Raw genomic sequence first — 57,671 nt, 5'->3', positions numbered from 1 at the left:
GCTCGAAAATCAAGTTGCGGAAGTTATGACAACACCAATTCGCATTCTTTTGCAGACTACCATTCCTACAACTGAAGATGACTGGAGCATTTTCCGGTTTTCGCTGTTACAGGATTATCTCGCATCTATGCAAGACGCAATGGGAAAACCATTGTTTGAAGTTATAGCACGCGATCGCACCAGTGATGCAGAAGGTAATGACCCGGTTTTGAGTAGTTTGGGTGAGTCAGATTTTAACCAACTGTGGTTATTTGCTTTAGATACTGGCGAAGGGTTAACAGATCAAGATATTGCTGGGATTAACGCATTTCATCAGCGTGGAAGAGGAATTCTCACGACACGCGATCATCAGGATATGGGCTGTTCGATGTGTGGTTTAGTTGACATTGGTGATTTACATTATTTCAATACCCAAAATCCCGATCCTGATAATTCTCGTTGGAGTCGAGATGATCCACATACAACTTATATTTCTTGGCCTAACTACTATTCTGGCGCTAACGGTGACTATCAACAAATCACTCCAGTTACACCGATTCACGAACTGTTAAACAATCCCCTTTCTCCTTCTGGGTTCATTGAGTTTTTCCCATCACATCCCCACGAGGGTGGTATAGGAGTGTCTCCAGATAATCCCCATGCACGAGTAATTGCACTGAGTAAAAGTTTGGCTACAGGTCGGGATTTTAATCTGGTGGTAGCCCTTGATCACTATTCCGACGCACAGGGAAATCGTATAGGGCGTGTAGTAGCTAATTCGAGTTTCCATCACTTCGTGGATTACAATTGGGACATTACCAAAGGCTGTCCGACATTTGTGGATGAACCACCGGGAGATGGTATGAAATCAGAACCACGTGCTTTAGAAGACATTAAGATGTATGTGCTGAATGTGGCTTTGTGGCTAGCACAATAACCGATAGGACTCATACAGTTTCACAGTGAAATACTACCCTTCATCACAGTTTCTCCAGTTGGTTGGGAAATTTTTTTCAACGGTTCGATAGTGATCAAAGCCTGAGAAGAAACTGTCATATCATCATCTAAAGGCATTTGCATAAATACTTTTCCTTCAGAGTCAGGGTTAAATTCTCCACAATATACTTTTTTATGATCAACTACAGCCCATAAGCGATAAATTTGACCTTGGGGTAAGGTTGCTAAATTCTGAAGACTAAGTACAGCGACATCAGATTTTGGTACTATGACTAAACTTCCAGAGGCTGAATAAGTGACATCAGTTCCTTGAAATGACATCAAGCGATTACTAGGCTGACGCAACAAAGCGATCGCTTGTTTGTAGCCCGATAATTCCGTTTGGGCAGTAACTAATTCTCGATGTAAATTATAAGTATATAAACCAAACCCAAGGACAACAGAAGCTGTTACACTCCCCACAGCAGCCAGCCAAGCTTTTGGCAAAATGCGAACTCGGTTTGAGATTGCAGTAGGAGAATCGTTATTAGTCCTTGATGCAGCCTGCAATATTTGATCACCTAGCGTCGGAGAGGGTGTTGTTTCCGGTAAAGCTAAGGGAAGTAATGCTAAGGTTTTTTGTAAGCGGCTAACTTCATCATTTAATTCTGGATAAGTTGCCAATAATTCGTTAACAGTAGCCACCTCTTCTGGAGTCAAATCTCCAAAAACATAGCTTGCTAAAAGTTCTTTTAATTCATCAGATTCTCGAAAGTCTGCCATTGCTATTCCACCAAATCCTGCAACATTTGTCTGAGATATAACAAACCTTTACGTTTGTGTGTTTTCACCGTCCCTAAAGGCATATTTAAGTTATCGGAAATTTCTGATTGGCTCAACCCGTCATAATAAGACATCTCCAAAATCTGCTTTTGATTAGGAGGTAGTTCAGCCAACGCCTCACGTACACGTTGAGACATTTCTTCTAAAGAAACCTTATCCATTAAATTACTCGAATTATCAGGAGGAACGTTGCGGCTCCATCGTTGCAGACGTTGCCATTGTGCCTTGATTTGCCGATGACGATCAATAGCTTTTGATCTGGTTAAAGTTGTCAGAAAAACCAGCATAGAACCACGCTTTGAGTCATATTTCCCACTTCGCCACAGAGTAAGAAAGACTTCTTGTGTTAAATCTTCGGCTTCTTGGGCATTGCCTAACATTCGCAATGCCACTCGGTAAACTACCTCTCCATAGCGATCATAGAAGATACCTAAAGCCAGCAGGTTTCCCGAACGCAAAACCTGAAATACTTCGGTATCTGTTTCATTAGATAACACCATTATTTAAAGCCCAAATCTTGACATACTATCAAAAATATGATATTTTTTTTCTAAAAATACATTCTTGCCAATCTTGAACTTAATATTGATACGAACCTAACGCCAAAAAGGATTTACCTAACTCAAAATTTTGTTACCCAAACAATTAAACCGGGTAGCACTATGAGAGCAAAGGAGCTTTTAAGCGTGGTAAAAGCAGATACATAGCAATTATTGAGTTTTGAAAAGATATGGTAAGTCAAGATTGGTTAGTGACAGAAGAAGGCAAGTGTGAAGCTTGGGAAGAATTGGCAGATGACCTAGAATTATCGACAGGACAATATCGGCTCTATCGGTTTTTAACGGATCTAGAAGATATTCTGCATAAATTTCAGAGCGATAGCGATCGCCTCCAAGCAATTTGTCCCCTAGTACGGCGATTATTGACCAGTTCTGAATGGTTGCAAGGTGAATATCTTGAACCAGATCCACAAACAGGTTGGTCGGTACTTACTCTATATGATGAGCCAGATTTTCCCTTGACGGTGCAGACAGTCGCATGGTTGCCAGGAAGAGTATCACCAATTCATAATCATGCTACCTGGGGAGTTGTCGCACTGATTAGTGGAGAAGAAAAAAATACACTGTGGAGACGAACTGATAATCAAGGCGGTATTGAAAAAGTTGGCGAAATTATTTTAACTCCAGGAGATATTATTAGTTTGATGCCAGATGCAATCCATCATGTTGAAGCACTTGGTGAAGAACCGACAATTAGCTTCAATTTGTATGGCGAAACAAACTATGAACAGCGATTTGAATTTGATCCAGTTTCTGGTGCTGCAAAGAACTTTTGATGTACTTTCAGGAGTATCAACGTTTTCTAGAATGACTTATATAGTGAGAGAAATCCTATGAGTAGCGATCGCCGAATCTCTGTTGCATTGCTCTTGCTACGTTTGAGTGTATTTCTTGTTATGCTGATGTGGACTTTAGATAAATTTGTCAAGCCTGATCATGCAGCAGCAATCTTCAAGAAATTTTATTTGATTGGTGGACTAAGCAATGTCCCAATTTACATCATTGGAGCGATTCAGCTTGTAATAATCTTGGGATTTGTCGCAGGTTTCCAAAAGCGGTGGACTTACTTACTGGTGCTATTTTTCCATTCTGTTTCTACCTTCTCGTCCTTCCGTCAATACTTTGCTCCCTTTGAAAATCTGCTATTTTTTGCCGCATGGCCTATGTTAGCTGCTTGCTTTACCCTGTACTATCTCAGAGATTTAGATACCCTCTACACTGTTGACAAGTAGTATTTTTTGCTTCTATCTTTGACGAAAACAGGGAAGACTTCTCCTTCAACCGCTTCTCTTCGGAACAATACTTCAAAATTAGGCGTTGCATAAATGCGGGATGAAATCATAAAATTTGACTTTTACATCTCCTACCTTTTGCGCCTTTGCGACTTTGCGTGAGACAAAATCATCCCATTAATCAGCAACGCCCAAAATTAGTTTTGGAAAATTCTGATGTCTGCGGTGGGCTACTCTAACGCAGTCAGCCGCAGAAACATCTACAGACTTTCCGCAAAATTCACGCGTTGAAGACTTAGCGAATCCATTTTAGTTTTAGCTTCGTATCAACATTATGAATTGACAAAATTGTGTACTTAGTTAAAATTTATTCCACTAAGTACTAAGCGATCGCTCTGCGCCATATCCACAACTTCTAGCATTTGGGAGAAGGAAAGAACTATGATATAGACTTGAAAAATTTTTCATATCAATAGCCATTCAAACCATACCAAGGGTGAATGATGAACTCTAAAAATGTATCGTCCCCAGACTTTTGCGCCCGTCAACTCAAAGTTTTAGCAGATACAACACGTCTATCTGTTCTGAAAATTCTCATGGAAAGTCCTAAGCACGTAGGGGAACTGAATTCTGTTTTAAAGCTAGAGCAGAGTTTATTGTCCCACCATTTAAAAATCTTACGGGAGGCAGGTTTTGTAGAAGCAACACGAGATGGTAAGGCGGTACTTTACCATTTTGTACCTACCATTCGACAAGTAAACGCTGGTAAGGCAATTGATTTAGGCTGTTGTCTCCTCTGTTTTGAATAAAAATTTAGACGCAATTTTTCGATGAAACGACTCAAAACCATAGCATTTATTACTGTCGCTTTCACAATTGGCTTAGGGTTACAAGCTTGTACCCAACCATCCCCAACAGCTACTCAACCAACCAATAAATTACAAGGAAAGTTAGTTTTAACAGGCTCTAGTACAGTTGCACCATTAGCAGCAGAAATTGGTAAGCGATTTGAATCAGCGCATTCTGATGTGCGAGTAGATGTACAAACAGGCGGTTCATCTCGCGGTATGGCCGATGTGCAAACAGGCGTTGCCGATATTGGTATGGTGTCTCGCAGCCTCAAAGATGAAGAAAAAGACTTACAAGGTTTTGCGATCGCCCGTGATGGAATTGGCATAATTTTACACAAAGATAATCCAGTCAAATCCCTCTCAAATCAACAAGCTATTGATATTTATACGGGTAAGATTAACAACTGGCAACGAGTTAAAGGTAGCAATGCACCGATTACAGTTGTGAATAAAGCTGAGGGACGTTCTACCCTGGAATTATTTCTTGGCTACTTCCAACTAAAAAATAGCGATATTAAAGCATCGGTGGTGATCGGGGACAATCAGCAAGGAATTAAGACAGTAGCAGGTAATCCTAACGCCATTGGTTATGTATCAATTGGTACGGCTGAATTTAGCATCAATAACGGCGTGACCATTAAGTTATTGCCCCTGAATGGAATTACCGCCACTACAGAGAATGTCCAGAATGGGACGTTTCCCCTGTCCCGTCCTCTAAATTTGGTTACTAAAACCCAGCCTCAAGGCTTAGATCAAGCATTTATCGAGTTTGCACAATCACCACAAGTTCATGACATTGTTAAAAAACAAGATTTTGTCCCCATATCAAAGTGATATGGTTCTCCTGTGGATATTACGGGGACTAGCTCTAATTACAGGTATTATTGTTATCTTAATCACCACATTCTTATTACTCGAAGCGTTGCCCATACTGCGACAAGAAGGATGGTGGCGTTTTGTCAGCGATCGCTCTTGGCATCCGGTGCAAGGACTCTATAATTTGCTGCCCATGCTGTGGGGTAGTCTGTTGGTGACATTCGGTTCTGTAGTTTTGGCTGCACCTTTGGGCATTGGTTCGGCAATCTTTTGTCAGTATTATGCACCTCCTGTAGTTGGGGGATTGTATCGGCAGTTAATTAATTTACTGGCTGGTATTCCTTCTGTAGTTTACGGGTTCTGGGGTTTAGTCGTTCTTGTACCACTGATTGGCAAACTACAACCACCAGGAACAAGTTTGTTAGCGGGAATCGCCATTTTGACATTAATGATTTTGCCCACCATTGCTTTAACAGCAGAAGCCAGTTTTTCTGAAGTTCCCAACGAGTATTTACAAGGTGCCGCCGCCTTAGGAATTTCTCGCTGGGCAACAATTAGAAGCGTTGTTTTACCTGCTGCTAAGTCTGGTTTATTTACTGGTTTGATTTTAGGAACGGGGCGGGCGATTGGGGAAACAATGGCAGTGTTGATGGTTTGTGGCAATGTAGTCCAAACACCCACCAGCATATTTGACCCCGTTCGCACACTGACTGCGAATATCGCTTTAGAAATGGCTTACGCTACAGGAAATCACCGTTCAGCATTGTTTGTAAGTGGTTTGTTATTAATGGGAGCGATCGCCATTTTAGTAGTTGTTACTGAAAGCATGAGTAGGAGAAATATCTATGGCTAAAAAATTACCTACCCTTGTCTTTTGGGCGATCGCTTTATTTGTCACTGCTGTTTTCTGCTGGATTTTAAGCGATATCGTCTGGCACGGTGTCGGGCAGCTTGATTGGGAATTTCTCACAACTGCACCGCTTAATGCTGGGCGTGAGGGGGGAATTGCCCCGATTCTGATTTCTACTTGTCTAATTTTGGGGGTTTGTATGGCAGTTTCTCTCCCCCTTGGCGTTGGTACTGCCATACTGTTAGCCGAGTTTACCACCACGGAAAGTATGTTTGGGCGTTTAGTCCGGCGCAGCTTAGATGTATTGGCAGGAGTACCATCGATTGTCTTTGGCTTATTTGGCAACGCCTTTTTCGCAATTAAGTTGGGATTAGGCTTTTCAATTTTGTCTGGTGGGTTGACTTTAGCTTGTATGGTGTTGCCGATTCTCATACGTTCTACAGAAGCAGGACTACAAGCTGTTCCCAGCGAGTATCGCTTAGGGGCAGCAGCTTTAGGATTATCACGCACCACTACATTAGGGAAACTGCTCTTACCAGCAGCGACACCGGGGTTAGTTGTCGGTTTAGTGCTGGGAATTGGGAGAGCGATCGCCGAAACAGCAGCATTAATTTTTACCAGTGGTTATGTAGATCGGATGCCAGAGTCATTACTAGATTCGGGGCGATCGCTATCGGTGCATATTTTCGATTTATCAATGAATGTGGCTGGCGGAGATGCTAACGCCTACGCCTCTGCCTTAGTGCTGTTGATTTTATTGTTGCTGGTGAATGGTATGGCAACATGGACAGCTAAGTTTTGGTTAGCAGGAAGAATTACACCATGAAGCAATCTCAACTTAGACAAAATTCTCGGTTATCTCTGCCCTCAATGCAAACCGAACGACTGAGTTTATATTACGGGAAAAAAGCTGCTTTTACAGATGTCACCATGCCCATTCACGCCGGGAATATTACGGCATTGGTGGGGCCTTCTGGTTGTGGTAAAACCAGTTTTTTGAGTTGTCTCAATCGCTTGACTGATTTAATCCCTCATACCAAAGTAACGGGAAGCATTCGCTTAGATACTTTAGAAATTCTCAAGGAACGAATAGATGTAATTACCCTCCGTCGGCGTGTGGGGACAATTTTCCAAAAACCCAATCCGTTCCCCTTCTCAATTTGGAAGAATCTGGCATTTCCCCTACAAGAACACGGAATCAAAAACCGCGCCAAACTGAATTGGTTGATTGAAACCACACTGCAAGATGTCGGACTGTGGAACGAAGTTAAAGATAGACTGAATACTCCTGCTTTATCTTTATCTGGTGGACAAAAGCAGCGATTATGTATTGCCCGTGCTTTGGTTTTGCAACCAGAAGTTTTATTATTTGATGAACCCTGTAGCGCCCTCGATCCAATTTCTAGCGGAGTCGTTGAGGATTTAATTGCCAGTCTGCGGGGACGTTACACAATGGTAATTGTCACCCACAACCTCGCCCAAGCTAGACGCATTGGTGATTACGCTGCCTTGTTTTGGGTACAAGCAGAAGTAGGAAGATTAATAGAGTATGGTACAGTCGAGCAGATTTTTACCGCACCACAGCATGATTTGACCGATGCTTATGTAAATGGTATTCGGGGATAGTAAATCTTTTTTGGTTTCAGCTTCGTATCAACTTAAGAAGTTTTAGTAAATGCTCAAACTCACAAAAAATGTAATATTGATAACTTACATTCAAGTATTTCAATTTTTGTTTGAGATTTAAAAGCCCCAAAACCTTAATTTTACGAGTCATACAAGTAAAGGATTCTCATGACTTATCTAGAAACAACCGCTAAATTTTATACTGAAGTTGCCGAAACACCACAAGTTGGTTTGTGTTGTGTCCAAAGCAGTCCTCTACAGCTACCTGGACTCAAAATTCCCACCCAAATGCAGGAAATGAACTATGGTTGCGGTACGACTGTTCATCCCACTGAACTAGCTAACGACCCAACTGTACTTTATGTAGGTGTAGGCGGCGGCTTAGAAGCACTGCAATTCGCTTACTTCTCCCGCCGTCCAGGATCAGTGATTGCGATTGAACCAGTGGCGGCTATGCGGACAGCAGCCATGCGTAACCTAGAACTTGCTGCTCAAGAAAATGCTTGGTTTGAGCCGAATTTTGTTGAAGTTCGAGAAGGAGATGCTTTTGCTTTACCCGTTCCCGATGGTTCTGTAGATTTAGTAGCACAAAATTGTCTCTTTAATATTTTTAAACCAGCAGATTTACACCGAGCGTTACAGGAAGCATTTCGAGTGTTAAAGCCAAATGGACGCTTATTGATGAGTGATCCCATTGCTACACGTCCGATTCCCGAACATCTGCAAAACGATGAACGACTGCGGGCGATGTGTTTATCGGGAGCAATGACTTATGAGCAATATATTGAACATCTTGTAAAGGCTGGCTTTGGCCAAGTAGAAATTCGGGCGCGTCGTCCTTACCGCATCCTCAATCGCCAAAATTATAATTTAGAAGCACATTTACTTTTAGAAAGTCTTGATTCTGTAGCCTTTAAAGTGCCAATTCCTGAAGATGGTGCTTGCATTTTTACAGGTAAAACAGCGATTTACACTGGAATAGAACCCTTATTTGATGACCAAGCAGGACATATTCTGCAACAAGGAGTACCTGCGGCGGTATGTGATAAAACTGCTGCCAAATTAGCTGCATTCAATCCAGAAGAAATACTGATTACAGATTCAACTTGGCATTACAACGGTGGTGGCTGTTGTTAGTTATTCTTCTTTAAGTAAGAAAGCATAAATAATTAAAGGTTTGTAGTAAGGACTTTAGTCCTGTCTTTTCTAAGAGACGCGACGCATAACTTACTTATTTGTAATAGAAAAAAGAGGGCTAGAGCCACTTACTACTAACTTAATTGCCATATTATTACGTAAACAAATATAGTTTTATTTATGCCCACCAAATGCCTTAATTCAGTTTTTACATAAGAAATTGCAGGTGAAAAATGGTACAACAAAAAGTAATTCCTTTATCCTTAGATACAATCATCACACCTTTTAGCAAAAAGCTGGAGTCACCCCTAACTAAACAGCAAATTACTGTTTTACAAATCAATTTGGGTAAACGCTGTAATCTAGCTTGTAGCCACTGTCACGTAGAAGCCAGCCCAAAACGCACCGAAGAACTTTCACCAGAAATTTGCAACCAATTAATTGAATTAATCGAGAAATTTCCTGAAATTAAAGTTGTAGACCTGACAGGTGGCGCACCCGAAATGCTCTATGGTTTTAAACCAATTATCGAAGCGGCGCGAGCTAATGGTAAACAGGTAATTGTTCGCTCTAATTTGACTATTTATTTTGAAGCAGGTTTTGCAGATATCCCCAAATATTGCGCTCAAAATCAAGTCAGAATTGTGGCTTCTTTACCTTGCTATCTCTCCGATAACGTCGATAAAATGCGGGGAAATGGTGTTTATGATGCCTCAATTTGCGCTCTGCAATGGCTGAATAGTCTGGGTTATGGTGAAGACCCCAATTTAATGCTTGATTTAGTTTATAACCCTCAACTTCCCGTTATAGATAACTTTTCTCTTACCCCCAATCAAGATAGTCTGGAACAAGATTACAAAGAATTTTTACAAGACAACTTTGGCATTGTTTTTAACAATTTGTTCGCCATTACAAACTTACCAGTTGGACGGACTAAGTTGTATTTAGAACGAAAGAAACTGTACAGACCTTATCTCCATTTTTTAGCAGCAAATTTTAATTCTACTACAGTTGAACATTTAATGTGTAGAGATGAACTCTCTATTGACTATCTAGGTAATGTCTATGACTGCGACTTTAACCAGATGGAAAATCTACCATCAAAAACTCATGATGGGGAAATACTAACTGTTTCTAAGTTATTGGCATCTGGCACATTAAACTTAATTGAAGAAATCAGAACTGCACACTATTGTTACGGTTGTACTGCTGGATGTGGTTCTAGTTGTGGTGGCATTTTGGTTGAAAGTTAAGAAAGTTAAAGTTGTGGTTTTAGCAGCTAAAATTTCCTGATACTAAGTTGCGTTCAAACATAATATTCCTACTCCCTATTCCCTACTCCCGTAACCTTCGAGAAGCTACGCTCACCGCTGACGCTCACGGCGAAGCCTACCCCCAGCCCAAGTTACTATCTTTGACTGCAACTCGGTATGACTAAATGCTTGAGGTAATTTTTTGATGAAATTCAAAATTAAAGTTTTACTGAGCAGTATTTCTATCGTCGTCTTACTGTTAACTACATTAGTAGTGCAAGCTGGCGGAATAGATACTTTTAAACTGCGTTATTTTTCGCTGACTCAATACCTACATAATCAAGAACAGGCGCTAAATGACCTGCAAAAGCAAAATGTTGATCCGGCTAAAAATACGCCCATTGATTTAAACGAAATTCTCGCTGGAGGTTTAAATCTGCGAACTTTGCATGACTACAGTTCCAGTAGGACGAGAGACATTGGGGTTTGTCTCCAGTGTGACAATTAACCCGGAAAATTGAGGGTGAGAAAATTCTTGGTACATTTGAGTAGTGAATGGTAATTCAAAGGAAGCAGTTCCCCAAGAATAAGGCTTGACTTCACCACAGGGTAACTTTTCATTCTTCACAATTGTCCATAAAAAGTAGACATAACCAGGAGGTGGGGCGGGAAGATTTTGGAACACCATGACCGCCTTTTGTTGTTCGGGATTGATTACTATACTTCCGGAACTGTTACTGGTAGAGGCGACGGATTCAAAGGTAAACAATCGTGTTTGAGAATTTTGGAGTAGGCTTTTAACTGCTTGGGCTTGGACAAAATCCTGGCGTAAACGCTGGTTTTCTGCTGTGACAATCTGCAAATTTTGACGTAACCGATAGTAATCAACTCCCAAAACCACCACAAATAGTGCAGCAACACTACCAGCAATTATTCTCCATCGTAGTGGCGATCGCCTAGCAACTTTTGGGGAGTTTTGCCTAACTACCGTAGCCTGTATAGTTGAGTTTTCCGCTTGTTCCAGAATTTTTGGCAGCAAATGGGCTGGTGCTTCCACCTCAGTAAAGCCATCTAGCACTTGTCGCAGAACTTCCTGCAAATCATCAATTTCGGCAATCAGTTCTGGATGTTCATCAAGTAACAACTGAAACTCTTGAGCTTCTTCAGGGGTGAGATCATCGACGACAAACCCCGCAGCCAAGTTTTTGATGTGTTCGGGATCAAAAGATTTATTCATAGATTGACAAATCAGAATCTAGTAAGATGCGCTTGAGTTTTAGTAATCCTTGACGGGTGCAGGTTTTGACAGTGCCTAAAGGGATATTGATTTTTTGAGCAATTTCTGACTGACTTAATCCTTGGTTATAAGCTAGTTCGATTACTTGACGTTGCTTTTCGGGTAGTTGTGCTAAAGCGTTGTGAATGCGCCCCGATCGCTCGGCAACACTCGCCTGTTCAACAGGTGTTGGCTCTGGTGTAGCTTCATTTGTCATTGTTTGTCCCCACTTTTCCACAAGTTTGAGTTGTCTAGTCCGTGCGCGTAGCTTATCAATTGCCCGCGATCGCGTGACTGTCACCAAATAACGCACAAAAAAGCGACAATCGGGATTACTAGATGCTTTGCGCCACAGTGTTAAAAAAATTTCTTGAGTCAAGTCTTCAGCTTCTTGGGAATCAGCCAGAATTTTCAAAGCCAATCCATAAACTAAGCGACCATGACGATTAAACAAAACACTTAATGCGGCAGAATCGCCATTTTTGAGAGCCACAAATAAAGCTTCATCCGTCACATCGGTAAGCCCTGTAAAATTCGACTGGGATTGTTTAGGCTCCATGCGATTTTTAACCCATATCTAAACTAATACAGTCGCCAGTTTTGCATATTTTTTCTGTCATCAGCTCGCTCCACAACGCACACAGAGATATGTTTGCTTAAAAAAGCCGTCTATATAATATGACGACTGAGGGAGGCGATCGGATTTAGTGTTAGATGGGGATATTTGGATGGGGAGGGGGATGTAGGTTATAGTTCGTCAGGCGGTGTCGTCACCATTTGCAGATTTTGGCATCGACTTAATTAATGCCCTGAGTACCTTATTAACAGATTCTGGCGTTGTAAAAACTTGAGCAACATCTTCATCTAAAACCACAACTTTTAATAGTTGCCTTCCACCACGAGTTGCAAAACGATTTGGCTTTGCTTTTTTATAATCAAAGTAGTACTCACCTAGAAGCTCATCATTTGCATTTTGTGACTCTTCAAAAGGCGTTTTGCTCATAATCTTCACGCTCTCTTGCTTTTGACTCATCCCACTCAAATTCCATGTCCTAATCATAAGCGATCGCCTTTTATCAGACACACTTTTATTTTATCAAGGTTGTATCCGGTGGTAGCGATCGCTTTCATTAATTCTCCTCAAATATAGCTTTACAGGAACGTTATGCAACGCTTGATATCGTCGATATCAGTATTATCCCTTATGAATTTTATAGGTCACTGTGTAATCCCAACTCGAATACCATCCTCCTCTTTTCCGGAGAGTCCAAAACTGCGTGTGACTACCATTGGGAAGTGCTGAAATTGCCAAATCGTGCTTGAGTTGTCCCAATTCATCATCTTTATCCAGTTTCATCGCTAGTCCTACACCCGCAATTGCAAGCGGAATAACCAATCCGGCAATTTGGGCGGGTGGAATCGAAGTCGCTTTCAAGCCAGTAGAGATGGCGGCTCCCACTTTCGTCACCATATCACCATGTTTTGACCAGTCCTTATGAGCGTCTTCATCATATCCAGTCAAGGCAATGTACAAAGTGTGGTTTTCTGGCACGTCATCATCAAATATAATTCCGCCCCCGATACCAAAGCGCTTACGCTGCTTGTCGTTAATGCTAATCGGAACCGTCAATACAGGTCGAATTTTCAGATCATCGCTTGCTGATCCTAATCTTGAGTAAGAACCTACGCCACCCAAAATGAAAAATTCATCAGCACCGGTGACATCCTCGGTGTCACGGCAATATACATCAACTAACTCAATTCGAATTCTGGCCATTTTCCTTGACTCCATTTAGGGTTTGAGTTTACGAGAGTCCTTGACTCTGCCTTTCATAAACTACTCAGTGTATCCAATAAAAACACTGGTGTCATTATCCACATGGGTAATAATATTTTCAGGTTTCTGCATAACTATAGGAATCCGGTTTGATTCCTAAAATTATTTGCGTAGGCTGGGAGTGGGGAGTTGGGAGTAGGAAAGAAGATTTTTTGAGTATACAGAGTTTTTTCAAAAATTAAATAGGAGTCCTATATCTAAGTAGGTATTGAAAATTAATTACACATAAACATTGTGAACAAAGTGTAGTATTTACAATGCTTTGGTATTTTCAGAATGTAATATTCAGGTTTTCATGGCAGTGCCTAACTCATGGTTATCTTGCAGTTGAGAAATCTTGGTTAAGAGTAGAACGAACTAAAGGATATTATTTAGTTTAAGTATTAATACTATTTGATATGTAGTTAATATATTTTTATACTGAAAAAATGTTACCATCTCACGAAATCCCGTGTTCCTTTGCCAAACTACCTGAAGTAACTGGCGCATATGATAAGTTTTCCCAATCCCTCGAAACTAGAGTGTTAAGAGAAATCAGCAAAAACCTTAATTAACCATGAATCCACCCACAAAACCCACTCAATCGTACAAGTTAAAAAAAAACATTCCTAAATCGACTTATATTAAGAGATAAATCGATATTACCAAAACGCTTTAAATTACTGCCCAGTTTCTCGATTGTTAGCCTTTTTTCATTTGCCTTGGCTATTGGCGGGCTGACTAGTTTTTATGGTCAGCAAGCTGTACAGAGCTTAGTCAGTATTCAAGAGGAGAATAATGTCATCCTCACCAAACTACTTGCGAATACCCTCTGGCCAGAGTACGGGTCATTTCTTACCTCTACTCAAACCCTGAGTGATGAAGAGCTAGTGGCAGACGTTAGAATTAGCCAGATCCAGAGCGCGGTGCTATCCCACGTTGAAGGTTCCGCAGTGGCCAAAGTCAAGATTTTTGACTTGCAAGGGCGGACGGTGTTCTCAACGGAGTTGGCTCAAATTGGAGATGTAGCCATATCATCTGCTTTTCACGATGCTAAATTAGGCCAAGTTGCCAGTCAACTTGGGCATCGAGATACCTTCACAGCCTTAACCAGCCAGATTGAAAATCGTCATTTACTCGCCAGCTATATTCCTATTTATGATCATCAGGCTCATGGAGAGATTGTTGGTGTGTTTGAGGTTTACACTGATGTTACCCCCTGGTTGCAGCAGATTGGATCAACCCAAGGCACGATTCGGCTCAGAGTCTCTCTAATTTTGATGGTTCTTTACGGTGTACTCTTTCTCTTTGTCTCCAGGTCTGATGCTTTACTCAAAAAGCAACAAGAAAAACTGCTAGATTCTGAAGCCTCCTATCGGCGGCAATCCAGTTACTTAGAAGATACATTGACTGAACAGATCAATACCCAGACTCAACTCAAAGCCCTTCTTAATCGCACCCAACTGCTGAATCACCTCAGCACAGAAATTCGCAACTCTCTCGCCTTAGATAGTATCCTAGAAAGTTCTGTCCATGCCATCTTTGAGCAACTCAATCTGGATATTTGTACATTTGGTTGGTATCATGCCGATGCTAAAACGTCCCAGTGGGAAGTGGTGCAAGAAAAGCGAAACCCCAAACTTTGCAGCTGGTTAGGCTTTTATAATCTTGAGGAGTTTCCTCTATTGTTTCAGAATATCTTTGAAGAAAAAATTTATACCATTGATATCCAAAATCCACAGCATAGTCAAGACCCAGAGCTAAGGTCATTTTGCGAATCGATGAAGATTAATCTTTATTTGGCTTTACCGATTCACACCGAGGATAAAATAGGTGCGTTTGAGATGGGACGAATTGATGGGAGTCTAGTTTGGAAACCTGATGAAATTGAGCTATTACAAAACCTAGCGACTCAAGTAGCGATCGCCATTCAACAAGCTAACCTTTATCAAACTTCTCAAGCCAAAAGCACAGAATTGAAACGAGCCTATCAGGAATTACAACAAACTCAAATGCAACTGATCCAATCGGAAAAAATGTCCAGTTTGGGTCAACTGGTGGCAGGTATTGCCCATGAAATTAACAATCCCATTAGTTTTATTTATGGCAACCTAGAACCTGTGGAGGAATATGCTGAAAATTTATTAAAAATCATTCGACTTTACCAAGCTTCTTCTCCCACTCCTTTGAGAGAAATCATAGAGGCAGTAGAAGAAGTTGATTTAGAATTTATCATCAAAGACTTACCGAAAACTCTTCAGTCAATGAAGACAGGGGCATCACGGGTTCAGAACATTGTCAAATCTCTACGCACCTTTTCACGCCTAGATGAAGCTGACCTGAAGCCAGTAGACCTACATGAAAATATTGATAGTACCTTGATGATTTTACAAAGTCATTTAAATGGTAAGATTGGCAAGCCAGAGATTACTGTGATTAAGAACTATGGCAACCTGCCTAAATTAGAATGCTATATTGGCTTGCTCAATCAGGTATTTATGAACTTACTGATGAATGCTATTCAAGCCATTGAAGAACGTCAAGTTATCGGGGTTGACCCAAATTACCGGGGTATAATTACTATCACTACAATGGTAGAGCCATTGGGGGCTATTTCCATTTCGGTGCAAGATAATGGGATAGGCATGAGTGAAGAGGTTAAGGCTCAGATTTTCAATCCCTTTTTTACAACTAAACCTGTCGGGAGAGGGACAGGGATGGGATTGTCCATTAGCTATCAAATTGTAACCAACAATCATCAAGGGGAGTTATTTCTTGATTCGACTTTGAAGCAAGGTACGACATTTACTATTCGATTACCGAAATTGCTTTGCAACTTGAACAAAAGCTAAAATTCCCAAAACCAATTTGTACTGTAACTTGTTCACGATTCACCGTAAATTTAGGAAACTGCATCAAATCGTTTCCATCCGCCATCAAACTTTTTTTTGGCGCTACTGTAATAACGATTCTCATTCTGTTAAAATATAGTCAGTTCCTCAATCCAGTGCCAGGACAACCTCACCCAGTACAACACTGAGAAACTGGTGCCAATTCGTTATACCTGCGCCCATATAATGCTAATGGCTGTAGTGAATGTAATACGTCGCTTAGTGGGATGTAATGACCATCCAGAGGTTTTATATTCAACTGAACGGTTGTCTTTCTGAAATCTGGGATAGCCTGTCTTGGAAAGTTTGCTCAAGTCGGCAGAGCCGCCCATGCAACTTTCCGCTTTTTTGCCTGGAGTTTTAGATTTGCAGTTGCCGTAAAACCTATCGATAGCTGACCATGCTCTTTCGGTCGCAGATTGGCAAGCCATTGAATTGAGTTCTTTTACAAATTCAAACTCTTTGCGTAGTGCTGTTGAGTAGTTATTAAGAGCGACTTTATTGATGTTCGCTTCTTTTGGGGCATCTATCCAATATCTAATCGCTTTATTCCTGATGAACTGTGTAGTTCTAATAGCTTCATCTATGGCTTGATACTGTAATTTTGTACCTTTAATTTTGTACTCTAAAACCAGCACTACTTAATCACTTCCTTGAGTTACTTTAACTCCAATTATGATACCATGAATAGGTAGCCAATGGGGGACAAATGAAAACAAAAAGATTAAATGTAAGGCTAACTGACCGCAGGTATCATAAGTTAACTCTCTTAGCTGCTCAGTCCGATAAGACTATTAGTAGTCTGGTTGATGATTGGATTGACTCTTTACCCGAACCTAAAAAACCAAATATCACTGAAGGCTAACGCCTTTTAATTGCTTTTCATCCCTTGGCTAAAGCACGAAAAACGCAACTGCGTTGCTGTTTCTCAAGGGTTTTCAAGCTAACCTTTATAAATAACTGTGATACTCCTCAGGAGTCGCTATGCTATGGCATTAGATATCTCCGAAAAATATTGAACAACTAAGCTCCTTCGCCAAGCATTGCAGGCACATCAATTTCCTTAATACAAGTTGCCCGCGACAATGAGAGAATACAATCAATAATACACAGAAGATCGCTTAAAGGAATTGCCTCACCACCTAATAGATTATTCGCAGCAAGATCAGCTAGGACTTCAGGCGTACCTACATTGCCTGGATTAATCACCGTCACACCGATTTGTTGCGATCGCAATTCTTCCCGCAATGAATGAACTACACCCCGTAAACCAAACTTAGAGGCACTATTAGCAACTTCTCGCCCTGAGAAATTATCCCGACCTGATAGTGAACCCATAAAGATGATTTTGGGGTTATCCGATCGCCGCAGAGCAGGTAACAAGGCTTTAACTAATCGAATTGGAGCGACCAGATTCACCGCAATTACTTTAGTAATGTCTGCATCGGAGCAATCTTCAAAGCTATACTGGCTGGTAAAAGCATGAGTTTCCCAAGTTCCTCCCATGTATAACAGCGCATCTAAACCATCGCATCCGATTGCTTTTGCCACTGTTTCTACACCTACTAAATCAGACAAATCTGCCTGAATCCATGTACCAATCAGTGTCGCAGTTCGAGAAACTGTTAGCAAGCGATCGCACTTGGATGCTAGATGTTCAGCAACCGCAAGTCCGATGCCACGGCTCGCGCCAGCCACAAGAATTGTTTTGAATGACATATAATATGTTCTCCTGTTTATACCAACTCAAATAGCCGCTACAAACTTTCAATACTAAAGAGTCATTTTAAATCCAATCCTGATTCTCAGTCGTCTTAGTAAACAGATGCACCACAATTGACCCCTCCAGTATCAATCTCTGGTCAGCATTGTGCCAGCATATTGCAAATTAAACGGTTTTCGTCTGAGAATAGGAAAAATTTTATGCACAAACACGCGAATTTTTTGCTCAAAATTTGTTTGAGCAGCCTGGTTTTTACTGCATCAATATTAGCAACAACCTCAGCTAGTATTTCTGCAACTGAAGCGCAATCATCAATTACTAAGTCTGCCCAGAAAAATGCTTGTGCGGGTAAAGATCCCTGTGCAGCTAAAGTCAACTCTGTAGGCGGGCCGTTAGCTCAAGAACTTCAAGGTAAACCTGTACTGGTAGATGTGTTTGCTACTTGGTGCGCTGGCTGTAAAAATATTGCTCCTACTCTGTCGCAATTGAAACAGCAATATTCCGGTAAGGTGAATTTCGTAGTTTTGGATGTCACTGATAGAGCCAAACTTAAACAGACAGAAGCAATGGCACAAAAATTAGGTTTGGGTAAATTTTTAGAGGCTAATAAAAGTAAAACCAGCACAGTTGCGATCGTTGATCCTGCTACTGGTGACATTTTAGCCCTGTACCAAAATAATTCCAATAAGGCTGACTACACCAAAATTCTCGAAACCGCTTTGGCGAAAAAGTAGTTCAATTGTGCCTTTCTTTGCCTCATCTTTAGGGGCAAAGCTGGCTTTTTATTTTCAATAAATCCAACTTTGATGCTCAATCGTCTTATCAATAGATACTCCACAATTTACAGTTCCAATTTCTCATCTCCAGAAAACAGGTGAAAAATGAACGCCAAGACTGATTGTGGCAGAATTACACAATTAAAGCGTGAGGAGAATACCCAATGTACAAAAACAAATTTTTTCTGAGCCTACTGTGCTTGAGTGGTCTGGTTTTGACCGTATCATGCAGCCCACCGAAATCAGATAATCTTTCTCAAAATCAAACTCCATCAACTACGAATGTTGCTCAGTCCAACCCCTGTGCAGCGAAGAATCCTTGTGCAGCGAAGAATCCCTGTGCAGCTAAAAATCCCTGCGCCGCTAAAAATCCCTGCGCCGCTAAAGATGCTGTTAAATTAACCTCTGTAGGAAATCCTCTAGCTCCAAAACTTCAAGGTAAACCTGTACTGGTGGATGTATTTGCTACCTGGTGTGCTGGCTGCAAAAATATTGCTCCTACCCTGTCACAATTGAAACAGGAATATTCTGGTAAGGTGAATTTTGTGGTTTTGGATGTAACAGATAAAGCCAAACTCCAAGAGACACAAGCGCAAGCAGAAAAATTGGGTTTGGGTAAATTTCTGGAAGCTAATAAGAGTCAAACAAGTACAGTAGCTATTGTTGACCCGGCTACTGGTGAAATTTTAACAATGTTTAAAAATAATCCTAACAAGGATGACTACACTCAAGTATTAGACTCTGCTCTGGCGAGTATTTAGTAACACATTCCCCACGGATAAATCCGGGGGATTTTAACAGCTATGAGAAATAGCGGTTTGGTTCCTGTGCAGGTTCCGAAACACTACCCTCCGTACCTCCAGGCGTGGTTACGATTAAACAGAGGATGTACTCATCCCCACGCCCCAAAAACAAACTGTTTTGCCCTTAGCAAGCGATGCGTTTTTACTCTACCAAGGCTACGCGACTCGCCAGCGCAATGAAATGACAGGTATGGGAAATCACTGCATATATCTCCATCTCTTCATAACTTCAGGATAATTTAATGACACGAATACCTCAGTCATCCACTGAGCATAAGAGTTCCCGGCGTTCTAAAGTCTCGAAAAAATGGCTAATTTACGGTGGATTGGGATTATTATCCCTGATTTTAGTAATCACACTGGGGCCTGTAATTAGTCATCCAATTGAACGCGTGATTTCGATTGTCGAAAATCGTTATCAACAATGGTTTGATCAACAAAATACAGCAAATCCCCTTGTATTAATGCCTTTGGCCTTTATTGGTGGGGTAATTGCTAGTGTTTCACCTTGCATATTGGCACTTTTACCAGTCAACCTCAGTTATATCGGTACACTGAAAATTAAATCTCGTTGGGATGCTTTTACTAAGGCTGGTTTATTTGTCTTGGGAGCAGTAACGATTTTAAGTTTGTTTGGCTTGGTTTCATCTTTCGCCGGAGCCGTTATGGTGGAGTACCGAGGCTATATAAATATTGTCGTCGGACTAATTATGGCTGTCATGGGTCTGTGGTTGATGGGAGTGGTAAAACTACCTTTACCGCAGATGAATGTGAATCTCCCCCAGGCTGGCCCTTATGGGGTAGGTTTGACTTTTGCCTTAGTGAGTTCCCCTTGTGCTAGTCCGGTGCTGTTTGCTGTATTGGCTGCGGCGGCTGCATCAGGTTCTCAGTTGTTGGGGACACTGACAATGGTTAGTTATGCTCTGGGTTATACAATTTTGATTTTCCTGGCGAGTTTATTTACGGGACTGGCGAAACAAAGCAACAAGTTGTTGAAACATTCCGAGGGCATTATCCGCTTTGGCAGTTTGGCGCTGATTTTAACTGGGGCATATTACTTATTTACTGGTACTCAATGGTTTGTAGGAGCTTAGGTGAATCATGGTAGAGAATCTAGTAATTATTGGTTCTGGCCCTGCTGGTTATACAGCCGCTATCTATGCAGGACGCGCTCAACTCAACCCTGTGGTATTTGAAGGTTTCAGTGCTGGGGGAATACCCGGCGGCCAATTAATGACTACGACCGAGGTTGAGAATTATCCTGGGTTTCCTGAAGGAGTTCAAGGGCCAAAGTTAATGCAACAGATTCGCCAACAAGCATTACGCTGGGGTGCGAAGTTAATTACCGATGATGTTATTGCTGTAGATTTTTCTCAATACCCTTTTACTGTAGCTTCTGATGATCTCTTAGAAGTTAAGACTCGTGCTGTAATCATCTGTACGGGAGCCACTGCGAAAAGATTACATCTACCGGGTGAAGAAAAGTTCTGGAATAACGGGATTTCTGCCTGTGCGATTTGCGATGGGGCTAATCCTTTGTTCGTTAATGCAGACATAGCCGTGGTTGGTGGTGGTGATTCGGCTATAGAAGAAGCTCTGTATCTCACTAAATATGCCCGTCAGGTTCATTTATTGGTAAGGAGTAATTGTTTACGGGCTTCTAAGACTATGCAGGAGCGTGTATTTAATCACAGCCAAATTCACATCCACTGGCATAGCTCACCCATCAGTGTAGAAGGCGATCGCATATTACGCTGTGTCCAAGTTCAAGATAATCTCACTGGTGCAGTTTCTGATTTAGCCGTAAGTGGTTTATTCTACGCCATTGGGCATACCCCCAATACGCAACTGTTTCAGGATCAATTAGAACTGGATGAGGCTGGTTACATCAAGACTCAAGGTAAAAGTACCGCTACTAATATTCCCGGTATTTGGGCTGCTGGAGATGTACAGGATTATGTTTATCGTCAAGCAATTACCTCAGCTGGTACGGGTTGTATGGCAGCACTGGAGGCTGAGAGGTGGTTGTCACAAAGGCGATTGTCTCCGGTAGGCGGAACACCAAACTTTGTTTCTTCCGTTGCCTAAAAAGTATTTTTTGTCACAATTACAAGGAGATAAATATGCAAGAAACTTTTTCTATTGATCAAACTTTCTTCACAGGAAAAGAAGCTTTTGACTGGTTGATGCAGAAATCCGATCAGCTAATCATTGTCAAATTTGTAGCCCCCTACTGTCCTTCCTGCGAAACACTTAAACCTGTGCTACATCAAATAGCTGAGGAAAACCCAGGTAAATTGCATTTGGTTGAACTTGATATGAGCGAAGAACCTGAGTTAGCAATTGACTATGGTGTCAGAAGCGCACCAACAGTAGTATTACTTAAACAGCAGCAAACATTGACACGAATCGTAGGTTTGAAACCTAAAAAACAGTATGCAGACACGATTCAATCTGCGCTCTAAGACAGGTGAATAAATGTCTGACACTTGTTGCTCTGTAGCTAAAAAATCCTTAAACGCAAACTGTCCAGTCAATAGAGTGGAAAGAAAGCGGGTGAAAACTGTTACGCTTCAAAGTTTACTGAAACCAGGAGCATTGATTTTAAGCGCATCCATTTTGATTTGAGGTTCGTATTCTTATTGAAGTCTGTAATCACCAGACAAGTATTTTTGAAAGATGCGTTAATTCTTAGTTAATTAGTGCTGTAGCCAGCATTTTTTACCACAAGAGTTGATAGTTGACTCAACCAAGTTTTTTAGCCAATTTTGCGTAAGTTCTAAATTGGCTAATTAAATAACAAAGGAGAACATTATGTTACACCAAATTACTCAACAAGTAGGCACAAGCGCTGTATTATTAGGGATGATTATGGGATTAAACCCTGTGAATTTATCAGCGCAAGCACGACAAATAAATTCATCTCAACAATCAATGTTTAGAGAACAGCAATCAACAGTATTTAATCGAGTACCGAGATTAATTAACTCTGGTGCTACCCATAAAGAGCGTAATGTTGCTTCAACTTACTATTTTACGATTGTAGTTCCAGAAAATGCACCTGATGCCCTAAAAGCTGTCACCATTAATCAAAATCCTGGCTCTGAAATCATTAAGTTTAATGTAGCTCAAAGTCGAGCTTTTTCAGGCAACAAATTAGCAGGTGATACTTCCATATCTCTAACACCAATTGGTGGTATTCAATCTTCAGATATGAATCAAGTAACTTTGGTATTTGATCAGCCATTACAACCAGGAAACTTAGTTACTCTTAGTTTAAGAGTTGAGCAAAATCCCCGCTATGATGACATTTATTCTTTTGGGGTCACAACTTTTCCCGACAATGAAAAAAGTCCTAATTTATATCTAGGAGAAGCCAAAATTACTATTACAGACTCATAAAATGACAACCCCACAAAAACGCCGATTCAGTTCCTTAGTCAAACTGCTATTTATTAGTATTACAGTTGCCGTAATAGTTGTCGCTGTAAAACAATTTAATGTTCAATAAGTTTTGCGAAATTCATTGATTTGGGTTGACAGTCATTTGCTTTTATAGTTATTTACAACTTGGCAACGATACTATTTATTCCTGGTGCTTTGCTGTTCGGCGTGGTTTTGGGGTCAGTTTATGTTTTCATGGCTGCAACTTTTGTTTTTCTGATTGGACATTACTTGTGTCGGGATGTAATTTGCAGGATGATTCAGGGTAATGTTAAGTTCAAAGCGATTGATAAAGCAGTAGCCCAAGAAGGATTTAAAATTGTTCTATATTTAGCGCACATAGCCAAAAAAGCTGTAAATACAACTATTTAATCGGGAGAAGTCACCCATGTTACAACCTACGACCACTCATTTGCTATTTCCTCCAAGACAAAAGCCAACGATTGCATATATACCGCCGAGAATTTGGCAGAAGTTAGTCAAATTTGCTGTTCTCATGCTGACAGCGTTGAGTGTCACGTTAATCTTAGCTACAGAACCAGCGTGGGGACAAGAATCTGCTCAGAATGCTGCCGGATTTAATCCCCAAGTATGGTTGCGAAATGCTTTGCAGTGGATTGATGGTCTTGGTGCTGTAGGAGCATTGGCGTTTATCCTCCTTTATATCGTTGCTACTGTTGCCTTTTTACCAGGCTCAATCCTCACACTCGGTGCAGGTGTGGTCTTTGGCGTGGTTTGGGGTTCGCTTTATGTGTTCATTGGTGCAACTATAGGTGCTACCGCCGCTTTCTTGGTCGGACGTTATTTGGCTAGGGGATGGGTTGCTAAGAAGATTGCCGGGAATCAGAAATTTCGGGCAATTGATGAAGCTGTGGGGAGGGAAGGACTAAAAATTGTGCTGTTAACGCGACTTTCTCCTATCTTCCCTTTCAACTTGTTGAACTATGCTTATGGTGTAACGGGCGTTTCCCTTAAAGATTATATTCTTGCTTCCATTGGCATGATTCCCGGCACAATTATGTATGTTTATATCGGTTCTTTAGCTGGTAGTATTGCCACGATTGGTACTGAATCCCAACCTGGGAATCTTGGTGTACAGTGGGCGATTCGGATTATCGGCTTTATCGCTACAGTTGCTGTGACAATTTATGTGACAAAAGTTGCTCGTAAAGCGTTAGAAGAAGAAGTGTTAGAACCTACAGACAATGATGAAAATAGACAAATCAACCTGAATTAATCAATAATTTCAGTATGAGTTAATTGTGCTTTTGTATTGCTTCACACTTATTAAACAAGTAAAAAAACAATGATAACAACAAACACAACCAAATTACTCACTGGTACTCAAGTGCCAGAACTGGAAGTAAAAACTCTTGATGGTAAACTATGGAAACTGTCTGAGCAGCAGCCCCAAAACTTCACATTAATTATCTTTTATCGGGGTTGGTTCTGCCCAATTTGCCACAATTATTTAGCGGAACTAGAACGACTTCTAGATGATTTTACTAACCTTGGAGTGGAGGCGATCGCTATTAGTGGCGACAGTCAAGTAGATGCTCAAAAATCAATTACAGAATGGGAAATTAAAAATCTCACCGTTGGTTATGAAGCTAGTATAGACTTATTTCGTAGTTGGGGACTTTATCTTTCCAAAGGTGCATTTGAAAAAGAACCTCCTTTATTTTGTGAACCTGGTTTTTTCTTAGTCAAACCAGACGGTACACTTTTCTATGCTGCCGTAAATAGCGCACCTTTTGGTCGTCCACCCATATCAGATATGCTCTCTGCTATTGACTTTGTTTTGCCAAGGAATTATCCCGTGCGGGGAACAGATTAATTCGTAATTCGTAATAATATCAGGCTCGTTCGCCCTTAGCGTGCCGAAATAATCACTAACCTAGTTTGTAATATTCCTTTCCAGCATAAGATGGAATAATTACACAATTATTAATATTTGAAGGAGTTAATTTATGTCAAGTTCTGCATTTCAAAAAGTTACTCTACCACCAATGGATGAGTATAATCAAAAACTTATTTCCTATGTTCATCCACCTGATTGGGTTAATCCTCAACCTGCTGATTGTTATGACTTAGTTGTGATTGGTGCTGGTACGGCGGGATTAGTTGTCGCCGCAGGTGCAGCAGGTTTAGATGTGGGATTAAAAGTGGCTTTGATTGAAAAACATTTGATGGGTGGGGATTGTTTAAATGTCGGTTGTGTGCCTTCCAAATGTATTATCCGTTCCTCTCGCGTTGTTGGCGAAATGTGGGAGGCAAAGGCTTTGGGAATTAATCCTCCAGAAAAAATAGACGTTGATTTTCCGGCAGTTATGGAACGGATGCGTCGTTTAAGGTCGGGTATTAGCCATCATGATTCGGCTCATCGTTTTCAAAAGCTGGGAATTGATGTTTTTTTAGGTGGTGGTCATTTTTCTAGTGACAATACTATTGAAGTTGGCAATCAAAAACTTCGATTTAAAAAAGCTGTAATTGCTACTGGTGCTAGAGCCGTGCGTCCCTCGATTAAGGGAATTGAAGAAGCTGGATTTCTGACTAATGAAACTGTCTTTTCACTCACGGAACTTCCGAAACGTCTGGCTGTAATTGGTGGTGGGCCTATTGGTTGTGAATTGGCTCAAGCTTTCCAACGTTTAGGTTCTCAAATCATCTTATTTCATAACGGTTCTCACATATTAAATAAAGAAGATCGGGATGCCGCAGAAATTGTGCAGAATGTTTTGATCCGCGAAGGTATTCACCTAGTTTTGAATAGCCAAATACTAGGTGTAGAAAAAACTCCTGAAGGAAAGATAATCAACTTTCTTAGCAATGGTTCTAAAATGTCTATTACTGTTGATGACATTTTAGTTGGTGCAGGACGCGCCCCGAATGTTGAAGGTTTAAATTTAGAAGCGGTTGGGGTGGAGTATGACCAACGTCAGGGGGTAAAAGTCAATGATTACCTCCAGACAACAAACCCCAGGATTTATGCGGCTGGTGATATCTGCATGGATTGGAAGTTTACTCATGCGGCTGATGCAGCAGCACGGATTGTGATTAAGAATACGCTGTTTTCTCCCTTTGGCTTCGGGAAATCCAAGTTGAGTAGTTTGGTAATGCCTTGGGTAACATATACTGACCCAGAAATTGCCCATGTGGGGATGTATGAACAGGAGGCTCAAGAAAAGGGTTTTGATATCAATACAATCAAGATTCCTTTTAGTAGTGTAGACCGAGCGATCGCAGATGGTGAAGAAGACGGTTTTGTGAAAATTATCCACAAGAAAGGTTCAGATCAAATTTTAGGTGCCACAATTGTTTCGCGTCATGCTGGGGAAACCATTAGTGAAGTGACTACAGCAATTGTGAATAAGGTTGGTTTAAATGGGTTATCTGGTGTGATTCATCCCTATCCAACTCAAGCAGAAGCTATTAAAAAAGCCGCAGATGCTTATCGTCGTACTCTGTTAACACCAACATCAAAACGAATTTTAGGATTGCTGACGAAGTTTTCTTGATTTCTGCGCTTTTTTACAACTTCCCTGATTTTTTATTGCAAATTCTGGTAGTAATTCTTGAAAAGGTAGTCCTAAACTTTGACTAAATTTATTCTTGAGGATTTGTACTCGTAGTGTCATAGAACCAATTTTATTGATGGACTATCCCACAAAATCATTCTAAATTCCTTTCAGATAATATCCCAGATATTCAGCTAAAACTTGAACATAAGGTTCCTGAAGAATAGTATAATGATTGCCGGGAATTTCATGGATTTCTAAATCATCAGTTACTAATTTGCTCCACCCAAATTCCGGAGCTTTTGTTCCTTCTAATATTTGTTCACTGCTACAGAAGAGGGTAATTCGACCAGTATAAGGCTTGGGTATATACTTATATTTAGCCATCAGATTTGCTTGAAAAACTTGTAGTAATTGCCGCATTTGTTGCAACCCAAATTCTGAAGGCAAAATATTGACCTTTTTTGCTTTCTCTAAAATATAGTTTACTTTATCATCAAAAATTGGAAGCAGCGCTGCAAGTGGCGGATAAGGTGGCTGTTTTTTATGCGGGGACAACTCTGGAAGTAGCAAATACTGTTGATTTCACTACAGGAAATTTGCGTCATCCCTACACTCAGGCTTTGTGGCGATCGCTCAGGAATTGCTACTCCAACTCTTTCTCTACTTGGCCCAGTTTTGTTTTGCTTCTAGCTCAACATTTTCTTGCTTCTGATTATTTTTTCGGCACAGAAATATTCAATGCCATTTTAACCCGTGCAAAAAGTTGAGGCAGATATTTATAGAATCGCCCATCTCGCAGAAACATTGCATCGATGGTACAGCTACCACAGTGTTCTCCAGGGCCAGGAACTGCAACCGATAGTACGGCTGCGTCTGAAACACCAGCCCAGGGTAAGTGTCCTACAGGAGCTTGCAGTGAATAATTGAGTTCGGATTCATTCAACCAGTCGCTGCTGATGAAATCGTTTTCGATCCGAGGAACTTGAAGTTTCCAACCGACGCGATCTCGAAAGGTATTGGCGGCAGTTTCGGAATTGTTCGGATGAGATGCTATTACCTCTTGCCAAATCTTTGCTTGGACACTGAGTCCAAACCTTCCACCGCTAGCTCCTAACCAAGCTCGATCAATCTCTTGAATTAAATCTAGAGGTATAGTGGCAGCGTTCGGTCCAAAGAGGTCTTTTTGAGGTGATAAGAGACGGCGGGTTTCTTGATCGGCAGCACTCCAGTTTTGAGAATTGAGCAACTGCTGGAGTTTTGCTGTGGCTTTGGTTGTGGTTGTTCCACTACCAGCAGAATTTTTAGTTGTGATATGTCGCTCTAACAAATTAATGATTTGGGTTTTATTAAGTTGTCGAGCTAAGTCTAAAGCAGTTTTACCTTGCTTATCTTTGAGGTCAACCCTAGCATTTTTACTGAGAAATAGTGTTACCAATTCCGGGCCAAAGAAACTTTGTTCCTCCAATACTGCTTGGTGTAGAGGTGTTCTTCCTAAATTATCTTGAACATTTAAATCTGCATTAGCCGCAACCAGTAACTGAGCTACTTCCAGGTTGACATCATACAGAGGGGTTTTACCTTCAGCATCTTGCAAATTAACTTTGGCTTTTCGATCCACCAGCAGTTTAATCAAAGAAGGTTGGAAACGATGCACATGGAGCGGAGTTTGTCCCTGAGCATTGCGGAGATTAACATCAACTCTCCGATCGAGTAGGAGTTGTAGTACTGTGGGGTTAATATCCTGAGAGTGAATTACAGCCCCTTGACGATTTTGGATAGTTAGATCCGCCCCTGCTTCGATTAGTTTCTTGGCGATTTCTAGATGAGATGCTGCGTAGTGTAGTGGTGTCCAGTTTTGATTGCTACGGGCATTTATATCCGCACCACTGCGAATCAATAGCTCGGTAATATCTGCTTTTCCGGAATTGGGAACAAGATGTAGCGGTGTCATTTGCTCCTGATTTCTAGCATTAACCTTAGCACCCCCATCTATCAAAAGTTTGATTACAGCCGCCGTTTTTTCACCAAAAACATTATGGAGTGGGGTATTACCATTTTGGTTCCGGACATTGACCTTTGCTCCTCTACTCAGAAGTAATCGCGCATTTTTCTCAGATTTTCCTAAATAATGTAGGGGAGTATCTCCTTTCCCATCCTTGGCGTTGACATTTACCCCAGTTTGGATTAAACCTTCAGCCAGTGCTTCTGTTTCGTCTGTGGATAGTAAAACGTTGAGCGGTAGCCACTTTTCATCCAAGATATCGCAGGGTTGATTCAGATTACCTCCTTCGGCGATCGCCTTACCTAATGCTACTGATAAATCGGGAGCAGCACCGAAGGGACTAAATTTTTCCGATAAAGTTTTACAAAAAGGAGAGATGGAATTAGATTTTTTTGGTACAACAGATTCAACACCAAATGGTATCATTACCATTGTTCCCAAAGCAGTAAGGGAAATCAAAAAAATTGTCTTGAAGAGATAACGAGATGATTTGTAGTTAAATTTCGCCATTATGATGTGATTTCCTGATTTCCTATAAAAGATTTATAAATTATTTAGGACTTACGCACTCGCTACGAAAATTAAGGCTTTGAGATTGCTTCCCTACGGTCGCAATGACGAATTATACCAGTCTGTGGCGCGTACAGTCTGGGATTCATTAATACTTGCTTTTAACTATTTTTGATGATTACAGGCTTGTCTACAAAGCAGAAGATAGGTCTAGCCGTTTGCTTTAATGAAAATTGGCAGTTTAACTTTTTTGATATCGCATTCCCGGTAGTTGCGAGACTAATCCCATCAGTTCCAACTGTAATAAAGCACTGGAAACCGCACCAGCATTCATGCCTGTATGTTGGACAATAAAATCAAATGGTAAGATATCACAGGCGATCGCATCTATGACTTGTTGCAGTTCTGGTGATAAATTAGGCACACTTAGCTTTTCGGGAATTGGTGATGTGTCAACAGCATCTAGTTGTGGTATGGCTCCCAACATCTTTAAAAGTTCATCTAATTCCCGCAAAATCATCGAAGCGCCTTGGCTGAGTAATTTTAAACACCCTTGGGATGGATGATCATCTATTCTTCCCGGTAATGCATAGACATCTCTGCCAAATTCGTTGGCATAGGTAGCAGTAATTAAAGCACCGGATTTTATAGGGGCTTCCATGACCAAAATAGCGCGGCTTAAACCTGCAATAATTCTGTTACGCCGGGGAAAATGAGTTCTATCAGGTGGAGTTTTGCCGGGATATTCACTGATTACTAAACCTTGACTCAAAATCTGTTTATACAAATCCCGATTTTTCTGAGGATAAATCACATCTACACCAGTTCCCAAAACTGCGATCGTTCTTCCCCCTGCTTTCATGGTGGCTAGGTGGCTTTCTGTATCGATTCCCTCAGCCATCCCCGAAACCACTGTAAAGCCATTTTTCGCCAAAGCTGTGCTAATTTGCCGCGTCCAACGAATACCATAATCGGAAGGGCGGCGTGTCCCCACAATCCCCACTAACGGCTTTTGTCCGAGATTTTCTTGTAAATCAACTTCACCGCGATAGTACAACATGGGCGGTGGACTAGGCGTTTCCAGTAACAAACGGGGATAATCTGCGTCGGCTGGTGTCCAAAAATGAGGATTTTCTTGCTGGTGTTGAGTGAGTAATGTTTCGGGATGTAAACGCGATCGCTGTTGAACGACTTTCTCTAATGTTTGCCCACCAAAACCTTCCACTGCTGCTAACTGGGCTTTGTTGGCATTCCAAGCTGTAGATAAAGTACCAAAATGCTGATGCAAGCGTCGCAGTAACACTGGGCCAATTCCAGCAATTTGCGCCCAAGCCAGCCAATATGCCCTTTCTTCTCCCACTTTGTCATCCTCAGTCTACTGGTTTGAGTATTCCCACATTAGGATTCCCAATTAACAAACTGAGCATATATATATGCAATGGTTTCCGATAAAATTACCCGCGCTCCTTCACTAGAATTCCACCATTTTTCAGGGTCATAATTTGCTGGTTCAGTAGCAATTATCCCGACTTTAATTTGGGGAGCCAGTCTATGTTTAAATATGATCCAACTTCTGCGGGCATGAGCATCACAAGTCAATAAATTTATGGATGTTATGGGTAAATTAGCCTGTGATAACCACTGAAGTAATGATATAGCAGATGCATTAGTCCGCTCCTTCACCACGGCTTGACTGGGAACAACTACCAAATCTTCTTTGGGGACACCCATTTTATTTAACGTTGCTGCGGCAATTTCCGCAAAGTTTTTGTATTCAATTAAATATGAACCTTGTTCTACGTCACTTCCTATGGTAATTATATATTTATAAGAGCCGTTTTTTAATTCAGTATATGCTTGAGCGATCGCGTTGTCTGATATCCATCCTTCAATGACTAATGCATCTGCTGATTTGATGGGAGCAGTTACGGCGAGAAATGAGTATAAGTGAGTAATGATATAAAATATGGCAACAGCGATGATTACCAGAAATATTAACCATCCCTGAGCCGTAGTTGTCCACATTTATCGATGTTGTCTGAACTGGATTTTTGATGATTTTACTTTAGATTTTAGCGGATTTTTGTTTGTGTAAATAAGCAAATACAGACTTATCGCCAATATCTGCGGGAATTACTTGCACTGATTTACGCGCCGCAAATACTAGCAATAAAATTGCCCAAATTCCTAATAAAATTTGTTCCCCTTGAGTTGGCAAAATTCCTACTAAATGTCCCAATAACAGCAAAGGTACTGTGAGGGTTAATACTTTTGTTTCCAACCGATTAAAACAGAAAGCTTCTTTAAAAAAGATGCCTGTTAAGGCCACAAATGTAAAACCAACACCAAATAATGTTAGAGGTTGGTTGTAAATTGTCACTGCTAAAGGTTCACTACTAGAAAAGGCAAAAACTACTGCGGTAATACTACCAATTATCCAAAAAACTTGTAATAGTCGGTGCAGTAATGCCATGTAGATGTGAATAGTGATTAAGCTCACGCCCAGGGCCAGGCTAAAACAGGCATATAGAGGTGTCAAGGCAGCGATGGTAGTAGGATTATTGTTGAACAAAACCAAAGCGCTGCCTATGGCAAAGCTGATTGCCGCTACTATTAAACCAGTACGATAGATAATTACACCTATGCGATCGCTCTGATCGATGGTAAAGTCGCCAAACTGACCTTGATAAACTTCTGGTGTAGATATTGTTTGTGTAGTCATAGTCAAAATTGCTGCTACTATACTTTAACTCTATCAATTTTCTGTGGTTTGGTTTTTCTCCAAAAATAAGACTTGTAACGCATCTTGCAAATTTATCTGTAATTGTGAATGGGCATTACCGCCATTAATGGCTATTTCTACCCAGCCATGACTCCCCACTAAAGCGGCTACCTCTCCCACTTTCACATCACTGTAAGTTGCACATCCTGGTATGGACAGCCCAGCAGCTTGCACACACCAAGTTTTACCCTGCACATACATTTCGGGAATATTGCTGACTAAGTTGCCAAAGTAATCAATATATTGAATGCATCCTGTGACGCCAGTATTTGTTTGAATACACTCACCTATATTCAGCTGTATCAAGGTTTCTGGATTGATTTCTTGTCCCAACTCTGTGATCGGCACACCACTGGCCAGATGTGCTGCTACTGGTGCAAAGATATCTCTACCGTGAAAAGTGTTACTAGGTTCAGGAGTTCGCCAATAATGGGGATTTGTGAGTTCAACGGCTGTAACGGCTGGACTTTGACTGAGTACGCCACTAAATATCCCGTTATCTGGGCCTACCAGGAACCCTTGCGCCAATTCTACTGCGATCGCTCGTCGTTTACTTCCCACGCCTGGATCTATCACTGCCATATGCACTGTTCCCACGGGGAAATAAGGGTAAGCATTCATCAGGCAAAACCTAGCTGCGGCAAGATTCTGAGGCGGAATTTGGTGCGTTAAGTCTACTACACTTAACAAGGGGTTAATTTGGGCAATTACACCTTTGATTACACCTACATAGACATCGTGATCGCCAAAATCGCTTGTCAGGACAAGGAGCGATGATGGACTGATTTGATACTTGGACATAGCTAGATAATGAAAATATATTAAGACATAATTTTCTGTATCGACAGCTACAAAATATATGTTATGTTAGCAATACAAGACATAATAAAAATTATAGGAGTTAGTTACTATGAGTCAAAGTAGACTACAAACTTTGAGAACAGCACAAGAAACTCATAGAGTGAATATTCAAAAGAGCTTAGAGCATCGTTTGCAAGTAGCCAAGGCTAAAGGCGACACCCAGTTGATTCATCAACTAGAAGCAGAAATTCAATATTTCCGCTAAATCAAAAGTTTATAGTTCATAGTTTTGTTGTGTGGTACCCCGCTTCGGCGGGTTTTTTAATTTTTGTAAATAAACAAAAAGGCTATCAATTTAATTGATAACCTTTTGAACGCCAGTTGCTACAAGTCGGGGAACCCACCCACGGCACTGGCTCCTTTTGACTTCCAAGGCCGCGCTACTAGCTCCTTCTGTTCCGTAATTGATCATCTTTATTAATGTCTAATTCTTCCCGGCGAAGGGTTTCTTGAGCCTCAACTGAATCCTGTTCTGTAACCTTCGTCACATTGACTTCTTCTCGAACAAAGGCTTCTTTGCGGATGTCAGGAGTTTCTTCATAAACATCCACGCGCGCAACTTCACCTTCGCGGAAGTCTACATCCCCAGGAGCAACTTTTCTTCCTGCATCCGTAGGTGTAGTCCGTTCAATTACTACTCTTTCTTTTTCCACGGGAACTGAAACTGCTGCTTGATTGGTTTCTACATGTTTACCAATTGCTACTTCCCCTGTCTTCACACGGGACTTATTCGCAACTAAACGTTCTTCGTAAAGTTTGAGGTTTTGGTGATTTTGCTCACTCATGTCGTACAAATCTGGTTCTCGTTCATACGTATAAGTATTGCGATCATAAGTAGGTGCAGGTGTAGTTGCCCTTGGTGTAGTATCAGCATAAGCTCGTGGAGTATCCAAGGGTGCTGAAGCTTCTAAAGGTGTTCCTGTGTCTAAGGATCTCTCTGCCAATGGAGTACGATAAACTCCGCGTACCTGCTCTTCATAATCGTAATCAATCCGTTCTAAATCATCGAAGTCAGGTAAGCTTTCTACTTGTTCCCGACTAAGCCCTGTAGCATAGACTGTTCGATCACCATAGCTGATGCGAGAACGCCCAACAGGTAGTAAAACTTTCTTACCAAAAATCCAAAAACCTGTATCAACTACTAAATAGCGAAAACGCCCTGCATCATCTACTAATATATCTTTGACTGTGCCAACTTTATCATTGCTGATATCTGAATAAACATCAAAATCTCTGATTTCATAATTATCAAAATCAGCATCTCTATAGTCGTCAGCAAAATCTCTTAATTTATAAAGAGCCATATTAATATTTTCCCCAAATCTACACTATTTATTTTATAAATCTTCCTTTATTTTTACTTCCTTCTCTTGATATAATCTTAAAATCACTGACGATACCATAATTTATCACTTTAGATATAATTTTTAAATCATTTGATAGATAACTGAGGCAAACTAAAAAAATATAATTGTATATATAAAACTATATACAGAATAGGGTGGAGGTAGAAGTTAAATGTCTTTTTTATCTGACTTATCAGCCTTAAGTGCGTCTTTTTTAACTTTAGGATTATCAGCAAGTTTAAGTTCTGTTGCTTTAGCGCAAACGAGTTTTCCTGATGTGCCACCTGACCATTGGGCACAACCATTTATTAACCGTTTAGCGCAAAGAAATATTATTGCTGGATATCCCGATGGAACATTTCGACCAGAACAGGCGAGCCTGAAATATGCTGTATTTGCTCTCATTTACAGGTTTTCAAATCAAGTGTCAATCATTTTGTGACGAAATAACGTTGCATTCAACTCCAGATTAACCCCCAAGCGATCGCCCTCGGCTGCGGGAAATTTGATCACGCACATCTTGCAAAACTGACTTAGCAGACAAAAGAATTGCCTTCTGATTACTGGAAAAATAATTGTTATCGTGTCAAAAATTGCATATTTAACTCTACTTAATATTGATGCTGTAAAAGTTAAGTTGGCTTCTACTTTTAATTCCTTAACTTTTCTGTATCGACTTTTATTTTGGTAAATCCTATAAAGATAACATAACACCTGTAATTAAGGAGTCGAACTGATGAAGACTTTAATAAATTATCTGAACAATATGTGCTGGAACAAAATATTGCCAATTAATTGCCTTATTTGCATAAAGTTGTAGCATTCTACACAATTTTCAGCAGAAATTTTTGTTAACTATTCACTCAAGCAAGCTGGTAATTAAATTTACCTAACCTTGCTGTTTCTCAAGATTAGTCTGTAACTCAAAATTGAGGCTTTTCGACTATATTTATTCCCAATAATAGAACTTACATATAGAGGATCTTGTGTAAGTTTTTACCTTGAAACTTTTTGAATAATCATGAATTGAACCAATAACTAGGAGCAAAATATGCAACCCCAATGGGACAACTATTTACAAACATACGCTAATAAAGCTTATCAGTACACAACTCTGATAGAACATACAGGGGTATTGATGTCCTTAGCGATGGATAGCGATCGCCGGATATATTACACTGTACTTGATCAACAAGATGATCCCAATCCAATTGATGCCAGAAATTGGTCATCTACACCCCAAGAATTGATTTTTCCTAACGAAATTACTCAAGTCGGGTTTGGGATTCTTCCCAACAAAGTTTTACCGACAGTGAGAAGTAATGGTCAGCCTGCGGTTAATATTTCCGAAATCGATTTCTTCCGTTCTACAACCGCAAGGCTAACAGCAGATGCACCGTTTCAAGCTTTGAGTGATGGACAATATATTTACTTGTTCCGACAGTCTATTGATGGTAATCATCCTGATAACGTCACTGTCACTAATTCTGATGGACAAACACCCATTCCGATTGTCGATCAAACCCTCTTAGTAGACAGATTCATTCTCGCTGGTACGCAACTAAAAACAGCGAGAGAAGTCCGCTATCGTCGCAGTCGCCATAAAATTCTCAAGAATGGGGCTAAAGATACTCTCGGCGCTACAGATATGGATAATCGCCCATTTTTTGAACCAACTATGGAGTTAGGTTTTGTCGAGAATTTGGTTGATGGACGGTTTACAGTTTTGCAAGTCCCAACGAGTATTCCTGATATTAAACGTTGGCAGATATTTGTCCATAATCAACGGACTAACAGAATTGATGCTTACAATATCGAACGTTCTGCTGATGGATTTTTCAATACTCAAGGTACGGAAAGTCCAGACGCGTTTACGAAAATGGGTTATGCAGAATCAGCTATAAAGTTAGATGCAGATACCTATATTGCAGGTAAAGCCCAAGTCATCAACAAACAAGAGTTTAATATTTCGGCTTGGATTAAACCAGAAACTACTGGTGTAATCTACTCAGAAGGAACACCAGCAGCAGTTTTCCAAATTAGCTTGGTAGAAACTCAGTTAAATACTGATGGACAATTCCTTTCTGGTTACGGTATTCACGTTACTGCTAACTCCAAGACAGTCACTTCTGCGGCTAATGTCATCAGAATGGGAGAATGGAATCATATTAGTATTTCTCTGGCTCCGGCTCCAGATGGCATAAATGCACCTGCAAATTCTGGTGTGGTGAAAATTCAGGTAGGGGATGCAGTTGTTAACGGTGAAGGGGAAGAAAATCAATATTTATTGTTTCCCACGACTACCGAAACGACAACTTACATGGTTGTGGGGAGAAACGTCGGTTCGTTGTCCGGTGGTTCCCAAGAGGGTTTACCTATTGTGACAACTGTTGATGAATTATCGATTTGGGGACGAGAACGTTCAGAACTGGAAGTTAAAGAAACGAAAAAGTTTCGCAAGGCGGGGAATGAACCTGGTTTAATTACCTATTGGCAATTTGATGAAGGTAACGGTACAACAGTTTACGATCGCACAGACACACTCAATCATGGTAGTGTCGAAGGAACAGCGCAGTGGGTACAATCTGACGCACCTGTAGGCGATAATCCAGGTATCCAACGCACGAGTTTTGGATTTGATGAACGCACTGTGGCAGGTAAAGGTATCTCGGCTGTGCTGTATTATCAGCAAGAGGAAGTATCTTCAGGACATGATAGAACACCCGCACCCATCAAGCAAAATGCCCGTGTGTTGGTGGCGGTATCCACAGCACATGAAAATGATGACAATAAAAAAATAGCTGTCCTGGACTTTGCTGTCAGTAAACGGGGTCGTTTATCGCAAATTCCCGACAATATCAATCTACCATTGATAGACACAACGACAAAAGACCCGAATACCTTTATCAACCAAATAATTCAATTAGAACAAACAGAAATTCTCAATACCCAACGGGAAATTGATTCTCTCAATCAAGAAATTGCTAATCAACAAGCAGTAATCCAAAGATTAATCGTAGAGAGGAAAAACAGTGAACTATCGAGAGCAAATCTAAATAAAAGCCGGGGTATTACAGGATATTCTGGCCATAGATTTACAGGTGTTAGACAAAGATTACAAATAGGTGAATACCCAACATTACCATCTGTAATTAATTCCGTGAAACCAGATCCGGGTACGTACATTCTGCTGTATAGGGAACCAAACTTCCGAGGTTTTCCACGGGCAGTGTATGAGGAAGATAGTAGATTAGGCGGCACTTATTTTCTGAGTAATTACATGAGTGCGAGGGTGCGTCATACAGACAGTTTTCAGAATCAACTGAATGCTCATAACTTGCGAATCGAGGCTATCAACCAACACATTACCAACATTCAAACGGTAATTATTCCTAACTTAAATAAGCAGATGACAACACAAACAGAACATCTGCAAAACATCAAAGCCCAACTAGCAGATTTACGCGCCCAATTGCAAGGTAAATTTGCTTTCCCCATGCGCTTAATCCATATTGATCCCAATGGTTTCAATGTAGTGGGGGGATTACTAGATTTTGCTTGGACAAATGATGCACCGCAATTATTTGAAAGTGCTAACGGAATGCTGCGGTTGTATTTCCGGGGTGATGCAGACCAATTTTTTGCTGTTAGTTACAACACCAATGTTGCCCGTGCTAGCATTTTACTTTCTGATAGCGTGCAACTGCGGGAACGTTCTCCAGGGTTGGGAAGTAGTGAAGTCAAAGTGATTATGGCTAGTGATGCCAATCCTGATACTACTACGGTGAGAATTACCGACGGGGAAGATGCCAATACTTGCAATGTCACTATAGAAAATAGCTTGCTGCAAATTACCGAAACTTGGCAACGAGTCCCCCGCAACCCGATGGGATTGGCAAGGGTATTGAGTGGACAGGCGCGGGATGTGGTTTATCTCGGTCGTTTGGGTGCAGATGTCACAGGTACGGTTGATATAATTACCCTGGCGGAACCTGCGACTCAACGCTACGAACAAGGTGCAACCCTGGTAATTGGTGCAGGAACTCTGACTTTAAGGAAAGCGATCGCACCAGGGGAAAAAGAAGTTAGCATTAGCGAAATTACCTTTACAGGCACTTTACCTGCTGGTACAACCATCAACTTGGTGGAATACGATTATGACAGTTACAGCAGCTTCAGCAACACAGGCGAGCTGATGAATGCTCCTTATAATCTCAAATTTGGTTCTGTTTTGGTAGAAGTAGCTGGGGTATCCAACGCAGGTAACATTGAAAATCTTGCCACCCGTCCCCTGACTGGCTTATCTCAACCCAACGCCTGGATTTCTGACACTCCAGGAAATGCGCTGCAAATTCGTAGTGGACATTTAAGCGGTGATGCGAACGAGTTATCAAATCAAGGCGACATTTCCCTAGAAGCTTGGATTCGTCCTGATAAAGAAATCTCTCGTAACATCACTTGGATTGTCTCCCAAAATTCCCCCACATCTAGATATTCTTTAGGGATTCAAGGACAGCCTGTAAATTCTGCCTTGCGATTCAATGGACAAAGTGACTATATCCAAGCCGCTAACCTGAACTTGGCGAATCAATCCTTCACCATCGAATTTTGGGCTAGACGAGATTCCGCCAACCTCAATGCTTTCTTCTCCGCAGTTCTCACCCAAGGAAGACCTACCAATAATAACCAACTACACTTCGGTTTCCGGCAAAATGGAGTCTTCTCCTTCGCTTTCTTTGGCAATGATTTGAATACACCAACTGATGTCGCTAACGATACCAATTGGCATCACTGGGCTTGTACTTATGATGCCCAAAGCCGCAAACGCATTATTTACAGAGATGGCGAAGTAGTTGCCGAAGATATCGCCACCGCCGCTTACCAAGGTACAGGGGTATTACTAATTGGAACAATTGAAAATCCTTCCCGACAGTTTTACTTCCAAGGTGCAATTGATGAAATCCGGATTTGGGGGAAAGTACGTAGCCAAAGAGAAATTAATGACACCAAAAATTGTCGTTTAGATGGCAATGAAGCAGGACTGCGGGCTTACTATCACTTTGAAGATGGAACAGCAAGCGATGGCACTGGTAACGCCGCCAATGATGGGCAAATTTTCGGCAGTCTCTCCAGAGTAGAATCAGGACTCACCGCCTATAACGTTGTCGCTGGGGTGAGAAACCGCTACATCACCACCACCGAACCAATATGGACAACTACTTGGGAACACGTCGCCGCTACCTACGCCGAAGCCTATGCCTTGAGATTTAATGGTGTAGATAATTACCTAGACTGTGGTAATCAAGTTGGTTTAGGGGTAGACAACGAATTAACCATTGAATTGACTGTCACTCTACCTAACAACAATCAAATGTTTCACCCCTTGTTGCAAAAAGGTAGAATTGGTAGAGACAACCCCGAACTCACTGCTTGGCTATACGTCAGACGAGATTCGGCGACAAACTACAGCTTGTGCTTTGGTTATGAAGATAATCAACAATCACGCCTAATCATTGCCCCCGTTAACGCACCTACCCCTGGTACTCCGGTAAACATTGCCGTCACAGGTAGACAAACTGACGATGGCTACACAGTTAACTTGTATTGGGACGGACAATTACGGAGAAGTCAACCTATCTCAGGTAGCGGTAAACCAGTAAGCAGTTTACAACCTTTAGAAGTAGGTAGGTGTAATGGCATACCCCAAGGTACAAGAATTGTTAATGGCTATCCCCGTTATCTGTTGGGAACCATCAGCAGCTTGCGGGTGTGGAACCGGGCGCTAAGTATAGGTGAATTACACCAAACTAATAGCGATCGCAATAAATTAGCAGGTGAGTGGCGCATTAACGAAGGTTTCGGTAACACTACCACCAATTTAATCGGTAACGATGAAGCTAGAATCATCGGTGCAACTTGGGTTGCTGACCCTGCACCCACAGCCACCAGACTAGATTTATACATCAACGGTATCCCAGCCCAGATTGCCCCTCTCAATGCTGTCACCCTGCCACAAAATCAGTTTACCTTGGGTCGAGATTTTCGGGGAGCAATTGATGAAGTCCGCATTTGGAAACAGTTCCGCACCCAAGAACAAATTCTCGATAACTTGTTTGGACAACTCCAAGGCGAAAGAGAAAACCTGCTAGCTTACTACGAGTTTGAATCTGACCCCACAACCGCAGGTAGAGTTAACACCGTCAACGACAGCAGTTTGCGAGGACACCACCTCACTGCTAGTCAGAATGCCGATATTCAACATACCTTTTCCCGCGCACCCCTATCTGATGACATACCTTTAGTGAGGAATGCGTTAGGTAGCGTCAGGAACAGATACCAAAGTCATATTACCAGCCGTCCGGCGATCGCCGAATATGCAGATATCCAAACTGCTAACAATGGCGAAATCACCGGTGTACACAAACGCTGTTACGCTTTCATCCAAGACAGTCATTGGTATTTGCTCACAGGTTACAAAGTTGGTAACTTAATTACCGAATGGATTAGTCAAGTCCAATTTGACCCCCAAATCAAAGGCTTCATTGAAGGTGCGCCCCCCGTTCCTTCGGAAAACTTGACCGCCGGGCCAATTGATGATTCCTTACGCGATTACGTTGATACCACTTCTGTAGAATTTGTGGAAGCAGATAGCGTTTCCTACACCATTGCAGCCAGTAAAGATAGTAGTTTCACCTCTTCCTTTGAAGCATCCATAACAGGAGAAGTTAGTCAGAATATCGATGGTGTCGTTGCTCCTTTGGGTTTCGGTATTATCACTAGAGACATTGTGGCTGGTGGGATTCAATTAGGTGCTTCAACTAAATTAGACACCGAGTTGAAATGGTCGAGTAACCAGCAACAAACCAACATCACCAATGTCAGTAAAATGACTACTGTAGGATTAGGTGGCGCTTGGGAAGATCCAAATATTGACCGACGGCTAAATAAAGCCATGCCTCGCCGTTACCAACCCTCCAACGTTGGCTTTGCCCTGGTAGAATCGGAAACTGCGGATATGTATGCCATTCGCCTATCACATAACCGCGCCCTAGTCGCTTTCCGCATGGTTCCCAATCCTAATATTCCCAAGGATACCAACATCATCCCCTTCCCCATCAACCCCCGTTACACCAAACAAGGCACACTAGATGGTGCTGTGGGATACGACCAAAACGGCAAAGTCCTAGACCCAGATTATCCCGAAGCTATCAACTACGGTGAGTACAGCTACTTCAAACCCAGCGAAGCTTACATTCTGCGTCAACGCATTCAAGCCGAAGAAACTCGCCTACGTACCTTCTACGAAGATTTCCGCACCACACCCCCCGGTGCAACTGGTGTCTTAGCAGGAGGACTCACAGGCGCGATCGCCGGGGCTTCAGTTGCTGGCGCAGCTGCACCCTTTGTAGCAGCCGCAGGAATTGCCGCAGGCGGTTTAATCGATGCTTTAACTTCCAACAACGATTTACCAGCGCAATACAGCAAACGTAACTTAGTCAATAGTTACATCTGGACAGCCGATGGTGGACTCTTCGCTGAATCCACAGAAACCACGGATGTACAGCAAGAAAGTACAAGTGGAGCGTATAATTTCACAGGTAATGCCACCTTCAGCGCTGCCGCCACCGGAGAAGTAGTTGGTATCAGTTTAAACGTAGAAACTAAAGCATCCTTTGGTGGTAGTTTAAACCTCACCAAATCCAAAACCAAAGAAGCCAGCCAATCTTTTAGAATCGACCTGAGAAATGATACTCCAGGTGATTTACAGAGATTTAGGCTAGATGAAAGAGGTAACTTGGTGCGAGATGAAGGCGATCGCCCCATCCGCGAATTTGATGCCAATGGTAATCCTTTGGATGCTCCCGGTAAAGTCAACGCTTATCGTTTCTTGAGCTTCTACCTCACCCCAGATACACAAAATTATGACGCTTTCTTTAATGAAGTTGTCGATCCCATCTGGTTAGAGGAAAGTAATTCACCTAATGCTCAAGCACTCCGCCAAGCACAACAACCCGAAGGCGGCCCCGCTTGCTGGCGCATCTTCCACCGCGTCACCTTCGTCAGCCGCATCCTCCCAGAGTTCCCTGACCCCACAGCCCCACCCCTAGACCGAGCAATTCAAAATACTGACTTAAGTAGCAGTTACGAATTAATCCGTTTAATTGAGCCATTTGTCCGTAATGCTACGGCTAATACTGGCGAATTTGATGCGGCTGTGAGGAATGCCATTCGTATCTATTTACCAGAGTTATCTGAGGGTTTGACTCAAGAGGTTGTGTTGACGTTAGCTAATTACTTTGGTGTGGAGGGAGTGAATTAGTTAATGCAATCGAATAACAATTAAAAAGTATTGTGCGTAAGGCTTTTTGTCTTACGCATTTTTATCATTTTTCTTTGCACTTTATTTTCTTTTATCCCCCCGAATCTCTTGCTTTATCTCAATACTGTTCAGTTAAGGCTAAAAACTACAATTAGTGGTAGGTTGGGTTGACTTCAGGAAACCCAACATCCTCAAGACTTTGTTGGGTTGCGCTATCGCTTAACCCAACCTACTTTTTCTCTTAAGTGAACCGTATTGTGCTTTATCTAGGTTTTTCGTTTATTCAGCAAGCCCTATTGTAGTTTAATGCCACCAATAGCCCAATACCCTGTGTGTGACATTTACAGATTAATTTGCTGTACACATTCAAAAAAATCTATAAATTTTGACAGCAAATTGAGGCACTATGTGCAGTGGATCTAGTTGCATTGCCCAGCATAAATTGTAGAAAGCTTCACGTTTTAAACCCATTTCGTAACATTTGTTAGCGTGTTGATAGACAAACTTAGCAAACATTTGCGGATGGGCTTGGAAAAGTGAACGATGTTTATGCACTAGGCGTAAAAAACTTTCTTGGCGGAGTATGGGATTGCGTGAAACTCTTTGCTCCCCGTGGTTATATAACTGATAGGTGATGTTAGGTAGACCAATAATTGAGCAAGCGGGGTTGAGTCGTAAAAAGAGTTCTGAGTGAACGCGCGATCGCATCTCGTTATCCCAACCACCAATTTTTTGTAGCACTTCACGCTCAACTACCAGGGTTTGCTTGGTATTGTAAGATTTACCGGGTTCGAGTTCTTCGAGAAAGAAATGCACACCGCGTGGCCGGACTGGCGGTGGTAAACGCTTACTCAAGACTTCTCCTTGAGCGTTGACTTCCTCTAAACCGGAAATTACAGCCACAGGTGGGGGTAGGGTTGTTTGCGATAACGCCTCTAACGATACTTCTGCCATATGGGGAAGGAGACGATCATCATCATCTAGAAATGTTACCCATCGACCCAAAGCGGCTTCCAGTCCGACATTACGAGTTCCCGCACCACCATGAGGTTGCGATAGACGAATCACCCGCAATCGAGGATGAGTAGGTAAGTCTATTGGCTGTGTAGAAGCGTCATCAACCACAATCACTTCCAAATCATCCATAGTTTGCTCAAGGGCACTTTTAACAGCATGAGCTACTAGGTGAGGTCGATTGTGAGTGGGAATAATAATACTGAGTAGGGGGTTGTTCATTTTTGATGTTTTAATTTATTGATTAAGCACCTGCCATGTATGCGGTTGATAAAATAAACTTCTATTAATTGTTTTGTCGCTCTTGACAGTAAATCTAAAAGATTCAACCATATCAAAAGTCTCCACATCTCTTTTGATATAAATTTTTGCAGTATATACACCAGGAATGAAGGAGCAATATGGCATATACATCTGGACTTCTGATTTTCCTGGGAGGATTGTTAAATCCTCGTTATCGGAGTGAGAGGTTATGTACTGAACCCGTTCATTTTCTCCTGATAAAGCTTTGATTACTATACCTAAGTTGGCTTGGTCTATTTTTTTGTAAGATTTACATTCCACGCATAAATAGGCAGGTTCACCAGAAAACAGTGTTTCTAGTAAATTACCCTGTTCATCTCTAAAAAAAATAGAAGTAATACATAAACTTAAATTCTCGGATAGTGGCTTTTCAGGGAAAACCATTTTTCCTAAAGCACTTTCAGTTCCACTTAAACATAGATCTTCTTCATATTTACTAATTACTTTTTCTGTTTCACCAGACGTAATCAATTGACCTTTTGATAAATAAAGTGATGAATCACAAACGTTGAGAATGCTATGGGAGTTATGAGAAACTAAGATAAAAGCTGTGCCATTTTTCCGCAGTTGTGCTAATTTTTTGTGACACTTAATTTTAAATTTGATATCTCCTACTGCTAGTACTTCATCAATCAATAAAATATCAGGTTCTACATGAACTGCACAAGCAAATCCCAGTCTAGCCGCCATCCCTGAACTATAGGTTTGTACAGGTGCATCAATAGCATCTCCAATCTCAGAAAAATCTACTACCTCTTCAAATCTCTCTGCAATTTTTTTAGTAGATAGACCCAGAATTGCCATATTTGCATAAATATTTTCTCGCCCCGACAATATAGGGTTAAATCCTGCTCCCAAGGCAATTAATGGAGCTACCCTCCCTCTTACTTTTATACAGCCGGTATCGGGTTTAATCAAACCACTAATGATACGTAAGAGTGTGCTTTTGCCAGCGCCATTAGAACCTACTAAACCAAGAGCTTCTCCCTGCCGTAATTCAAAGCTGACATCTTTAAGCGCCCAAAACTCTTTTTGACGCAAAGTATCGCTCTTTCTATTAGCTCCTAATAATTCTGTGGCAATATCTTGAAGACCATATAATAAAGACTTTTTGAGATTTCTACAGAATTTTTTAGAAACTTGATCAACTGAAATCAATAAATCAGGATCTTGGAAATTTACGTAGTTTTCTGGCTCTATTAACTTAATCATTATTAAGAACTAACTCTCTCATCCACAAACGGCATAGCCAAACGGAATGTAGCCCAAGTTATGAATAATGATACTCAAGTCAGTAGCTAACTCTCGTATTGTGACTAAACCAATTCATATCATAACCTTTAATCGTCCAAAGACTTATATGATAATGATAATCAAATTGACGTAATAGCCACCAAATTAATCAATCAGGTGCCGGGTTTGCTTAGTTGGGGTAAAATCACCGAAGTTGACGTTTGCCGCCACACAATGGCTAAATTTAGTAGGCTAATTTTAGTTCAAAAATAGCTGGTGGTAAATCTTTTGACCATTGGACATTCTATATAGATGGGAGCCAGATGATTACCGATATTCTCGATATGGGTGAGCAAACGAAGCTAATGGGGCAGGTGGTTGTACTCGGCTCAGGGATCGCAGGTGCTGAGGTAGCAACACACCTAGCACGTCATGGACGAGAGGTGGTGCTAGTGGAAAGCGGGCGCCATCAATTCGATCCATCGATCCAGGCATTGAATGATGTGATCTTTCTTGGCAAACGCCATCGCAAACTAGATCCAGACTCTTACTACCATCGATACCTGCCGCCTGAGCTACGTGGAGTCAGTCGCGTGCGTCAGTTCGGTGGCACAAGTAATGTCTGGACAGGTAAGTGGAAATACTTACAGCCCTGGGATTTCGATGGTAGACCTTGGGTTGCTGACAGTGGCTGGCCAATAAACTTCGCTGATCTCTTGAAACACTACCGTTCGGCGGCAAAAGATTACGGCTTCGGTGATTTAGAAGCAGAAGCCGTACGTCCTGAAATTACGTCTCTTCGAGCAAAGCTCGCCGCAGGCGGTTTGAAAATGAGCAGCTTCTACTGGGAGAAAACTCCCACGCGCACGGCGATACGCTTTGGAGAAGAGATGCGCCGCTCAAAAAACTTGCATGTCGTCTTGGGTGCGACCGCAACTGAGTTAAAACTCGATGCTTCCTGTCAACATGTGACCGCAGTTGCTTGTCGCTCACTCGAAGGCCGTGAACTCATTGTCGAAGGCAAAGTAATTATCCTGGCCACCGGGGCGTTTGAAACCGCGCGTCTCCTACTTGCCTCCAACCGTCAACTCTCTGGAGGGATCGGCAATGCTCACGACCTCGTTGGGCGCTTTTATACTGACCATCCTAAACACCATACGGGAACCCTAAAGCCAGGACCTTTAGCTCAACAATATGCCCATGAGCTGCAATACGCTCCCAAGCCACGTTTCTGTATTTGCTTTGCGCTGGACGACGCAACTCAGCGAGAGCAAGAGTTGCTCGAGCATGTCTTGTACTTGAAGCCGATTTACGAGAAGTCAATGGATCGCCTGTGGCGAACCTTGCGCCGCCGTCCTGCCTGCCGGGACGGTAATGGCCCGGTGGCCAGCTATAGAGTCAAATTTGTGACCGAACAGGTTCCACATAAGGGCAGTCGCGTTAAGCTGGGAACGGAATGCGACGCACTCGGTCAAAGAAAGCTGGAAGTTGACTGGTGCTTCACCGACCAGGATCGGCATTCGATGCAGAAGACGCTGCAACTCTTGACGCAGCGATTTGCAGATATCGGGATCGGAACTTTTAACTTCGAGAATGATCCGCCGTGTTTGGAGAACATGACCGATGCAGCCCACCAAATGGGTACCACTCGTATGGCTAGGCGACCCGAAGAGGGTGTTGTTGATCCGAATTGTCGAGTGTTCGGTACTGATAATCTCTATGTGGCTAGTTCGGCGGTGTTTCCCACCGGACCTTCGTACTCACCCACCTTCACAATCCTTGCACTTGCGCGCCGCCTCGGTCAGCATCTGCTCCAAAAAACTTATTAACCGAATTTTTTCCCATTTCACTAATCCTGTAAACACCTTGTGAGAATTGGCTCTACATTGTTCCCAAAGATGTGCAGCTAGAACAACTATCACAAGCATTTGCGTATAAATCCTTATGTGTAGCCATGATTGAGCTAATAGTTTCACTAGGGATTATGCAATATGTATGTGAATTTTTTCATCAGTTCCATTGTGGGAATTGTAGTTGTAGTACTGCTGGGTTTTGGTGTATTGCAATGGTTCCAAATACCTACTGGTAACTTCCTAGACTGGGTAATTGGTGGTGCCAGTTTTTGGTGGTTGTTGGTAATTGTGACTGTACCTTGGAGTGTACATTTTCAGGCTAAAGAAGTTTTAGCAGAAGCAGCACAATCTACGGAAAAACAAATTCCCGTAGATGAAAAGCAAGTTAAGTATGTCAGTGTTTTAGCCAAGCGATCGCTCTGGGTAGCCATTGCTTTACACTTATTCTCAGCCGTTGGCCTTTATACGCTTGCGGCCACTGGTATTAGCGCTGTGGGATATATCAGTTCTGGTGCAGCTTTATTATTAACCGTCCTGCGTCCAGCTATCCGCGCCTACGAATATTTATATGCACGGTTGAGGATGATTAGCCAAGAATTTCGGTATCCCCGTGAAGATGTCATGGAACTCCGCAATCGCTTTTATGAATTAGATGACACAGTTAAACGCTTAGAACAACAACTCAACCCAGAACTAGATTACTCATTACCTGCAAACCAACAGCGCTTTACCGAAGAAACGCGCAGAGATTTAGCCAGAGTAACTGCTAGTTTAGAAGATTTACGGGCCACAAATCAAACCGAACATGAACGTTTAGCCAGAGAAGCCAGAAGTGCGATCGCTCAACTTTCATCTGACGGACAATTTCTCGATCATGTCCGCGAAATTATCCGATTTTTTAAATCCGCCTAATCTCCCAAAAAATCTTAGGAATCACTAGGTTCTCCCAAGCGTTCAGGGTTTTCTACACCTGTTAACCGATTCCAAAGCTGATAGCCAACCTCAGTTTTTGGTACGTACCAATTATCAGTCCCGGCTTCCATATCGCCCATTGCAGTGAACTCTTGACGTTCTGGGTCATTCAAATCAATATACGTTGCGCCTTGTTCCAAACGACTTCCAGGTGGTAGCAGAGTAATTTGCTTAAGTTCGTCGGCTGTATACTCTGCAAGTTGGTCATGCAGTTCCTTCACCTCATAAGCATTCAGTCCTGCTTTCTCTGGATGCTGCCCTTCTAGACCATAATTTCGACCAGCCAGAGGTTGTGGATTCAGGTCTTGCTGCCATTGGTCGGGCTTGTTATCTGTTGGTTTCCCTTGTTTTTGAGTTTGAGACATTTTAATTTCTTCTTATGCTTTACTAACAGTAAGCCTCATTAAAATTGAGATGCCGACTGCCATAAGAAAGAATTGGCAAATTATTTTTTAAAATAAAGCATTAATAACTCTTTCATCTGTTAGCCCATAGATAGAGGCTACTACTGCTAATATGCATAACGAATTACAAAAGTCGTGCTGATTCATACAGTCGTTTCATCATTGCTAAAATTTTTGTACCATAGTCTAGATCTGCTGACCAGCGCCCAGAAAGCTGATATATTGATGACGCAATTCCCCGGGTGATAAAGCGAAACCGTGGGTCTACCACTTCGTTTACCAATGGTTCCAAACTAGCGTAAGCTTTTAAATGTTGAATATGCGCTCTGACACCAATTCTAGCGCTAGAAAAAGAAGCTGCTTCAGCACCACCACCAATGGAACCTAAGCCGGCAAAGTTGTTTTGCTGAGGTCTGACATCACCCCCAAAGCGTAAAAATCCAGTTTCTAAACACATTTGACAAAAAGCAATGTCATAATTCACACCCTCTGAATTACCTTCTTCTCGATATAATTTAGGTATATCAGGAAAAGTCACCAAAGCATTTTCATTATTATTTCTCAGAAATAGTTGCAACTCTACTTCTGAGGTATTACCCCGTGACATAATGCGGTCAAGATTATCAGCGCAAACTAATAAATTAGAGCGTAAACTAACTGTACTAGTTGCTGCATCCCAACCAATAGAAACATTAAAATTTCTTAAATCTACTGCTTTAATATAAACTATTCTCCGATAACTAATACGGTTAATATCGGGTGATTTAGATAAATCAATTCGTAGCTGATCTACCAAATCAATAGGAATGTAAGAATTACCATTAACTAATATTCCTTGTTCTGCATATTTTTGCCCATTAATATTAATATTAATTGCTGGATAAGTTGGTTCAACAGGAGTTACCTCAGTGGGGTCAATTACCCGACTCCAAGATGCCAAGCCATCGGCAATTCCCAAAGCGAAATCACGACGACGATTTTGTAGTAATGCGCGGTCTTCGGGGCTGCTAATAAAGCCTACTTGCATCAATAAAGAAGGAATAGCTACTTGACGACAAAATGCTAAACTCCCCAACCCACTATCGGTGTCTGGTTTGACTCCCCGATTTGGTAACTGAGGTACACGCCGCAACAGCCCCATTAAAACCAATTCACTATTACTTTTACGCTCCTGGTTGTTGGCAATGTAATAGACACTTGCACCCCGCACAGCCGGACTACTAGCAGCATCAGCATGAATTTCTAGGGCGACATCAACTCGACGACCCCGCGCATTAATCCAAGCAATAGTTTCTACGGTACTGAGGTCATCGGGAACTGCCAAAACATCAAAACTCCGCGATCGCAATTCTGTGACAATCAAATCCCGCAGCAGAATCATTTCTCTAGCTTCGGTTGTACCACCTGCAATTGAGCCAGGATCGATGCCTCCGGCTTCTTTGCCTCCGTGAGCCGCTGAAATAAAAATACGTCCCATCGTCAGTATTTCCTCTAAGAAAATTAAGCGTAAGCAATTTTATACATAATTGTTGGCTTGGCAACAAGAATATAATAGCTATCAGTGGGTCAGCCCACAGCAGTGATAGTTACGAACCCATGAGCCAAAATGCAAATTCCCCGCTTGCACCCTGACACAATTGAGGAAATTAAACAACGTGCTGATATTGTTGATGTGGTTTCAGAACACGTAGTTTTACGCAAGCGTGGTAAAGATTTTGTGGGTTTATGTCCTTTCCATGATGAGAAGAGTCCCAGTTTCACAGTCAGTCAAACCAAGCAAATGTACTATTGCTTCGGCTGTCAAGCTGGGGGAAATGCCATTAAGTTCTTGATGGATTTGGGCAAACACTCGTTTTCGGAAGTAGTGTTAGATTTAGCACGTCGTTACCAAGTACCTGTACAAACTCTCGCTCCAGAACAACGCCAAGAATTACAGCGTCAGATTTCTTTGCGGGAACAGTTATATGAAGTTCTCGCTTCCGCCGGACAGTTTTATCAACACGCCCTCAGACAAAGCCAAGGAAAAACAGCGTATGAATATCTGCAATCTGATCGCCAACTGAATGAAGAAACAATTCAGCAGTTTGGCTTGGGTTATGCACCCGCAGGTTGGGAAACCCTACATCGCTATCTGGTGGAAGATAAACATTATCCAGTGCAACTGGTGGCAAAAGCAGGATTGATTAAGCCACGGAAGGAAGGAAGTGGTTATTATGATGTATTCCGCGATCGCCTGATGATTCCCATCCGCGATATCCAAGGGCGAGTCATTGCTTTTGGTGGGAGAACCCTAACTGATGAACAACCGAAGTATCTCAATTCACCAGAAACTGAGCTTTTTAGTAAAGGTAAAACCTTATTTGCCCTTGATCAAGCCAAAACAGGGATTTCCCAGTTAGATCAAGCCGTAGTGGTAGAAGGATATTTTGATGCGATCGCTCTCCATGCTGCGGGTATTACCAACGCTGTGGCTTCTTTGGGTACGGCTTTAAGTATTGAACAAGTCAGGTTAATTTTACGCTACACCGAATCTAAACAATTAGTCCTCAACTTTGATGCTGACAAAGCCGGAAATATCGCCGCAGAACGAGCCATTGGGGAAATAGCCGATTTAGCCTACAAAGGGGAAGTGCAGCTGAAGATTCTCAACATCCCCGATGGTAAAGATGCCGATGAGTACTTGTATACTCATACACCAGAAGATTATGAGCAACTGTTAGTAAATGCCCCATTGTGGCTTGATTGGCAGATTCAACAAATAATTGCGGGAAGGGATTTAAAGCAAGCTACCGATTTTCAGCAAGTCACGCAACAGATAGTAAAATTACTAAAAAATATAGATAATAGCGATACACGCAACTATTACGTCTCTTACTGCGCCGAAATCCTCAGCTTAGGGGATTTGAGACTGATACCTTTACGCGTGGAAAATCTATTAACTCAAATTGCTCCGGCTACTACGGCATATTCTCAACCCTTAACAAGTAAGAAAAAAGGGGATAGTAGAAAAATTACCCACTCCTCAATCCTAGGAAATCGCAGTCTTTTAGAACTAGCAGAAGCTTTACTACTCAAAATTTACCTCCACTGTCCCGAACAAAGGCAAACTATTATTGACACCTTAGAAGAACGAGATTTAGAATTTAGCCTTTCCCACCACCGATTTTTGTGGCAGAAGATTTTAGAATCAACAGGGGAACAGGAAGATTTTGTTTCAAGTTTGCAAGATAGGTACTTAGAGTTATCAGAAGAAATAGAATTAGTGTCCCATTTGTTTCATGTAAATGAGACAAGCAAGAAAGAAATGTTGCGGACACCCCAAGTAGTTCAAGCTGCGATCGCTTGTATGGAAAGAGTATTAAGAGAGAAGCGCTATCGTTACTTTTTAGAACTTTGGCAACAAACTGATGCAGAAGCAGAACCGGAAAAATGGCAATCGTATTATCAGTCTTTCTACAATGAAAAACTGCGGTTGCAAGAATTAGATCGCCAACGCCAATTTTCCATTACAGATTTGCTGTGATGGCTGTTTACAGTTTATCATTCTGAATAAATACGTATTTATGCTGATGATAGCTGTAAAAAATGCAGTCATCATATGTAATCATATATTATTTTTTCCTAATTAGATGGATATAAAAAATCAAGAATTATCTATTTTGTAAACTTCCCATAGCAATAGGTCTAAATTAGAGCAATTTTGTAGCCTTTACAGGATTGACATACCCAACAGTAAATCGTTGGGACGGCAGACATACCAAACTGTCTCCTTTAGCTATGCAAAAAATATGGAACAGTTGTGAGAGCCAATAGAGGAAAAATTTCTGTGTACTAAGTAGGCACTATAAACTGCGTACACCATAACAATGAAAATACCTCTTCACCTGTTACCTATTTCCTATTTTCAACTCAGGTAAACTAAGGAGAAGGGTGTAGATGAAGTATATTATTAACGCAGCATTTTCTCAACAGACATTAAACAATTATTTTAATTTTAGTCCCAAAATTCTCACATTCGTCCTGATTTTACCAGCAGTATTGTGTAACTATCATCAAGCGATCGCTCAAACTTTACCACCTAGTCGCATAGGAGATATTCCTATCGTACTACCGCAGCCATCCAACCAGGAGCCATTGCTTCCTCCCCCACAACTACCGGATCAACCAATTACCGCAGAGGATGACCCTAATGCCAAATTCCGGGTAGATCGCATTGAAGTTGTTGATAGTACAGTTTTTTCACCAGAAGATTTTGCCGCTATTACAGATCCCTTTGTGGGACGGGAAATATCGTTTGCAGAACTGTTGCAAGTCAAAGATGCCATTACCAAGCTCTACACTGATAACGGCTATGTAACTACAGGTGCTTTAATTACACCGCAGACAGTGGAAGCTGGAGTCATTACCATTCAGGTGGTAGAAGGCAGTTTGACAGAAATTCAAATCGTAGGCAATCGGCGATTGCGTAGTCAATACATCCGCGATCGCATTTCACTTGGTGCTGGTAAACCCCTTCAGGTGCCGAACTTGATAGAAAAGCTGCAACTACTCCGCCTCGATCCGCGCATTCAAAACCTCTCAGCTGAGTTGCAAATGGGTGTAACTCCGGGAACCAATATATTACAAGTTGAAGTTCAAGAAGCCGATACTTTCTCCCTCACCACAACTTTAGATAATGGGCGATCGCCTAGTGTTGGTAGTTTTCGCCGGGGTGTAGAATTACAAGAAGCCAATTTACTAGGCTTTGGTGATACCCTCAGTGTCGGGTACGCCAATACTGATGGCAGTAATACAATTAATGTCAATTACGCTTTACCAATTAATGCCCGCAATGGCACTGTATTCTTTGGTGTCAATCAGGGATGGAATCGCGTCCTTGAAGAACCATTCAGTGTCCTAGATATTCAGTCAAATATCAAGTCTTACGAATTAGGCTATCGCCAACCACTAATCCAAAAACCAACTCAAGAATTAGCGGTGGGATTATCCTTTTCCCGTCAAGCCAGCCAAACGAAGTTAGGTCTAGATGATATTGGCGGGTTTGCTTTATCGCCTGGTGCAGATGCAGACGGAAACACCAAGATTTCGGCTTTACGCTTTACCCAAGAGTATACTCAACGCAATAATCAGCAAGTTTTCGCCGCGCGATCGCAATTTAGCTTAGGTGTAGATTGGTTCGGTGCCAATGTCAATGAAGATGCGCCAGATAGTCGCTTTTTTGCTTGGCGGGGACAAACCCAGTGGGTACGACAGTTAGCACCGGAAACACTATTTTTAGCCAGAGGCGATTTTCAACTAGCAGCAGATTCTTTAGTACCTTTAGAACAATTTGGTCTTGGTGGACAGGTAAGTGTGCGCGGTTATCGCCAAGATACATTATTAACCGACAATGGAATGTTGGTATCCGCAGAATTACGGCTGCCTATTTTACGTGCTGCCAACATAGGAGGAGTACTACAACTAACACCATTCATCGACGTGGGTAAAGGCTGGAATACCAAAGGTGACAATCCCTCACAAAGTACTTTGATTGGTACTGGGTTAGGTCTACTGTGGCAACAAGGTAATAATTTCTCGGCTAGGTTGGATTGGGGTATTCCCTTGATATCTGTAGAAGGTGACGGGCGATCGCTCCAAGAAAATGGGTTGTACTTTTCGATACGCTATACACCATTTTAACTCTCTTGGGGGTTTAAATCCCCGTCACAAAACGTAATTGCGAATTGCGTTCGCGGAGCGTGCCGGAGGCTCTATTGCGAATTGCGAATTGTTTGAATGCCTGTTTTACAAATGCGGTCTCTAGTAGTTCATTTGTGGCTAAGACACTGACATTTATACATTGGGCGGATCGCTTAAGCACCCTCATCTCAAATCATGTCTCTTGGTTACTAGTGTTAAAAATAATACTATTTAGGGAATTATAAATTGAGTATTATCAGGAAACTCTGAAGATGAGACAGCCTTTTTTTGGGTGGAGTTTGGCAAATCGAATCATTACAAGTTCCCTGCTCTTGCCATTAGGAATCATTGTATGGACTAGTTGTGCCTCTGCTCAGGTCACTTTAGACGGCAGTCTCAATACTAATATCTCCCAAAATGGGAATCATTTCACAATTACTAATGGTAGTGCCTCAGGTACTAATCTATTTCACAGCTTTGGGCAATTTTCCGTTCCCAATCGAGGTTCAGCCACCTTTGATTTAATCCATACTCCCAACATCTCTACTATCTTTAGTCGAGTCACTGGAGGTAGCGTTTCCCATATAGATGGCTTAATTCAGACGATCAATAGCAATAACACAGTTAGTCTATTTTTATTCAACCCTAGCGGAATTGTATTTGGGTCTCGTGCCAGCCTCAACATTAGTGGGTCATTTGTTGGAACTACTGCCGAAAGTATCAAATTTGCTGACGGGAGTAAATTTAGCGCTACTGACTCTACAACACAGCCCTTATTAACCATGAGTACGCCTGTGGGACTACAACTAGGCAGCAATGCTGGAGCAATTCGCACCCAAGGCACACCAGCGCTTAATTTCCTGTTTCGCCCCGCGCAAAGTTTTAAGGCTCAAACTGTTGCATTAATTGGTAGTGAAATTGATCTTAATCAAACAAGCCTTGTCCTGAATCTCCACAATTGAGGGTTAGAAGTAGTTACCTGAAGGGCATCATAAGCATAAATCATCAAGTATCGGAGACATTAAGTGATGAGAGTAAGTTCTGTTGGTTTAGTTTTGCTCAATCAGTTGTCATTAGGTGTCATGCTGATTTGGTGTCATACTGCTCATGCTCAGGTAACATCTGATGGTACGACTAACACCATTGTTAACCCCAGTGGCAATAATTTTCATATTCTTGATGGTATTGAAAAAGGTAATAATTTATTCCATAGTTTTAGTAATTTTTCTGTGCCAACTGGTGGTTCAGCCACTTTTGATGTAACTAATACACCAAATATTACAACTATATTTAGTCGGGTAACAGGTGGAAATGTTTCTCATATTGATGGCTTGATTCAAACTCTTGGTGGCAATAATCCAGTGAGTTTGTTTTTAATGAATCCCAACGGGATTATGTTTGGGCAAAATGCCAAGTTGGATATTGGCGGTTCGTTTGTGGGGACGACAGCAACTAGTATTAAGTTTGCTGATGGCACAGAATTTAGTGCAGTTGGGTCAAATACAACTCCTTTATTGACTATGAGTGTCCCTATCGGCTTGCAGATGGGGCAGAATTCGGGAAATATTCAAGTACAGGGAACTGGACATCAATTGACAGGAGGAGCATTGACTCCCATAATTCGGGATAATACCCAATCAACCTTAGAGGTGAATTCCGGACAAGCGATCGCATTAGTTGGACAAAATCTGAATTTGTCAGGTGGTGTTTTAACTGCTGAAAATGGCAGGATTGAGTTAGGTGCAGTCAAAGCAGGTACAGTTAAGATTAATGACACATTCTCAGATTTGCAGTTGGATTATGCAAATATCAAAGGTTTTGGAGATATGCAACTTGTAAATCAGTCTTTAGTCGATGCAAGTGGCTTAACCAGTCGTGGAATTCAATTACAAGGGCAAAATATTAGCCTTAAAGATGGTTCTGCTGCCTTGATTCAAACTGTGGGAAGCCAAGCACCTAATAATATTAGCGTGCAAGCAACAGGTTTGTTAGAAGTTTCTGGAGATGTGAGAATAGCACCGGATGTAGGACCTGTAACAGGAGTTATGTCTAGTCGCTTGATGACTGAAAGTTTAGGTCTAGGGAAAGGTGCTGATATTGATGTTTCTGCCGGAGATTTACTCCTCAATGACGGAGGTATTGTCCTATCAAGAACTTATGGTTTCGACTCTGGGGGTAATATTAATGTAAATATTGCCAGAGATATTCAAATTAATCGTGTATCACCGCTAAATCTGATTGCTACTAGTGGAATTGCTACACCTACCTTTGGCTCTGGGCCATCGGGCAATATGAATATCACTGCATCGAACCTAACAATTACAGATGGCGGCTTAATTATTTCTAACAATTTTGGAAAAGGGGATAGCGGAAATGTAAATGTGAATGTTTCCGGAACTATAGAAATTAAGGGTGCATATCCAATAACTTTAGCTCCTGCTAATATTAGTTCATCTGTATTTGGCCAAGGTAATGGTGGTTATTTAAATATAAATACATCCAGGCTGATTGTAGACAATGGTGGATCTGTTGCCACTGCAACTCTCAATAGTGGTGCTGGTGGCAACCTCACCATTAATGCTTCTGAATCAATAGAACTCAGGGGTAGCAGTATTAGCGCAGCAGCCCCAATTTTACCGACAACTTTGCGTCAAGCATTTGGACTTCCTGATCGCCCTAGTGGAAATGCTGGCAGTGTAACCATTAATACTCCTAAATTTCAAATAGATAATGGAGGGGTAGTTACTGTCAATAATGAAGGATTGGGAAATGGGGGAATTTTAAATATAAATGCAAATTCCTTACGACTTGACAACAAGGGTCAAGTAATTGCTAATACTGCTTCTGGGGAAGGCGGTAATATCAACTTGAATCTCAAATCTGACTTAATTCTACAAAATAACAGCCTCATTTCTACAGAAGCTCAAGGAACTGGCAATGGCGGTAATATTACTATCAACTCTCCAGTTATCGTCGGTTTAGAAAACAGCGATATCATTGCCAATGCTGTAGAAGGAAATGGCGGTAATATCAACATTAATACCCAAGGTATATTCGGGTTAAAATTCCGCAACGAACTGACTCCAGAAAGTGACATCACCGCAAGTTCTCAATTTGGAGTTAGCGGTACAGTAGAAGTTAATAATATTGGTGTTGACCCCAATTCTGGTTTAGTGGAATTACCTGCAAACTTAGTAGATTCATCGCAACAAATTGCCGCAGGTTGTGCAGATACAAGTGGTAGTAGTTTTGTCGCCACAGGAAGAGGTGGAATACCCCAAAATCCCAGTCAAGATGTGAGGAGCGATGTCTACGAAGGGCTACGCCTACGCACTTGGTCTGATGTGCGTGACATCTCTGCATTCCAACAACATCACCCAGTCACAGCACACAAACCTCAATCATCAAACACTTTTGTTCAAGCTACATCTTGGCATCGTAACCCACAAGGCAAAATTGAGTTAGTTTCAACCTCATCCCCTTCCTATACTCAGCAATCATTATCTTGCTCTGCCATTACTCAGAGTTAACTGAATATCACTTCCTCCTTGTTCCCTGTTCCCTGCTATAACTACTCGAAGGACTCTCTTGTGTTAAGACAAGTGTCATTAAGGGAATACTAATGTGAGAAGAAAAAGCCACTGAATCATGAAAGTACTCCCTGTTTGTTTGGGTTGGGTGAATCGAATTTTGACAGCTTCTATAGTGTTGCCATTAGGAATCATCTTGCTGAGTGAAAACTTTGCCTATGCTCAAATCACTTCAGATGGCAGTCTCAATACTACTGTGATTCAAAATGGCAATCACTTCACCATCATCAATGGTAGTGCGGCAGGCAGTAATTTATTTCACAGTTTCGGGCAATTTTCTCTTCCTACTGGCAATTCAACCACTTTTGATTTAGTCAATACTCCCCAAATTTCCAACATTTTCAGTCGAGTTACTGGTGGTAGTGTTTCCCAGATTGATGGCTTAATCAAGACTATAAATAGTAGTAATCCTGTAACCCACATTCCGCACCCACAACTGTCACACCCCAAAGAAACGGATATATCTAGT

Annotated in this window: 50 protein-coding genes and 2 pseudogenes; 33 read left to right on the top strand and 19 right to left on the bottom strand. The window is 41.6% G+C overall.

Annotation, left to right across the window (positions count from 1 at the left end):
• The first annotated feature begins 25 nt into the window (after positions 1-25).
• Positions 26-916 (top strand): hypothetical protein, encoded by an 891-nt coding sequence (locus ACM0OS_RS02730; protein WP_414541614.1) that lies wholly within the window; start codon positions 26-28, stop codon positions 914-916.
• Between the two features lie 20 nt (positions 917-936).
• Here ACM0OS_RS02730 and ACM0OS_RS02725 read toward each other — a convergent pair whose 3' ends face one another.
• Positions 937-1,698: an anti-sigma factor domain-containing protein gene (locus tag ACM0OS_RS02725; RefSeq protein ID WP_414541613.1), complete on the bottom strand. Its 762-nt coding sequence runs from the start codon at positions 1,696-1,698 to the stop codon at positions 937-939.
• 2 nt (positions 1,699-1,700) lie between these two features.
• The gene (locus ACM0OS_RS02720; protein WP_414541612.1) at positions 1,701-2,258 is read right to left on the bottom strand and encodes a sigma-70 family RNA polymerase sigma factor; all 558 of its coding nucleotides are present in this window, start codon (positions 2,256-2,258) and stop codon (positions 1,701-1,703) included.
• A gap of 230 nt (positions 2,259-2,488) precedes the next feature.
• Here ACM0OS_RS02720 and ACM0OS_RS02715 point away from each other — a divergent pair, with 230 nt between their 5' ends.
• The 10 genes from ACM0OS_RS02715 to ACM0OS_RS02670 all read left to right on the top strand — a co-directional run bounded on the left by ACM0OS_RS02715 (position 2,489) and on the right by ACM0OS_RS02670 (position 10,591).
• The gene (locus ACM0OS_RS02715) at positions 2,489-3,094 is read left to right on the top strand and encodes a cupin (RefSeq protein ID WP_414541611.1); all 606 of its coding nucleotides are present in this window, start codon (positions 2,489-2,491) and stop codon (positions 3,092-3,094) included.
• A gap of 57 nt (positions 3,095-3,151) precedes the next feature.
• Positions 3,152-3,550 carry a hypothetical protein gene (locus ACM0OS_RS02710; RefSeq protein WP_414541610.1) on the top strand — a complete coding sequence of 133 codons (399 nt, stop codon included), beginning with the start codon at positions 3,152-3,154 and terminating at the stop codon, positions 3,548-3,550.
• Between the two features lie 500 nt (positions 3,551-4,050).
• Complete coding sequence (locus ACM0OS_RS02705) at positions 4,051-4,359, top strand: ArsR/SmtB family transcription factor (protein WP_228058711.1); 309 nt, start codon at positions 4,051-4,053, stop codon at positions 4,357-4,359.
• 21 nt (positions 4,360-4,380) lie between these two features.
• Complete coding sequence (locus tag ACM0OS_RS02700) at positions 4,381-5,235, top strand: phosphate ABC transporter substrate-binding protein (protein ID WP_414541609.1); 855 nt, start codon at positions 4,381-4,383, stop codon at positions 5,233-5,235.
• A complete protein-coding gene (gene pstC, locus ACM0OS_RS02695) occupies positions 5,192-6,070 on the top strand; it encodes a phosphate ABC transporter permease subunit PstC (protein WP_414541608.1) in 879 nt (292 codons plus the stop codon). Before ACM0OS_RS02700 ends, pstC begins: the two co-directional genes overlap by 44 nt.
• Positions 6,063-6,893, top strand: a complete 831-nt coding sequence (gene pstA, locus ACM0OS_RS02690) for a phosphate ABC transporter permease PstA (protein WP_414541607.1) — start codon at positions 6,063-6,065, stop codon at positions 6,891-6,893. Before pstC ends, pstA begins: the two co-directional genes overlap by 8 nt.
• Complete coding sequence (locus ACM0OS_RS02685) at positions 6,890-7,693, top strand: phosphate ABC transporter ATP-binding protein (protein ID WP_414541606.1); 804 nt, start codon at positions 6,890-6,892, stop codon at positions 7,691-7,693. The genes pstA and ACM0OS_RS02685 overlap by 4 nt, the downstream gene beginning before the upstream one ends.
• Before the next feature lie 168 nt (positions 7,694-7,861).
• Positions 7,862-8,830: an arsenosugar biosynthesis arsenite methyltransferase ArsM gene (gene arsM / locus ACM0OS_RS02680; protein WP_414541605.1), complete on the top strand. Its 969-nt coding sequence runs from the start codon at positions 7,862-7,864 to the stop codon at positions 8,828-8,830.
• A gap of 233 nt (positions 8,831-9,063) precedes the next feature.
• The gene (gene arsS, locus ACM0OS_RS02675) at positions 9,064-10,083 is read left to right on the top strand and encodes an arsenosugar biosynthesis radical SAM (seleno)protein ArsS (protein ID WP_414541604.1); all 1,020 of its coding nucleotides are present in this window, start codon (positions 9,064-9,066) and stop codon (positions 10,081-10,083) included.
• Between the two features lie 205 nt (positions 10,084-10,288).
• Positions 10,289-10,591: a hypothetical protein gene (locus ACM0OS_RS02670; RefSeq protein WP_414541603.1), complete on the top strand. Its 303-nt coding sequence runs from the start codon at positions 10,289-10,291 to the stop codon at positions 10,589-10,591.
• Here ACM0OS_RS02670 and ACM0OS_RS02665 read toward each other — a convergent pair.
• The 4 genes from ACM0OS_RS02665 to ACM0OS_RS02650 form a co-directional block, all read right to left on the bottom strand.
• Entirely contained in the window at positions 10,514-11,320 is an 807-nt protein-coding gene (locus ACM0OS_RS02665) for an anti-sigma factor domain-containing protein (RefSeq protein ID WP_414541602.1), read from the bottom strand. The two genes, ACM0OS_RS02670 and ACM0OS_RS02665, sit on opposite strands and share 78 nt — an antisense overlap.
• Positions 11,313-11,918, bottom strand: coding sequence for a sigma-70 family RNA polymerase sigma factor (locus ACM0OS_RS02660; protein ID WP_414541601.1), 606 nt, complete (start codon positions 11,916-11,918; stop codon positions 11,313-11,315). Before ACM0OS_RS02660 ends, ACM0OS_RS02665 begins: the two co-directional genes overlap by 8 nt.
• A 198-nt stretch (positions 11,919-12,116) precedes the next feature.
• Positions 12,117-12,392: a hypothetical protein gene (locus ACM0OS_RS02655; RefSeq protein WP_414541600.1), complete on the bottom strand. Its 276-nt coding sequence runs from the start codon at positions 12,390-12,392 to the stop codon at positions 12,117-12,119.
• A 162-nt stretch (positions 12,393-12,554) separates the two neighbouring features.
• A complete protein-coding gene (locus tag ACM0OS_RS02650; protein ID WP_414541599.1) occupies positions 12,555-13,136 on the bottom strand; it encodes a hypothetical protein in 582 nt (193 codons plus the stop codon).
• A gap of 761 nt (positions 13,137-13,897) precedes the next feature.
• Between ACM0OS_RS02650 and ACM0OS_RS02645 the strand changes: the two genes are divergently transcribed.
• Complete coding sequence (locus ACM0OS_RS02645; protein ID WP_414541598.1) at positions 13,898-16,027, top strand: ATP-binding protein; 2,130 nt, start codon at positions 13,898-13,900, stop codon at positions 16,025-16,027.
• A 239-nt stretch (positions 16,028-16,266) separates the two neighbouring features.
• Here the strand turns inward: ACM0OS_RS02645 and ACM0OS_RS02640 are convergent.
• Positions 16,267-16,704, bottom strand: a pseudogene (locus ACM0OS_RS02640) (RNA-guided endonuclease TnpB family protein); the annotation flags it as partial.
• A gap of 385 nt (positions 16,705-17,089) precedes the next feature.
• Complete coding sequence (locus ACM0OS_RS02635; protein WP_414541597.1) at positions 17,090-17,785, bottom strand: SDR family NAD(P)-dependent oxidoreductase; 696 nt, start codon at positions 17,783-17,785, stop codon at positions 17,090-17,092.
• Positions 17,786-17,989: 204 nt separating this feature from the next.
• Here ACM0OS_RS02635 and ACM0OS_RS02630 point away from each other — a divergent pair, with 204 nt between their 5' ends.
• From ACM0OS_RS02630 to ACM0OS_RS02585, 10 genes are all read left to right on the top strand, one after another.
• A complete protein-coding gene (locus ACM0OS_RS02630; RefSeq protein WP_414541596.1) occupies positions 17,990-18,523 on the top strand; it encodes a TlpA family protein disulfide reductase in 534 nt (177 codons plus the stop codon).
• 206 nt (positions 18,524-18,729) lie between these two features.
• On the top strand, positions 18,730-19,326 hold the full coding sequence (locus ACM0OS_RS02625) for a TlpA family protein disulfide reductase (RefSeq protein WP_414541595.1): 597 nt from the start codon (positions 18,730-18,732) through the stop codon (positions 19,324-19,326).
• 284 nt (positions 19,327-19,610) lie between these two features.
• A complete protein-coding gene (locus tag ACM0OS_RS02620) occupies positions 19,611-20,462 on the top strand; it encodes a cytochrome c biogenesis CcdA family protein (protein ID WP_414541594.1) in 852 nt (283 codons plus the stop codon).
• Positions 20,463-20,469: 7 nt separating this feature from the next.
• Positions 20,470-21,456, top strand: coding sequence for a thioredoxin-disulfide reductase (trxB, locus tag ACM0OS_RS02615; RefSeq protein WP_414541593.1), 987 nt, complete (start codon positions 20,470-20,472; stop codon positions 21,454-21,456).
• 35 nt (positions 21,457-21,491) lie between these two features.
• The gene (locus ACM0OS_RS02610; RefSeq protein ID WP_414541592.1) at positions 21,492-21,833 is read left to right on the top strand and encodes a thioredoxin family protein; all 342 of its coding nucleotides are present in this window, start codon (positions 21,492-21,494) and stop codon (positions 21,831-21,833) included.
• Between the two features lie 349 nt (positions 21,834-22,182).
• A complete protein-coding gene (locus ACM0OS_RS02605; protein ID WP_414541591.1) occupies positions 22,183-22,770 on the top strand; it encodes a DUF2808 domain-containing protein in 588 nt (195 codons plus the stop codon).
• 168 nt (positions 22,771-22,938) lie between these two features.
• Positions 22,939-23,184, top strand: a complete 246-nt coding sequence (locus tag ACM0OS_RS02600; protein ID WP_414541590.1) for a hypothetical protein — start codon at positions 22,939-22,941, stop codon at positions 23,182-23,184.
• A gap of 124 nt (positions 23,185-23,308) precedes the next feature.
• Positions 23,309-24,049, top strand: coding sequence for a TVP38/TMEM64 family protein (locus ACM0OS_RS02595; RefSeq protein WP_414541650.1), 741 nt, complete (start codon positions 23,309-23,311; stop codon positions 24,047-24,049).
• Between the two features lie 69 nt (positions 24,050-24,118).
• Positions 24,119-24,649 carry a peroxiredoxin-like family protein gene (locus ACM0OS_RS02590; protein WP_414541589.1) on the top strand — a complete coding sequence of 177 codons (531 nt, stop codon included), beginning with the start codon at positions 24,119-24,121 and terminating at the stop codon, positions 24,647-24,649.
• Positions 24,650-24,782: 133 nt separating this feature from the next.
• Positions 24,783-26,330, top strand: coding sequence for a mercuric reductase (locus tag ACM0OS_RS02585; protein ID WP_414541588.1), 1,548 nt, complete (start codon positions 24,783-24,785; stop codon positions 26,328-26,330).
• Positions 26,331-26,489: 159 nt separating this feature from the next.
• Here the strand turns inward: ACM0OS_RS02585 and ACM0OS_RS02580 are convergent, their stop codons facing one another.
• Positions 26,490-26,780: a hypothetical protein gene (locus tag ACM0OS_RS02580; protein WP_414541587.1), complete on the bottom strand. Its 291-nt coding sequence runs from the start codon at positions 26,778-26,780 to the stop codon at positions 26,490-26,492.
• Between the two features lie 14 nt (positions 26,781-26,794).
• On the opposite strand from ACM0OS_RS02580, the gene ACM0OS_RS02575 reads away from it, so the two are divergent.
• Complete coding sequence (locus tag ACM0OS_RS02575; protein ID WP_414541586.1) at positions 26,795-27,100, top strand: hypothetical protein; 306 nt, start codon at positions 26,795-26,797, stop codon at positions 27,098-27,100.
• On the opposite strand, the gene ACM0OS_RS02570 is transcribed toward ACM0OS_RS02575, so the two are convergent.
• The 5 genes from ACM0OS_RS02570 to ACM0OS_RS02550 all read right to left on the bottom strand — a co-directional run bounded on the left by ACM0OS_RS02570 (position 27,046) and on the right by ACM0OS_RS02550 (position 32,428).
• Positions 27,046-28,845, bottom strand: a complete 1,800-nt coding sequence (locus ACM0OS_RS02570) for an ankyrin repeat domain-containing protein (protein WP_414541585.1) — start codon at positions 28,843-28,845, stop codon at positions 27,046-27,048. The two genes, ACM0OS_RS02575 and ACM0OS_RS02570, sit on opposite strands and share 55 nt — an antisense overlap.
• A gap of 241 nt (positions 28,846-29,086) precedes the next feature.
• Positions 29,087-30,205 carry a DNA-processing protein DprA gene (gene dprA, locus ACM0OS_RS02565; protein WP_414541584.1) on the bottom strand — a complete coding sequence of 373 codons (1,119 nt, stop codon included), beginning with the start codon at positions 30,203-30,205 and terminating at the stop codon, positions 29,087-29,089.
• Between the two features lie 38 nt (positions 30,206-30,243).
• Positions 30,244-30,870: an ElyC/SanA/YdcF family protein gene (locus ACM0OS_RS02560; protein ID WP_414541583.1), complete on the bottom strand. Its 627-nt coding sequence runs from the start codon at positions 30,868-30,870 to the stop codon at positions 30,244-30,246.
• Between the two features lie 40 nt (positions 30,871-30,910).
• Positions 30,911-31,567 (bottom strand): DUF2301 domain-containing membrane protein, encoded by a 657-nt coding sequence (locus ACM0OS_RS02555; protein ID WP_414541582.1) that lies wholly within the window; start codon positions 31,565-31,567, stop codon positions 30,911-30,913.
• A gap of 33 nt (positions 31,568-31,600) precedes the next feature.
• Positions 31,601-32,428, bottom strand: a complete 828-nt coding sequence (locus tag ACM0OS_RS02550) for an S-adenosyl-l-methionine hydroxide adenosyltransferase family protein (RefSeq protein WP_414541581.1) — start codon at positions 32,426-32,428, stop codon at positions 31,601-31,603.
• 109 nt (positions 32,429-32,537) lie between these two features.
• Between ACM0OS_RS02550 and ACM0OS_RS02545 the strand changes: the two genes are divergently transcribed.
• Positions 32,538-32,693 (top strand): hypothetical protein, encoded by a 156-nt coding sequence (locus ACM0OS_RS02545; RefSeq protein WP_414541580.1) that lies wholly within the window; start codon positions 32,538-32,540, stop codon positions 32,691-32,693.
• Positions 32,694-32,871: 178 nt separating this feature from the next.
• On the opposite strand, the gene ACM0OS_RS02540 is transcribed toward ACM0OS_RS02545, so the two are convergent.
• Positions 32,872-33,792, bottom strand: coding sequence for a DUF2382 domain-containing protein (locus tag ACM0OS_RS02540; protein WP_414541579.1), 921 nt, complete (start codon positions 33,790-33,792; stop codon positions 32,872-32,874).
• A 214-nt stretch (positions 33,793-34,006) separates the two neighbouring features.
• Here ACM0OS_RS02540 and ACM0OS_RS02535 point away from each other — a divergent pair, with 214 nt between their 5' ends.
• Together ACM0OS_RS02535 and ACM0OS_RS02530 are read left to right on the top strand one after the other, a co-directional pair.
• Positions 34,007-34,276, top strand: a complete 270-nt coding sequence (locus ACM0OS_RS02535) for an S-layer homology domain-containing protein (RefSeq protein ID WP_414541578.1) — start codon at positions 34,007-34,009, stop codon at positions 34,274-34,276.
• 609 nt (positions 34,277-34,885) lie between these two features.
• On the top strand, positions 34,886-42,154 hold the full coding sequence (locus ACM0OS_RS02530) for a LamG-like jellyroll fold domain-containing protein (protein WP_414541577.1): 7,269 nt from the start codon (positions 34,886-34,888) through the stop codon (positions 42,152-42,154).
• Between the two features lie 366 nt (positions 42,155-42,520).
• Here the strand turns inward: ACM0OS_RS02530 and ACM0OS_RS02525 are convergent, their stop codons facing one another.
• Together ACM0OS_RS02525 and ACM0OS_RS02520 are read right to left on the bottom strand one after the other, a co-directional pair.
• Positions 42,521-43,390: a glycosyltransferase family 2 protein gene (locus ACM0OS_RS02525; protein ID WP_414541576.1), complete on the bottom strand. Its 870-nt coding sequence runs from the start codon at positions 43,388-43,390 to the stop codon at positions 42,521-42,523.
• A gap of 15 nt (positions 43,391-43,405) precedes the next feature.
• The gene (locus ACM0OS_RS02520; protein WP_414541575.1) at positions 43,406-44,683 is read right to left on the bottom strand and encodes an ABC transporter ATP-binding protein; all 1,278 of its coding nucleotides are present in this window, start codon (positions 44,681-44,683) and stop codon (positions 43,406-43,408) included.
• Between the two features lie 344 nt (positions 44,684-45,027).
• On the opposite strand from ACM0OS_RS02520, the gene ACM0OS_RS02515 reads away from it, so the two are divergent.
• Positions 45,028-46,533, top strand: a complete 1,506-nt coding sequence (locus ACM0OS_RS02515; RefSeq protein ID WP_414541574.1) for a GMC oxidoreductase — start codon at positions 45,028-45,030, stop codon at positions 46,531-46,533.
• Positions 46,534-46,695: 162 nt separating this feature from the next.
• Positions 46,696-47,469 carry a hypothetical protein gene (locus ACM0OS_RS02510; RefSeq protein WP_414541573.1) on the top strand — a complete coding sequence of 258 codons (774 nt, stop codon included), beginning with the start codon at positions 46,696-46,698 and terminating at the stop codon, positions 47,467-47,469.
• Positions 47,470-47,483: 14 nt separating this feature from the next.
• Here ACM0OS_RS02510 and ACM0OS_RS02505 read toward each other — a convergent pair whose 3' ends face one another.
• Together ACM0OS_RS02505 and ACM0OS_RS02500 are read right to left on the bottom strand one after the other, a co-directional pair.
• Positions 47,484-47,894, bottom strand: a complete 411-nt coding sequence (locus tag ACM0OS_RS02505) for a hypothetical protein (RefSeq protein WP_414541572.1) — start codon at positions 47,892-47,894, stop codon at positions 47,484-47,486.
• Between the two features lie 163 nt (positions 47,895-48,057).
• Positions 48,058-49,410 (bottom strand): N-acetylmuramoyl-L-alanine amidase, encoded by a 1,353-nt coding sequence (locus ACM0OS_RS02500; protein WP_414541571.1) that lies wholly within the window; start codon positions 49,408-49,410, stop codon positions 48,058-48,060.
• Positions 49,411-49,539: 129 nt separating this feature from the next.
• Between ACM0OS_RS02500 and dnaG the strand changes: the two genes are divergently transcribed.
• The 5 genes and pseudogenes from dnaG to ACM0OS_RS02475 all read left to right on the top strand — a co-directional run.
• On the top strand, positions 49,540-51,456 hold the full coding sequence (gene dnaG, locus ACM0OS_RS02495; protein WP_414541570.1) for a DNA primase: 1,917 nt from the start codon (positions 49,540-49,542) through the stop codon (positions 51,454-51,456).
• A 413-nt stretch (positions 51,457-51,869) separates the two neighbouring features.
• Positions 51,870-53,612 (top strand): ShlB/FhaC/HecB family hemolysin secretion/activation protein, encoded by a 1,743-nt coding sequence (locus tag ACM0OS_RS02490; RefSeq protein ID WP_414541569.1) that lies wholly within the window; start codon positions 51,870-51,872, stop codon positions 53,610-53,612.
• 272 nt (positions 53,613-53,884) lie between these two features.
• Positions 53,885-54,553, top strand: a pseudogene (locus ACM0OS_RS02485) (filamentous hemagglutinin N-terminal domain-containing protein); the annotation flags it as partial.
• Between the two features lie 87 nt (positions 54,554-54,640).
• Positions 54,641-57,142: a filamentous hemagglutinin N-terminal domain-containing protein gene (locus tag ACM0OS_RS02480; RefSeq protein ID WP_414541568.1), complete on the top strand. Its 2,502-nt coding sequence runs from the start codon at positions 54,641-54,643 to the stop codon at positions 57,140-57,142.
• 118 nt (positions 57,143-57,260) lie between these two features.
• On the top strand, positions 57,261-57,671 hold a 411-nt coding region (locus ACM0OS_RS02475), incomplete at its 3' end, for a filamentous hemagglutinin N-terminal domain-containing protein (protein ID WP_414541567.1).

The organism is Nostoc sp. CCY0012, assembly GCF_963920855.1.
In the GTDB taxonomy this organism is placed as follows: Bacteria; Cyanobacteriota; Cyanobacteriia; order Cyanobacteriales; family Nostocaceae; genus Cyanocohniella.
The sequence above is the reverse complement of the archived record's forward strand: the minus strand, read 5'-3'. Positions and strand labels throughout refer to the sequence as shown.

What these genes read in the sequence shown, in the direction of transcription:
- ACM0OS_RS02490 (WP_414541569.1), top strand. Translation starts at nt 51,870, where the DNA reads ATGAAGTATATTATTAACGCAGCATTTTCTCAACAGACATTAAACAAT.
- ACM0OS_RS02500 (WP_414541571.1), bottom strand. Translation starts at nt 49,410, where the DNA reads ATGGGACGTATTTTTATTTCAGCGGCTCACGGAGGCAAAGAAGCCGGA.
- ACM0OS_RS02710 (WP_414541610.1), top strand. Translation starts at nt 3,152, where the DNA reads ATGAGTAGCGATCGCCGAATCTCTGTTGCATTGCTCTTGCTACGTTTG.
- dnaG (WP_414541570.1), top strand. Translation starts at nt 49,540, where the DNA reads ATGCAAATTCCCCGCTTGCACCCTGACACAATTGAGGAAATTAAACAA.
- ACM0OS_RS02525 (WP_414541576.1), bottom strand. Translation starts at nt 43,390, where the DNA reads ATGAACAACCCCCTACTCAGTATTATTATTCCCACTCACAATCGACCT.
- ACM0OS_RS02625 (WP_414541595.1), top strand. Translation starts at nt 18,730, where the DNA reads ATGTACAAAAACAAATTTTTTCTGAGCCTACTGTGCTTGAGTGGTCTG.
- ACM0OS_RS02605 (WP_414541591.1), top strand. Translation starts at nt 22,183, where the DNA reads ATGTTACACCAAATTACTCAACAAGTAGGCACAAGCGCTGTATTATTA.
- ACM0OS_RS02660 (WP_414541601.1), bottom strand. Translation starts at nt 11,918, where the DNA reads ATGGAGCCTAAACAATCCCAGTCGAATTTTACAGGGCTTACCGATGTG.
- arsS (WP_414541604.1), top strand. Translation starts at nt 9,064, where the DNA reads ATGGTACAACAAAAAGTAATTCCTTTATCCTTAGATACAATCATCACA.
- ACM0OS_RS02530 (WP_414541577.1), top strand. Translation starts at nt 34,886, where the DNA reads ATGCAACCCCAATGGGACAACTATTTACAAACATACGCTAATAAAGCT.
- pstC (WP_414541608.1), top strand. Translation starts at nt 5,192, where the DNA reads ATGACATTGTTAAAAAACAAGATTTTGTCCCCATATCAAAGTGATATG.
- ACM0OS_RS02650 (WP_414541599.1), bottom strand. Translation starts at nt 13,136, where the DNA reads ATGGCCAGAATTCGAATTGAGTTAGTTGATGTATATTGCCGTGACACC.
- ACM0OS_RS02705 (WP_228058711.1), top strand. Translation starts at nt 4,051, where the DNA reads ATGATGAACTCTAAAAATGTATCGTCCCCAGACTTTTGCGCCCGTCAA.
- trxB (WP_414541593.1), top strand. Translation starts at nt 20,470, where the DNA reads ATGGTAGAGAATCTAGTAATTATTGGTTCTGGCCCTGCTGGTTATACA.
- arsM (WP_414541605.1), top strand. Translation starts at nt 7,862, where the DNA reads ATGACTTATCTAGAAACAACCGCTAAATTTTATACTGAAGTTGCCGAA.
- ACM0OS_RS02585 (WP_414541588.1), top strand. Translation starts at nt 24,783, where the DNA reads ATGTCAAGTTCTGCATTTCAAAAAGTTACTCTACCACCAATGGATGAG.
- ACM0OS_RS02480 (WP_414541568.1), top strand. Translation starts at nt 54,641, where the DNA reads ATGAGAGTAAGTTCTGTTGGTTTAGTTTTGCTCAATCAGTTGTCATTA.
- pstA (WP_414541607.1), top strand. Translation starts at nt 6,063, where the DNA reads ATGGCTAAAAAATTACCTACCCTTGTCTTTTGGGCGATCGCTTTATTT.
- ACM0OS_RS02555 (WP_414541582.1), bottom strand. Translation starts at nt 31,567, where the DNA reads ATGACTACACAAACAATATCTACACCAGAAGTTTATCAAGGTCAGTTT.
- ACM0OS_RS02540 (WP_414541579.1), bottom strand. Translation starts at nt 33,792, where the DNA reads ATGGCTCTTTATAAATTAAGAGATTTTGCTGACGACTATAGAGATGCT.
- ACM0OS_RS02730 (WP_414541614.1), top strand. Translation starts at nt 26, where the DNA reads ATGACAACACCAATTCGCATTCTTTTGCAGACTACCATTCCTACAACT.
- ACM0OS_RS02515 (WP_414541574.1), top strand. Translation starts at nt 45,028, where the DNA reads ATGATTACCGATATTCTCGATATGGGTGAGCAAACGAAGCTAATGGGG.
- ACM0OS_RS02610 (WP_414541592.1), top strand. Translation starts at nt 21,492, where the DNA reads ATGCAAGAAACTTTTTCTATTGATCAAACTTTCTTCACAGGAAAAGAA.
- ACM0OS_RS02550 (WP_414541581.1), bottom strand. Translation starts at nt 32,428, where the DNA reads ATGTCCAAGTATCAAATCAGTCCATCATCGCTCCTTGTCCTGACAAGC.
- ACM0OS_RS02635 (WP_414541597.1), bottom strand. Translation starts at nt 17,785, where the DNA reads ATGTCATTCAAAACAATTCTTGTGGCTGGCGCGAGCCGTGGCATCGGA.
- ACM0OS_RS02655 (WP_414541600.1), bottom strand. Translation starts at nt 12,392, where the DNA reads ATGAGTCAAAAGCAAGAGAGCGTGAAGATTATGAGCAAAACGCCTTTT.
- ACM0OS_RS02685 (WP_414541606.1), top strand. Translation starts at nt 6,890, where the DNA reads ATGAAGCAATCTCAACTTAGACAAAATTCTCGGTTATCTCTGCCCTCA.
- ACM0OS_RS02570 (WP_414541585.1), bottom strand. Translation starts at nt 28,845, where the DNA reads ATGGCGAAATTTAACTACAAATCATCTCGTTATCTCTTCAAGACAATT.
- ACM0OS_RS02595 (WP_414541650.1), top strand. Translation starts at nt 23,309, where the DNA reads ATGCTGACAGCGTTGAGTGTCACGTTAATCTTAGCTACAGAACCAGCG.
- ACM0OS_RS02665 (WP_414541602.1), bottom strand. Translation starts at nt 11,320, where the DNA reads ATGAATAAATCTTTTGATCCCGAACACATCAAAAACTTGGCTGCGGGG.
- ACM0OS_RS02725 (WP_414541613.1), bottom strand. Translation starts at nt 1,698, where the DNA reads ATGGCAGACTTTCGAGAATCTGATGAATTAAAAGAACTTTTAGCAAGC.
- ACM0OS_RS02505 (WP_414541572.1), bottom strand. Translation starts at nt 47,894, where the DNA reads ATGTCTCAAACTCAAAAACAAGGGAAACCAACAGATAACAAGCCCGAC.
- ACM0OS_RS02545 (WP_414541580.1), top strand. Translation starts at nt 32,538, where the DNA reads ATGAGTCAAAGTAGACTACAAACTTTGAGAACAGCACAAGAAACTCAT.
- ACM0OS_RS02535 (WP_414541578.1), top strand. Translation starts at nt 34,007, where the DNA reads ATGTCTTTTTTATCTGACTTATCAGCCTTAAGTGCGTCTTTTTTAACT.
- ACM0OS_RS02715 (WP_414541611.1), top strand. Translation starts at nt 2,489, where the DNA reads ATGGTAAGTCAAGATTGGTTAGTGACAGAAGAAGGCAAGTGTGAAGCT.
- ACM0OS_RS02720 (WP_414541612.1), bottom strand. Translation starts at nt 2,258, where the DNA reads ATGGTGTTATCTAATGAAACAGATACCGAAGTATTTCAGGTTTTGCGT.
- ACM0OS_RS02630 (WP_414541596.1), top strand. Translation starts at nt 17,990, where the DNA reads ATGCACAAACACGCGAATTTTTTGCTCAAAATTTGTTTGAGCAGCCTG.
- ACM0OS_RS02520 (WP_414541575.1), bottom strand. Translation starts at nt 44,683, where the DNA reads ATGATTAAGTTAATAGAGCCAGAAAACTACGTAAATTTCCAAGATCCT.
- ACM0OS_RS02620 (WP_414541594.1), top strand. Translation starts at nt 19,611, where the DNA reads ATGACACGAATACCTCAGTCATCCACTGAGCATAAGAGTTCCCGGCGT.
- ACM0OS_RS02590 (WP_414541589.1), top strand. Translation starts at nt 24,119, where the DNA reads ATGATAACAACAAACACAACCAAATTACTCACTGGTACTCAAGTGCCA.
- ACM0OS_RS02670 (WP_414541603.1), top strand. Translation starts at nt 10,289, where the DNA reads ATGAAATTCAAAATTAAAGTTTTACTGAGCAGTATTTCTATCGTCGTC.
- ACM0OS_RS02700 (WP_414541609.1), top strand. Translation starts at nt 4,381, where the DNA reads ATGAAACGACTCAAAACCATAGCATTTATTACTGTCGCTTTCACAATT.
- ACM0OS_RS02560 (WP_414541583.1), bottom strand. Translation starts at nt 30,870, where the DNA reads ATGTGGACAACTACGGCTCAGGGATGGTTAATATTTCTGGTAATCATC.
- ACM0OS_RS02510 (WP_414541573.1), top strand. Translation starts at nt 46,696, where the DNA reads ATGTATGTGAATTTTTTCATCAGTTCCATTGTGGGAATTGTAGTTGTA.